Here is a 57,671-nt window from a genome sequence, read left to right on the forward strand (position 1 = left end):
CGAGGAAGTCGCCCCCTACATCGTCGACTGGGTGGCCCAGCGCCTCACCGCCGCCGAACACTAACCCCCGTTCCCGCGCATATCCCGCGCGCACTCTCCCATGGTGCGGTAACACACAATCTCCATAACGGCGGAATCAAGCCGTTTTCTGCGACCGCACCATGGGGGTTTTACCGCACCATGGGATGGAGTGCGTGAGTGCGAGGGGTGAGGTGTGGTGATACACCGGTTGACCAAGAGTCGGTTTCCATGCTATCCTGCGATGTTGTATGGTACACAGCTGTACCACTTGACGAGGGAGAGAGCCCGTCAGGTGTCGTAGAAGGATCGACAGGCCAATGAACGGAACACACCAGCAGAATCGTCCCGACGCCGGGCATCACGGTATCGGGCATCACAGTACCGGGCAACATGGCACCGGGCAGCACGCGCAACCGCGCACGGGGCATCGCGTCGCCAACATCGCCGGCATCACCCATCGCATCGTCGCCGGCATCGTCACCCGCGTCACCCGCCGTGCGCGCGCCGCGGTGGCCGGCGTCGCCGCCGCGGCCATCGCGCTCGCGATGATCGCGGCCGGCACGGCGGCCACCGCCACCGCCGACGTGACCAACACCTCGGCCGACGCGACCGTCCGCCCGGTGAGCAACATGGGCTTCGAATCGGGGCTGGACGGCTGGACCGCCAAAGGCGACGTCACGACCGTCACCGGCGGCGCCTCGGAAGGCGACCGGTACGCGGACCTGCCCGCGGGCGCGTCCATCACCCGAACCATCACCGGCATCCCGCAGGGCAGCTACTCGCTCAACCTGAACGTGAAGGGCGCGGCCGGCGGCAATACCGCCAACCTCACCGTCTCCGGCACGGGCGGCCCTGACTCCGTGCTGAAGCTCGACGCCTATCTCAAGACGGGCCAGTGGACCGCCACATCGCACCGCAACGTGCTCGTCTACAACGGGCGGATGACCGTCACCATCACCGCCGGAACGAACTCCCTCGCCGTCGACGGCCTCAACCTCCAACTCGACTCCGACGACGCCAACGCGCTCGCCAACTGGGACTTCGAACAGGGGACGGACGGCTGGACCACCACCGGCGACGTCGCCGTGGACGGCGCCAACGCCGACACCGGATCCAAGGCGCTCCGCCTCGCCGCCGGAGCCGCCGTGGCGCAGACCGTCACGGTCAAGCCGAACACGAAATACGTGCTCACCGCGCGCACCAAGGTCGACCGCCAGGACACGTTCTCCACCGAGACGCACAACAACTGGCGCGGTCAGGACGGTCTGCTCGTCAATCGCGAATCGACCGGCGACCGCATCAACATCGGCGTCAGGGGCGCCGACGGCACGGTGCTGCGGCAGGCGCCGTCCGGCACCACCGGATACTCGCTCGTCAGCGTCGTGTTCACCACCGGCGCGACCGGCGAGATCACCGTATACGCGAACACCGTGCACGACGAGGCCTACACGAAATCCGTCACGCTGCACCGGACCGACGGGACGTATGTGGAGGACCCGTGGACCGGCAACGGCCAGGACCACGCGTGGGTGGACGACGTCGACCTGTTCGAGATGCACGACGCCGGCGTCGCCAAGGGCGCGGACGTCTCGTTCCTGCCGCTCATCGAGGACAACGGCGGCAAGTACTTCGCCAACGGCGTCCAGCAGGATTGCCTGAACATCCTCGCCAACCACGGCGTCAACTCGATCACGAACATGATCTTCGTGCAGGCCGGCAACGACACCTACTATCCGAAGAGCCTGGCCAAGGTCTACCAGAGCTTCGACGACGCGAACGGCGATCCGATGCCCTACCGCATGCCCCGGGGCGGTTACTTCGACAAGGAGCACTCCGCCGAACTCGGCGTGCGCGCCACCGAACTCGGCATGAGCTACCTGCCGAGCTTCCACTACTCGGATTCGTGGATCAGCGCCGCGAAGGCCTACACGCCGCTCGAATGGCTCAACAAGGCGTACGACGGCACGCTTTCGGAATCCGACCTGAGCCACATGAAGGCCATCGTGTATCACTATGTGCACGATTTCATGACCGAACTGGTGGACCGGCACGTGAACCTCGCCGGCGTGAAGACCGGCAACGAGCAGGACGGCGGCCTCATCCGCCCGATCGGCCAGGGCGCCACCAGCGAGGGACACGCGGCCATCGTCGCCGCCTCCTACGACGCGATCAAGGACGTGGCCCCCGGCATCCCCACCTACGTGCACACCAACAACGGCTACGACGTGGACTACGCGTTCACCATGTTCGAAGGATTGTCCGCCAACGGCGCCGAATACGACGGCGAAGCGCACTCCCTGTACGGCGGCCGTTCCAGCGGCAACATCATCAAGTTCGCGAACGCGATGAACGCGAGCGGGAAGCACCGTTGGCGCGACTACGTGAACGTGGAGGCCGGCTACAGCTTCACCCGTTACAAGGCCACGTTCGACCAGCAGACCAGCCAGATGACCCAGGCCGCCTACGCGGGCAGCCCGAACGGCCAGTACAACTGGCTGCTCGACTACATGCAGGCGCCGCTCGACACCCCCGATCCGTACGGGCGCACGCGCGGCTTCTACTACTGGGAGACCGATTGGATCCCCACGCCGGGCGCGGCCAGCACCGAAGGCGGCTCCGCGGACGTCAACCAGCGCATCATGTTCAACAACGGCGACCCGGCCATCAAGGAGATGGGCAGCACCGAGGCCGGCAAGGCCGGCGACATGATGGACTCCATGTACGCGTACCTCATCCGCGGCGTCGCCAAGACGAAGACCGCGGACGTCGTCACGCCGCTGAGCAACGACAACGGCATCGCGGACGGCCGCTACGAGGTCGCCCCCGCCAAACCCACCGCCATCGGATTCGAGGACGCGGACCTCACGCTCACCGCGGGCGGCATGTCCCGGCGGCTCAGGCCGACCGTCCAGCCCACCGACGCCGTGCTGTCCGACAGCGCGATCACGTACACGTCCAGCGATCCGGACGTCGCGACCGTCTCCGCACAGGGCTTCGTGACCGGTGTGAAGGCCGGTACCGCGACGATCACCGCGCGCGTGGATAGCGTGGGCGGCGTGTCCGCCACCGCGCGCGTCACCGTCAAGGCCCCGACGCTTGCCGGTGACGGCGACCTCGCCGTGACCGTCGGCGGCAAGCGGGTGCACGACGGCGACGTCATCGCCGCCAAGGCGCTCGACTCGGTGGACATGACCGCCACGTTGTCCAAGACCGTGAGCGACCAGCATGCCGTGTTCACCTCCTCCGACACCGGCGTCGCCACGTTCTTCGGCGAGACCTGGCAGACCGCCAAAGGCCGCATGGAACAGCGCACCGACGACGGCTCCGTCGTGCAGCTCGACGTGAAGCAGGCCGGCAGGACCGCCGTCACCGTCGCCTCCGCCGATGGCAAGGCGACGCTCACGTTCACCGTGGACGCCACCAAGACGCCCGTCGCCTCGGTCACGCTCGACAGGACCGGCCCGATCACGCTCAGCCACGGCCGTTCCACGCAGCTCACGGCCACCGTGAACCCGAAGGACGCCACCCTGTACAAGGTCACGTGGAGCTCGTCGAATCCGGATGCGGTCAGCGTCGACCAGACAGGCAAGGTCACCGCCGTCGGCCGGGGCGATGCCGTCGTCACCGTCACCTCCGACGACAATCCCGCCGCCTCGGCCAGCGTGACCGTCCACGCCGTTCCCGTGCAGGTGGAGGGCGTCTCGCTCGGCCGCGACAGACTCACCATCCAGAAGGGAAGCACGAAGCGGCTCGACGTGCTCGTCACGCCGTCCGACGCCGACGACAAGTCCGTCACGTGGACGTCCGCGGACCCCGCCGTCGCCGGCGTGGACGCGGACGGCAACGTGACCGGCAACGCGATCGGCGAGACCACCGTCACCGTCACCACGGTGAACGGCGGGTACAGCGCGAGCGTCGCCGTCAAGGTGCAGAAGGACGCGATCGCGGCCACCGGCGTCACGCTCGACCGGCATGAGGTGTGGATCAAGTCCGATACGCTCGGCGCGCAGGGCGGCGACGGCGCGACGGTGCGGCTCAACGCCGCCGTCACGCCCGGCGACGCCACCGAGACCGACGTCGACTGGAGTTCCGGCGACGAATCCGTGGCGACCGTCGACGCGTTCGGCACCGTCACCGCGCTGAAGCCCGGCGTCGCCGTCATCACCGCCGCCACCAAGGACGGACGATTCAGCGACAAGGCGACCGTGTACGTGCCGACCATCTCCGAAAGCTTCGACGGCGTCGACGTCGGCGGCAACGGCGGATTCGGCAAGTACGCCAACTACGCCGGCCAGCTGGGCGCGAAGGTCGTCGAAGGCGATGCGGACGGCGGTTCCGGTTCCGGCGGTTCCGGTTCCGGCCACGTGCTCGAGATCTCCGGCGGCGGCTCCGGCGGCCGCGCCACGGCCAGGACGTTCGCCCCGTCCGTCGCCAACGGCAAGGTCGTGTTCGACGTCGACTGGAATGTGGGTGCGCCCGCCGGCTCCAAAGGCGCGTTCCTCACGCTCGTGGACGGTTCCGACAACCGCTATCTGAGCCTGCAGACCAACGCGGGCGCCGAACTCGTCTACAACACCGGCGGACGGTCGTCCACCAAGGACACGAACAGCGCCCTGACCGGCACCACCGCCGTCGGCGACGGATTCGATCGGAACGACGCATGGTACAACGTGCACGTCGCGCTCGACTTCACCGCACGGAAGATCACGTTCACCATCACGTCCAAAACCGATGTGAAACTCACCGCCACCCACACCGTGCCGTTCGCCGACGGCGTCGACTACGACGGCACTCTCGCCGGCATCCAACTGTGGGGCACCCGCGGCGCGGGCACGCTGAACTGGACCACCCGACTCGACAACCTCGCCGTCTACGCGGCCGAACCCTCCGCCAGCGCGGTCAAGGTCGACGCGACCAGCGTCAGACTCGTCCCCATCAAGGGCACGCTGAGCGCCACGCACCGGATCGCCGCGTCCGTGGAACCCGCCGGCTACAGCCAGGACGTGACCTACACCTCGCTCGACCCGGACACGGTCGCCGTGAACGGTGACGGCGTGATCGCGCCCGTCGCCTACTACGACGATCTCGACGCGATCGTGCCCGCCAAGGGCACGGTGCGCGTCGCCTCGAAGCAATCGCCGAACGTGTACACGGACATCGCCGTGGACATCACCAAGACGCCGGGAGCCTCCGAGTTCTTCACCGTCACCGACGCGACGACGGGCGACGACCTGACCGGCGGCAAGACGACGCTCGACGCCGGCGGCACGCTGCGCCTCGCCGCGCGCAGCACCGGCGGCGACGGCGACGTGCTGCTCAAATCCGTCGCATGGACGTCCAACGCGCCCAAGGTCGCCACGGTGGGCGAGACCAGCGGCGTCGTCACCGCGCTCGCCGGCGGCACCGCCGTCATCCACGTGACCGCCATGCTGTACAACAGCGACACGCCGCTGGAAGCCGACGTGACCGTCACCGTGAACGGCGACGCGCCGGTCGCCGCCGACGCGATCGCCGTGACGAAGACGCCCGCGAAGACCTCCTACGTGATCGGCGACCGACTCGACACGACCGGACTCGAAGTCAGCGAAACGGCGGGCGGCAAGACCGTCGGCACGCTGGACGCGAGCCGGTACGAGCTGAGCGGCTTCGATGCCGACCTGCCTGGAGAGAAGACCGTCACCGTTACCTCCAAGGGCGACGACACGGCCGGCAAGACCGCCACGTTCACCGTGACCGTGAACGATCCGGACCTGCCGAGCGGGGACCTCCTCGCCAACGGCGGCTTCGAAGACGGATTCGACTCCTGGACCGCCACGTGGAACAAGCCGCAGGGCTCGGTCGGCGTCAAGACCCAGAAGAAGGAATCCGACCTGCACGAAGGCAAAAAGAGCCTCAACGCGTGGAACGCCGCCGCCATGGACTTCACCGTGGAACAGCAGGTGACCGGACTGGCCGAAGGCTGGTACGTGTTCTCCGGCTGGCTCACCGGCGACAGCGGCAAGAACGACGACATCCGCCTGTATGCGAAGGACGCGGGCGGTGCCGAGCTCGACGCGGCGGGGGAGAAGCTGCCGGGGGCGGGTTCGGCCGGTGCCGGCGGTTCGGCTGGTGCCGGTGCTGGTGTCGCCGGGTATAAGTGGCTGAATCCGACGCTCAAGCCGGTGCACGTGGGCGCGGACGGCGTCATCACCGTCGGCTTCAGCGTCAAACAGGACGCGGGCGGCTGGGCCGTGCTCGACGACTTCAGCCTCGTGCGCGTCGCCGCCCCGGATTCCGCCGTCACCGGTCTCACGCTGGTCTCCGGTCCGTCCAAGACCGCATACGCCAAAGGCGAGGCGCTCGACACGGACGGTCTTGCCGTGCGCCGCCTCCTCGACGGCGGCACCACCGCGCCGTTGAACGAGACAGATGGCGAACTCGCGTTCACCGGCTACGACGCCTCCGCGCCCGGACGCCAGACCGTCACCGTCTCCATGGCCGTCGGCGGCGACACGGCTCACGTCGTCTCCACGACGTTCGACGTGACCGTCAAGGACGATGCGGAGCCGGAGCCGGATCCGGAGCCCGAACCCACGCCGGATCCGGACAAGCCGGGAAACGGCTCGGATGGAGATGGCGGTGACGGCGGTAACAACGGTGGTTCCGACGGTTCCGGCGGCAATGCCGGTTCCGACGGTTCCGGCGATAGCGGCGATACCGGTGGAAACAACGGCAACGGTTCCAACGGCAATGCCGGTTCCAACGGTTCCGGTGACTCCGCCGGTTCCGGCTCTGGTGCTGGTTCTGGCTCTGGTGCTGGCACCGCGCAGCGTCCGACCGGACAGTCGCCCGCGCAGGCCAACGCCTCCGCCAAGTCGCCGCTCCCGGCGACCGGCGCGGCCGTGGCCAGAGCGCTCGCGGTGACCATCCTCGCGCTCGCCGTCTGCGGCGTCACCCTAGTCCTGCGCCGCCACCACATCCGCCGCTGACACGTGTTGTCGGTTCATTGACGGATTGACCTACCCCTACCTTCCCATTTCCCATGGTGCGGTAACACAAACTCTCCACAACGGCGGAATCAAGCCGTTTTAGGTGACCGCACCATGGGAGTTTTACCGCACCATGGGATGTGTGAGGGGCGCAGGGGAGTGTGGCGCAGTCGTTGGCGCGCAGTATTGCTTTCTCACCGCAGGCGGCGGCCGGCGCACCAGGTGTGGCGGACGGTCCAGTCCGTCGCGTCGATCAGGTTGAAATCGGCGGCGTAGCCGGGGGAGAGCAGGCCGAGCGGCGCGCCGGTGACGGGATTGGGCCGGTCGAAGCCGAACGCGCGCGCCGGGGTGAGCGTGGCGGCCTCGACGGCGTCGACCGGACCGAACCCGAGCGCAACGATCGCGCGCCGGACGGCGGCTTCCATCGTGAGCGTGGAGCCGGCGATCGCGCCGCCGTCGGCGAGGCGCGCTCGGCCGGCGACCACGCTCACGTCGAGGCCGCCGAGACGGTACGCGCCGTCCGGGCAGCCGGTGGCGGCCATCGCGTCGGTGACGAGCGCGATCCGGTGCGGTGCGAGTGTGAAACCGAGCCGGACCATCGGATCGTCCACGTGGAAGCCGTCATCGATGAGTTCGATGATGACGCGCGGGTTCTCGATCGCGGCCGGAATCGGACCGGGATCGCGGTGATGCAGGCCGTTCATCGCGTTGAACATATGCGTCATGATGCCGGCGCCCGCGGCGAAGGCGGCTTTGGCGGTGTGATAGTCGGCGTCGGTGTGGCCGATTGCGGGGACGACGCCAGCGGCGTGCAGCTTGCCGATGGCGTCGAGGGCGTGCGGGAGTTCCGGGGCAATGGTGATCTGGCGGATGCATCCGGGGTGATTCGCGGCGGAGGAGGCGGGTGCGCTGGGGCTGGTGGTGCTGGGGTCGGCGGCGTCGGTACTGGCGGTACTGGCGGTGCCGTGGTCGCCGCCCGACGCGGCGAGCAGTTCGTTAATGAGTTCCGGAGATGGATGCCGCAGGTGCTCCAGCGCGTGCGCGCCCTTGCGTTCCGGCGCGAGGAACGGGCCTTCCAGATGGCAGCCGAGGATGTCCGGTCGCCCGGAATCCATTGTGGTGCGCACGATACGGATGTTGCGTAGGATCACGTTCATCGGATTGGTGACGAGCGACAGGACCTGACGCGTCGTGCCGTGCATCGCGTGGCCGGCGCGCGCCGTGTCGATGCCGTCCGGCCCGTCGTCGAACGACGCTCCCCACGCGCCATGGGAGTGGATATCCACGAATCCGGGCGTGAGGATCAGCCCGTCCGCGTCGATGATCGCGTCCGGCTCGGGGGAGTCCGGGGCGATGCCGACCGCGCGGCAGGCGCGTCGGAACGGTGTGTCTTCGGCGCGGGGGCTGTTGTATTCGCTGGTGTCGGTGTCGGTGTCGGTGCTGATGATGTTGCTGTTGTTCTCGGTGCGGGGAGTGCGGCCCGTACCGTTCTCGGCTGGGTCGCAGTCGTTCGCGTTGTCGTTTGGGCTGCCATCGTTTGAGGGGTCGTCGTCCGAACCGCACGCCACGATCACGCCGCGCGCATCGGCGACCACCCAATAACCGCGCCGCTCGCCACGGGCGTCCACCTTGCGTGCCCCACGAATCGCGACCGGTCGCGGTGCGCCTTTCAATGCCGCCGTCACCCGAGCGACGGTTTCCTGTCTGGTCTCGTCCAGCAAGTCTCCCATGCCCACCCATGATAGAGGTGGCTGTGGTTGCGGTCGTGATGCGGTCAGTGCAATCTCGATCCCTGTCGGTGGATGTTTTCCATGTCGGCAGATGTTCTCGTGTCGGAGGATATCTTCCTTGTCGGCGGATGTCCTCGGCGCAAGAAAACCCGGGAATCCGCCTCGTCGTCCGGGAATCTTTGCACTGGGGCGGTGTCAGTGCAAAGATTCCCGGGCGATTGGGTTCTTTTCCGGGATTCCTTGCGCTGGTGCGGCACCGCGCTGATGAGTGGGATGCGGAGAGGCGACTATTGCCTGATGTATGTAGAACTGTTGCCTGATGTATGTAGAACTAGTTCTTAGTATGCAGAACTGGTCCTTATTGGATAGCTCCGTACTGAGGTTGCAGCCAGTGGCTATAGCGCAGGAGCCGGCCCCCATGATGCACAGGGAATCCGGCTCCTACTTCCATTTCCTCCTCAGAGGTTGGCTTATCTCACACTATAGCGCGTAATCGGGGGGGGGTGTTCCTATGTTTTTGTCAATTCTGTAGGGGGTTGATGTGTCGGGTTTTGGTTGGTTGTCGTGGGCGTGCTTCGCCTCGCCGGTGGCGACCGGTGTGTTCGTCCTTCGTGGTGTTCAGGCGGCGAGGGTCGGTTCCTGGTAGAGGGTGCCGTTCTTGAGCATGCTGTAGATGACGTCGCAGCGGCGTCGGGCGAGGCAGATGACGGCGGCGTTGTGGTGTTTGCCTTGTTCGCGCTTGCGTTTGTAGTAGGCGATGGAGGATGGGTGTTTGGTGGATGCGACGAACGCGGATTGCCATAATGCGTTCTTGAGTCGTTTGTTGCCGCCTCTGGCGGGGCGTTCGCCTTTGATGCTGGTGCCGGACTGGCTGGTGACGGGGGCGATGCCGGCGTACGCGGCGAGGTGGGCCGCGCTTTTGAAGCGGGTGATGTCTCCGCCTATGCCGAGGAGGATGTTGCTCGCGGTCCTGACGCCCACCCCGGGCATCGACGTCAGGACCCGGAGAAGAGGGTGGTCCTCCAGGAGCCTTTCGACCTGCGCGGCGAGGTCGCGCCGCCGGTCCTTGATGGTCTTGATGTCATGGGCGATCGAGGGGATGATGGTCTCGGCCGTGAGCGTGCCGGGCACGGTGAGGGTCTGCCGGCCGATCGCCTCGAACATGTCGTCGATGATGGTCCCGGCGCGCAGCTTGTTGTCCTTGGCCCACGCCCTGACCTGGTCGATGCCGGCCTTTTCCATGCCGGCGGGCCCGCCGTAGTGCTCGAGCAGGGCGAGGGTCGCGTCGCGGGTGATGCGGTCGCCCTTGAGGGCGCGTTCGAACGCGGGGTGGGTCTGCAGGAGCAGGCTCCGCAGGCGGTTGATGTGGCGGGTGGATTCGTGGGCGAGGTCCTCGTCGTGGCCGGCGAGCAGCTTCAGGGCGGCGAGGGTCTCGTCGTCCGGGCCGGCGTCCCTGAGGCTCTCGGGGAGCCTGAGCGCGGCCCACGCGATCACGTGCGCGTCGCGCTGGTCGGTCTTCGCGGTCCCGGGAAGGAGCTGCGCGGTCCGGCGCATCGCCGTTCCGGGCAGGTACGCGGCCGCGACGCCCATGCTCCGGGCCACGGTCAGGAGCAGGGAGCCGATGGTGTTGGGCTGGTCGACGACCAGCAGCACGCGCCCGTGTTCGCAGAGGCGTTCCAGCATCGTGCGGATGGCGTTCTCGTCCTGTTTGAGCGGCTTGTCGTACAGGGTGTTCCCGTCGCGGTCGAGGGCGCACGCGTGGTGCGCGCTCTTGCCGACGTCCAGGCCGACCCACACGTCGATGTCGTCCGGGCTCATCATTGTCCTCCCGTCATGGGGATGTTCCGTCGGCCGCCGTGACTCGGTCGATGGAGTCCGGACGCCCGTGCCGCATCCACATTACGGAGAGACCTGGGCCATGCGCCCCGACGCGTCCATGCGGCCGGCCTGGTTCCTATCAGCGGTCATCGAACGTCCCCGCTCCCGGCGACAACACCCCCCGGATCATCAACGACAGGGCAGGAAAGCCATACCGGAACCGGCGACCCGGCCCCGACCACCGGGACCTACCAAACATGGTAATGGGCATTGGCAAGCGAAAGGGCGCTGAAACATCTGAGTTTCAGCGCCCTTCGTGGCTCTCGCCGCAGGTACCCCCAGAGAGAGTCGAACTCTCGTTGTCAGATTGAAAGTCTGGTGTCCTAACCGTTAGACGATGGGGGCGTGACAACTTGCATAACGATACGCAAGTCATCGGTGCTGTGCAAATCCGGCGTGTCGTCAAGCGTCGTGCGCCGTCGTATCGTGCGCCGTCACGTCGCCCATGTCGCGCCGTCCCGCGTCACACCTTGCGGTAGGTGAAGTCGTGGATCACGCGGCCGGCGGCGAGACCCTTCTTCTCGAAGTTGGTGAGCACGCGTCCGTCGAATCGCTCCGACTCGGTGAAGTCGGCGTGCGGCATGTCGGCCGCGAGGTCGGCGTTGCCCTTGCCCACGTGGCCGGTCGGCAGGCTCACGGTCACGTCACCCGCGTTCTGCCAGCCGTCGAGCCCGTCCATCACCTCGTGCACGTGCAGCGCGTAGTCCTCGATGTCGGTGGCGATGCGCCACACGCCGCCGTCCGCCAGCACGCGGCGCACCTCGCCGGCCAGCTCCGGCTGTACGATGCGGCGCTTGTGGTGCTTCTTCTTCGGCCACGGGTCGGGGAAGAACGTCCAGACCTCGGCGGCCACGCCGTCGGCGGCCGCCTTGAACAGCTCCGGCGCGTTCACCTGTGCCACGCGGATGTTCTTCAGTCCGCGTTTGCCGGCGAGCAGCAGCGTGTGCGCGACGCCGGGATCGTAGACCTCGAGCGCGAGGAAGTTCGTGTCCGGATTCGCCTCGGCGGCCGCGACGATGTTCTCGCCCTGGCCGGAGCCGATCTCGATGACGAGCGGATTCGCATCGCCCCACGTGCCGCGCACGTAGTCCGCGTCGAACGCGAATCCGTCGCGCACGTCGAGCGAGCCCTCGCCGGCGTTGATGTCGAGCAGATAGTCGCCGGCGTAGTTGTCCCACGCGCGCTGGAGTCGCGCGTCGAGGCGGCCGGAGCGGCGCACGAACGAGAGCACGCGGTGCATCGGGTGCGTCGGCGCGGCCGCGGCCTGCGGCGTCGCGGCCGTCGCCTCCGTCGTTCCGTTCACGGCGTCCGTGTCCGTGATGTCGCCGTTGGTGATGTCGCCGTTCGCGGCGTGGTCGTCCGTCATGTGCGTTCCTTCCGATGTCGTCTTGCGTTGTTCCATTATTCACCATGATTCCGTATGATTGGACCGTGCCGATTCGTGGAAACGCGTGTGTTCGTTCGTGTGCCGTGTTATACTCAAATTGTTCGAAAATATAACAAATGTGAGCAGAAGCGAACAGCGGCTCGCGCAGTCGAACCGCACGCCGCAAGGCTCTACAAGGCAATCGAAAGGCCAGATATGACAGTTCTCGTCACTGGTGGGTGCGGCTACATCGGCGCCCATGTCGTCCACGCTCTGCATGAGGCCGGTGAGAAGGTCGTCGTCGTCGACGATCTGAGCTACGGCAAGCCCACCCGCATCGAAGGCTCCCGCCTCTACGGCATGGACATCTCCGCGCCGGGCGCCGGCGAGCGCCTCGCCGAGATCCTCGACGCCGAAGACGTCGAGGCCGTCATCCACTTCGCCGCCCGCAAGCAGGTCGGCGAGTCCGTCGAGAAGCCGCTGTGGTACTACCAGCAGAACATCGGCGGCATGCTCAACGTGCTCACCGGCATGACCAAGTCCAAGAAGGCGAAGAAGCTCGTCTTCTCCTCCTCCGCCGCCACCTACGGCGTCCCGCCGGTCGACGTGGTCCCCGAGGACGTCGTTCCGATGCTCCCGATCAACCCGTACGGCCAGACCAAGCTGTTCGGCGAGTGGATGGCCCGCGCCTGCGAAGGCACCTACGGCATCCGCTTCTGCGCGCTGCGCTACTTCAACGTGGCCGGCTGCGGCCCCGTCGAGCTCGAGGACCCGGCCATCCTCAACCTCATCCCGATGCTGCTCGACCGCCTGAAGAAGGGCAAGGCCCCGCTGATCTTCGGCGACGACTACCCGACCCCGGACGGCACCTGCGTGCGCGACTACATCCACGTCTCCGACCTGGCCGACGCGCACCTCGCCGCCCTCAAGTACCTTGACCGCGACGAGCGCAAGTACGACGCCTTCAACGTCGGCACCGGCGAAGGCACCTCCGTGCGCCAGATCGTCGACGAGCTCAAGAAGGTCACCGGCCTTCCGTTCGAGGAGCACGTCCAGGGCCGTCGCGCCGGCGATCCGCCGCACCTCATCGGCTCCCCGAAGCGCATCAACGAGGAGATGGGCTGGCATGCCAAGTACAACGTGGAGGACATCGTCGAATCCGCGTGGCGTGCATGGCAGGCCAACCCGGAGCACCACATCGATGTCGAGAACTGGAAGCAGACCGACTGAGTCGCATGTGGCCGTATCGCGCCATCGTGTGGGGCGTGTCCGTTCGTCGGGCGCGCCCCACGCGCGTTTCCGGGGCAGTTGCGTGTGTATTCGCCTGTGTGAGCGTCGTGTGCGGGTGGTCGAAATCGTTGCAATATAAGGCGACACGCCGTGATTTGCGCGATGCTTCGTTTCGGGTAATATATTCACTCGTTGCCTCACGGAAACGCGAGAAACAACGGCCGCGTAGCTCAGTTGGTTAGAGCGCCGCCCTGTCACGGCGGAGGTCGCCGGTTCAAGTCCGGTCGTGGTCGCTAGGATGATTAGGAATCCGGTTTCGGGTTCATTGATTATCCAATGGCTCTGTAGCTCAGTTGGTAGAGCGAGCGACTGAAAATCGCTAGGTCAACGGATCGACGCCGTTCGGAGCCACCATGGAAACCCCGCAAGCACTGCTTGCGGGGTTTCGTTTATTCCTGTCTGAGGTTCCAGGGGTAGGCCTGGAATCCCTCTCAGTCGCGCTGCACGCGACAGCTCCCCCTGAAGGGGGAGCAAGGGGTTGGGGATGCGGGGAGCTTGATGACCGACGGGCGCTGCGGCGCGCCTGATTCCACATAGTGACCATATCGCGGTCGCTCGTCCGAAACGTGAACCGCATGGTGGTCGCTTGAACCGCCCCGCGTTTCAATGGTGGGCATGAACGATACGAACAACGACGACGAACATATCGACTTCTATGTGGCCGGGCCGTTCTTCGACCCGGAGCAGGCCCACAGCATGGAGCGTCTCGAACAGGTATTGGAAGACCATGGCAGGACGCTGTTCAAGCCGCGCTTCGCCAGTCAGATCGAGGAGGTCGGGCCGGAAGGCTGCTTCGCCGACGACATCAGGGGCATCGACGCCGCGGACGCCGTCATCGCGAACCTCATGGACGAGGACGCGGGCACGATGTTCGAGATCGGATACGCCTACGCGTCGGGCAAGCCGGTGTACGGCTACCGTGACGAGCTGACGCCGATGGACCGCGTGAACCTGATGGTCGCGCAGGCCGTCAAGGCCGTGTTCAACGGCCCCGAGGATCTGGCGAAATACCTCGAGACCGGAGAACACGAGGAAGTGGACTACATCCAGTTCTGACGGGGTCTCTCCCTCAGTCAGCCTGCGGCTGACAGCTCCCTCGTCAGAGGGAGCCAAGGGGAGGCCGAAGGTCACGCCTTCCACCAGGGGCGCAGCGGGTACCACTTGCCGTCCGGGTGGCCGGCGCGGTCCGGCCGCACGGCGAGGAACTGGTGGATCTGGATGCCGTCGAGCTCGAAGTTGAGCGCGCAGGCCGCCATGTACAGGCCCCACACCTTCGCCCGTTCGAAGCCGACCTGCTTCACCGCGTCCTCCCAATGCTCGGAGAGGTTGCGGTTCCAATGGTGCAGCGTCAGCGCGTAGTGCTGGCGCAGGTTCTCCTGATGCACCACGTTGAACCCGGCGTCGTGGATGCACGATTCGATGAATCCGGGCGCGCCCAAGTCGCCGTCGGGGAAGATGTAGCGGTCGAGGAACTCGTCGGTGCCCGGCTTGCCGTCCGGCTTGTCGTGGCTGATGGTGATCTGATGGTTGAGCAGGCGTCCCATCGGCTTCAGGAGCTTGAACATCTCCTCGAAGTAGCTGCGGTAGTTCTTCACGCCCACATGCTCCATCATGCCGATCGAGCTGATGCCGTCGAAGTCGCGTTCGGGCACCTCGCGGTAGTCCTGCACGCGCACCTCGGCGAGGTCGGACAGGCCTTCGCGCTCGATCCATTCGTTCGCGTACGCCGCCTGCTCCTTGGAGAGCGTGACGCCGAGCGCCTTGATGCCGCGGCGTGCGGCCGCGATGACCATCGAGCCCCAGCCGCAGCCGATGTCGAGCAGACGCTGGCCGGGCTCCAGTCCGAGCTTGTCGAGGATCAGGCGCAGCTTGTTGGCCTGCGCGTCCTCGAGGCTCATGTCCTCGTTCTCGAACACCGCGCAGGTGTACGTCATCGAAGGCCCGAGGAAGTCCGCGTAGAACTCGTTGGACATGTCGTAGTGGAAGCTCACCGTCTTGGAATCGGCCTTCTCGGTGTGGGGGAGCAGCCCCTCTTTGATGCGGGCGAACTTGCTCGGCCCCTCGGTGGCCGGCACCGGCGGCCGCCTGAATCCGTGGCTCAGGATCCCGGCCGTCACGCGCGCCATCGAGACCGGCGTGATCGGCTTGACGTATTTCGCCATCGACACCATCGCGCGCATCGCCGGGTACGGGTCGGCGTAGTCGATGCCCTCCACGTCGAAGTCGCCGAGCACGTACGCGCGCACGACGCCGATCTCGTTCGGGTGTGCGAGCAGCTGGTACATGCAGTTCGGGCTGGCGATGCGCACCTTGAGCGCCGCATCGGCCGCGCCGAAATGCGAACCGTCGAACGCGTCCACCCTCACGGGCGCGTCGTCCCTCAGGAACAGTCCCACCATCTCGCCGACCGTCATCGATTTCCCGTTCGCCATGATTCACCTCCGGTACCGTGGCGGGAGATGGCGTCTCCCGCACGCGCGCTTGCGTCCGCGTGCACGCATAGTCGTGTGTCCGCGCGTCCTCGTGTGTCATTGCCGCACCATTCGAACCCCATGATGCAGCGCCCATGATAGTCCCGTGCGATGTGGCGGAAACGCCGGGGGAATGCATGGTTTCCGACGATGATGCGAAATCGTGCCCGGCAATGGTTGGGAACGCTCCCATCGGCGAGTACACTGGATGTCGTCGGGCGGTGCAGCGATGTACCGACCCACGGTAGTAAGGCAAAGACACAGCTTAAAGGAGAGCCTTATGGTCTATCGCATGATTTTCAACCAGACCGCGTACTTCGGTCGTGGCGCGATCAAGGAGATCCCGACCGTCGCGAAGCAGCACGGCTTCACGAAGGCGTTCATCGTCACCGATCCGGTCCTGCTCGAGACCGGCACCGCCGAGAAGGTCACCAAGGTCCTCGACGAGGCCGGCCTGCCGTACGAGGTGTTCTCCAACGTCAAGCCGAACCCGCCGGTCGAGTGCATCAAGGACGGCGTCGAGAAGTTCGCCGCCTCCGGCGCCGACTTCCTGATCGGCCTGGGCGGTGGTTCCCCGCAGGACACCTGCAAGGGCATCGGCATCATCACCGCCAACCCGGAGTTCTCCGACGTGCTGTCGCTCGAGGGCGTCGCCGACACGAAGAACCCGTCCGTGCCGATCTTCGGCGTGCCGACCACCGCCGGCACCGCCTCCGAGACCACCATCAACTACGTGATCACCGATACGGCCAACAAGCGCAAGTTCGTGGCCGTCGACCCGCACGACATCCCGATCGTCGCGTTCGTCGACCCGGATCTGACCGACTCGATGCCGCGCGGCCTCAAGGTCGCCACCGGTCTCGACGCCCTGACCCACGCGATCGAGGGCTACATCACGCCGGGCGCGTGGTCGCTGTCCGACTGCCTGTCGATGCAGACGATCCGCATGATCGCGAAGAACCTCGCCAAGTCCGCCGACGGCGACGTGCCGGCCGGCGAGCAGATGGCGTACGCCTCGTACATCACCGGCATGGCCTACTCGAACGTCGGCCTCGGCCTGGTGCACGGCATGGCCCACCCGCTGGGCGGCCGCCTCGGCGTCGCGCACGGCGTCGCCAACGGCATCCTGCTGGCGCCGGTCATGGAGTACAACAAGGACTACACGGGCGAGAAGTACCGCGACATCGCCGATGCGTTCGGCATCGAGGACGCCTACACGGGCGACCTCGAGAAGGTGCGCGAGGAGGCCGTGCAGGCCGTCCACAAGCTCACCGTGGATCTGAAGAACCCGACCAAGATCTCCGAGGTCGGCGCCACCGAGGCGGATCTCGCCCCGCTCGCCCACGACGCGTTCAACGACGTGTGCACCCCGGGCAACCCGCGCAAGGCCACCGAAGAGGAGATCCTCGCCATCTACAAGTCCCTGATGTGATGTAGCCATAGCCCCCTCTGACGAGGGGGCTCCCGGCGCAGCCGGGTGGGGGAGAGACAGCGGCCGCAGGCCGCGGGGAAACGGAATCGGCCTTCGGCCGATGCAATGTTCCCGCGGCCTGCGGCCGCTCTGCTTCTCTCCCTCCGTCATCGCTTCGCGATGACACCTCCCTCGTCAGAGGGAGGCAACACGGCTGGCCTCATATCGGCTCGCCTGTCGGCTCGCACATCGTCTGCAAACGCCTCAGGCGTTTGCTTCACGGCGATGCCCCGTCAGAGGGAGGACCGGGACTACTCGTGCTTTTCGTCCCATTCCTCGTCGGTGGGGGTCTCGTCGTAGAGTTCGCGACCCTCCTTCTCGGCGAGCTCCATCTGCTCGTTGATCCACGCGGCTTCGGCCGGGTTGATGTCGGCCGAGTCCAGCACCTTCTGCCACACCGGGTAGAACAGGTGCATCGCCGGGTAGAGCGCGGTGAACAGGATCTCCGGCTTGTGCTTGCGCCAATGCTGCGGATGCGCGTCGAACGTGTTGCGGAACCGCTTCATGTAATTGCGGAACGACGAGAGCGACGTGTCCATGCGGCGCGCGCTCATGCCGGCGATCATGCGCGGCGAGTACACGGTCTTCAGCCCCTTGCCCATCAGGTGCAGGGAGATGTCGATGTCCTCGTGCATCACGTCCGCCTTGTCGCGGCACACCTCGCCGGAGATCGCGCGCCAGGCGGAGGCGCGCAGCGCCATGTTCGAGCCGAACAGCAGCGGCTGGCCGCCGTCCGCCTTGTAGATGCGCCTGCGCAGCGAATTGTCGCCCTTCAATCCGAAATGGCGCGACGGCATGTCGTAGTACATGACCGGTCCGGTCGCGCCCATCGCCTCGGGATCCTCGGTGAAGATGCCGGAGACGACCTCCACCCAGTCGGGCTTGATCATGCAGTCCGCGTCGAAACGGCCGAGCACGTCGCCGGTGGCATGGTCGAGGCCGTAGTCGCGCGTGGGGATGAGCCCCTGTTCGGCGTCCTGATGCATGAGCTTGATCGGCGCCTCGGGATGCTCCTTGATGAACCGTTCGACGATCTCGCAGGTGTTGTCGGTGGAACGGTTGTCCACGACGATGACTTCGTAGGGCATCACGGTCTGCCGGATCGTGTTGAGCAGGCAGTCGGCGATGCGTTCGGCCTCGTTCCAGGCCGGGATGACGATCGAGACGTTCAGCATGAAGCCCAAGGATAATGTCGCGGGCGTACACGGGCGGCGGCCGACGCGGCCATACACGCCGCCCGAAAGCGAACATCGGGTGAACGGTTCCGCCTATCGCACCCGACGCTACAATGGGGAGCCATGAATCAAAGCGTGCGTGACCATACCTCAGACGAGGACGCCGAACAGCGGTGGGATTTCGGCACCCTCTTCCCGTCGAAGGGGGACCCGCGCAAGCCTCCGGAATGGTTCAGCCGCGCGCTGCTCTACGTGGCCATCGCCGTCATCGCGTTCAACTTCTGCTTCCAGTCGTGGGGCAAGATCTCCTATCTCGTGCTCGACATCGTCATCTCGTTCTTCCTGGCGCTCGCCATCGAGCCGATGGTCGTCGCGCTCGTCAAGCACGGGTGGAAGCGCTCCGTCGCCTCGCTGGCCGGCCTGCTCACGGTGGCGCTCGTCATCGGCGTGCTGTTCTCCCTGTTCGGCAGCATGTTCCTCCAGCAGATGATCGCCATGATCTACGGCATCCCGTCCACCTACGAGCAGATCCGCTCGTTCGTCGTCGACCAGTTCTCGGTCGACATCCCGGACATGAACAATCTGGGCGCCGAACTGATGAAATCCGATCTGCTCAAGAGCTTCCAGACCTCGTGGGTGAGCGATTTCGCCGGCACCGCGATCAGCACGGTCGGCGGCCTGTTCTCGTTCCTGCTGCAGCTGCTCACCGTCGTGATGACCACCTACTACATCTCCGCCGCCGGCCCGAAGCTGCGCCGCTCGTTCTGCCAGTGGATGGCCCCCGGCATGCAGAAGCGGTTCCTGCTCGTGTGGACGGTCGCGCAGGACCAGATCTCCTCGTTCCTGTTCTCCCGTTCGATCCTCGCCCTGATCAACGCCACGTGCACGGCGATCTTCCTCGAAGTACTCAACGTGCCCTACTGGCTGCCGCTCGCCCTATTCTGCGGCGTGGTCTCCCAGTTCATCCCGACGGTCGGCACGTACATCGGCGGCGCGCTGCCCGTCCTGTTCGCCTGGGGCAACCGCGGGTGGACGTACGCGGTCGCGGTGCTCGTGTTCATCATCGTGTACCAGCAGATCGAGAACCTGATCCTCTCGCCGGTCATCTCCCGCCGCACGATGGACATCAACGAGGCGGTCGCGTTCCTCGCCGTGCTCGCGTTCGGCTCGCTGTTCGGCGCGCTCGGCGCGTTCCTCGCGCTGCCGGTCACCGCTTCGCTGCAGACCATCTTCCGCGTGTACACGCGCCGGTACGATCTGGTCGATTCGCCGTTGATGAACGATCCGGTGGGACGCAAGTCGAAGGTGGTCGAGGCGTCCGAGGCGTTCAACGAGCACGTGCTGCACCCGATCGGCGAGCATATGCCGCGCGCCGCGAAGGGATCGACGAGCCGCGTGCCGATGAACGACGAGATCCGTCGCCTCCAGGAGCAGATCTACGCGATTCCGCACGACGGCGAAGACGGCGGCGACGGTCACGCGCGCACCGCCGACGAGGACGACTCCGCCACCGTGGCGATTCCGCAGGGCGTGCTGAAACCCGATGAACCCGATACCCCCGACAACCCCCGTGCGAGGTGGCGCTGATGGTCCTGCTCACCGTACTCGATATCCTGCTCGTCATCGTCGGCGGCGCCGGCATGGTCTACCAGGGGGCGTGCATCCTCATCTCCCTGTTCTCCAAGCCGGTCCGCTTCCCGGACGCCCCGATGGACAAACGCTACGCGGTGCTGATCTCCGCGCGCAACGAGTCGAAGGTCATCGGCAACCTCATCGACTGCATCCACGGGCAGACGTACCCGCGCGAGCTCATCGACATCTGGCTCGTCGCCGACAACTGCACCGACGACACGGCCGACGTGGTGCGCGCGATGGGATGCCACGTGGTCGAACGCCACAACGACAAGCTCATCGGCAAGGGCTACGCCCTGACCTACCTGCTCGACCACATGGTCGACGAGGGGCTGTCCGACACGTACGACGCGTACTTCGTGTTCGACGCGGACAACAAGCTCGACAAGCACTACTTCGAGGAGATGAACAAGGCGTTCCAGTCGGGCTTCCGCATCCTCACCTCCTACCGCAACTCGGTGAACCTCAACGACAACTGGGTCTCCTCCGGCTCGGCGCTGTGGTTCATCCGCGAATCGCGATTCCTCAACAACTCGCGCATGCTGTTCGGTTCCAGCTGCCACGTGGGCGGCACCGGATTCATGTTCTCCAAGGAGGTCATGAAGCGCAACAAGGGATGGAAGTTCCACCTGCTCACCGAGGACCTCGAGTTCACGATGGACTCGGTGCTGCACGGCGACCGCGTCGGCTACTGCGGCACCGCCGTCCTCTACGACGAGCAGCCGGTCACGTTCGCGCAGAGCTGGCGTCAGCGCCTGCGCTGGAGCAAGGGCTTCCTGCAGGTGTTCCGGTACTATGGTCCGTCGCTGATCCGCCGCGCGGTGCGTGAACGCGACTTCTCCGCCGTCGACTTCACGCTGCTGCTGTGCCCGTTCACCGTGCTCGGCGTGGCCCGCGTGATCCTCGGCGCGCTGTTCGCCGCGTTCGGGTTCGTCTCGTGGTCGAGTCAGCTGGGCGCGCTCACCGGATGGGTGAACGGCATCGTCCTGTCCGTCCTCGGCATGATGGCGCTCGCCGGCCTGACGATCGTGGCCGAGCGCGGCCAGATCGGCGCGACCAACAAGGAGCTGTTCGCCTACGTGCTCGCGTTCCCGATCTACATACTCTCCTACGTCCCCATCTCCTTCCAGGCCATCTTCTCCAAAGCCCAATGGAAACCGATCCAGCACAAAGGCTGAGCCGTTAAGAAAACAGTCCGGTGGACTGTTTTTAGGCTCAGCCGAGCGGCGGCAGCCGCGAGGTGATGATGAGTCCGGCCGTAGGCCGGTCCATAATTGCTAATAAAAGGTGAGGTATGAACACGAACCCAGTCCGCAAGTCCCATCGCGTCGCCGTGTGCGCGACCTGCGTCGCGCTCACGCTCGCCGCGTGCGTCGGCTACACGGCCGCCGACGTGGCCGACGTCGCGCCGGGCCTGCTCACCTTCGCGCCCGTCGAGACGCGCACGTACCCCGACCCCGCCGCGACCGTCGCCGCCGGCACGGTCGTCGGCGACGTGGCCGTCGGCGCGACGATCGACAAGACGAAGGCCGAGGCGCTCATCAAAACGCTCGGCGAGGCGGACGGTGTCGGTGACGACTATTCAGTCGTGATCGCCGATGCGAAGGGCAACGTGGTCGCCGAGCATGAGGCGACGACGCCGCGCCAGCCGGCGTCGACGACGAAGACTCTCACCGCGTTCGCCGCCGCAAGCACGCTGGAGATGGGGTCGACGCTCGACACCACGACCTACCTCACCCACGGATCCGACGATTCCACCGTCGTGCTCAAGGGCGGCGGCGACATGCTGCTCGGCGCGGGGGAGAGCGACGACACCCACGTCAACGGCCGCGCCGGTCTCGCGACGCTCGCGCGCGAGACCGCGGCCGCGCTGAAGGCGAAGGGCGTGACCTCGGTCGCGCTCGTCGCCGACGACACCCTGTTCGGCGACGACCGCACGCCGGACGGCATCGAGGAGAACAACGACGAGAACCGCTACTACACGCCGATCTCGTCGATGGCGATCGACGGAGGACGCGACTGGAGCGGCCTCAACGAGGAGGACGCCGACGATTTCGAGGAGTATCCGATGCTCTCTCAGGACACGGCGGCGGACGTGGCGGACACGTTCGAGACGCTCCTCGCCGGCGACGGCATCCAGGTCTCCGAATCGTCCGCCGCGACCGAATCGTCCGACCTGTCCGGCGCCACGCGTCTCGCCAAGGTGAGCTCGGCGCCGCTCAACGAGGTCATGGCGTTCATGATGCGCCATTCCGACAACACGCTCGCCGAGCTGTTCGCCCGTCTCACCGCGCTGAAGCTCGGCACCGGCGATTCGATCGACGGCGACGTCAAGGCCGTCACGAAGGTGCTCGCCGAACAGGGCGTCTCCACCGACGGCCTGCACATGACCAGCTGCTCTGGCCTCGCGCCCGGCACGACGCTCACCGTGAAGACGCTCGCCCAGGTGCAGTCGAAGTACGTCGATCCGGACGGCGGCGCGGCGGCCGCGTCCGAGGGCCTGGCGCTGCCCGGGCTCGTCGGCACCGTGAGGAACCGCATCGCCGATGATTCCGCGCTCGGGCTGCTGCGCGTGAAGACCGGTGCGCTGGGCGACGTGCGCGCGCTCGCCGGCAACGTGTCGCGCGTCGGCGGCGGCGTGCTCACGTTCGCGGCGATCGTCAACGATCCCGATGACGGCGCGGCCGCGAACAGCGCGCTCGACACGTTCGCCGCCTCCCTGACGAAACTCTGAATTCTCCCAGTTACCGCCAAGAAACACGTCACTCTCGTGTGCCAAGATGGGGTGCATGCGAATCGCTGACGTACAAGAAGACATCGACCACGAGCTGGTCAGTGCAGAGAAGATCCACGCCATCATCGAGCATGCCGCGGCGCAGGCGAGCGAGGACTACCAGGGGAAGGACCCGCTGCTCGTCGCCGTGCTCAAGGGAGCGGTGAACACGCTCGCCGCGTTCTCGCAGGCGCTCTCCATCCCCTGCCAGATCGACTTCATGAGCCTGTCCAGCTACGGTTCGGGCACCGTCTCCAGCGGCACCGTGACGATCCGCCAGGATCTGTCGACCGATGTTCGCGGTCGGCACATTCTCATCGTCGAGGATATCGTTGACTCAGGTCGTACGCTGGCTTGGCTGGTCGAGGAGCTGAAGCGGCGCGGGGCCGCCTCGGTGGAGATTTTCGCCCTGCTGGAGAAGCCCGCCCGCCGCGAGGTGGACGTGGACGTGAAGTACAAGGGGCTGGAGATCCCGGACGAATTCGTCGTCGGATTCGGCTTGGACTATGACGAGCGGTACCGCAATCTCGACTCGATCGCCGTGCTCAAGCCGGCAGTGTATCAAGGAGAACAGGCATGAGTTTCCCCCAGGGGCCCGGGCAGCCGAACAACGGCGGCAACGGCAACCCGTTCAACAATCCGTTCCGCCGCAACAACGATAACGGCAACGGCAACAAGCCGAACCGCAAGGGCGACAAGAACGGCGGCGACAAGCCGTTCTGGCAGTCCCCGTGGTTGTGGGGCGCCGTCGTGGTCGTGCTCGTCGCCATGATGTTCCAGATGTTCGCCGGCACCGGCGCGCAGACCATCGACACCAAGGACGGCCTGCAGCTGCTCAACGGCGGTCAGGTGACCTACGCGAAGATCGTCGACAACAAGCAGAAGGTCACGCTCGAACTCAAGAGCGACTTCAACAAGCAGGACCCGGACACCGGCAAGAACCACAACTACGGCGACAAGGTCCAGTTCTACTACACGTTCGCGCAGGGGCAGGATATCCTCAAGGCCGTCCAGAAGGCCGACCCGTCGAAGGGCTGGAGCGCCGACATCGAGCAGACCAGCATGATGAGCTACCTCATCACCTCGATCCTGCCGTTCGTGATCTTCTTCGCGCTGTTCTGGTGGCTGATGAGCCGCATGGGCGGCGCCTCCGGCATGCTCGGCATGGGCGGCAAGAAGAACAACGGCAAGCTGCTCGAAGGCCAGACCCCGACCACGAAGTTCTCCGACGTGGCCGGCGAGGACGAGGCGCTCGCCGAGGTCGAGGAGATCAAGGACTTCCTCAAGGATCCGTCCAAGTACAAGGCGCTCGGCGCGCGCATCCCGCGCGGCGTGCTCCTGTACGGCCCTCCCGGCACCGGCAAGACGCTGCTCGCGCGCGCCATCGCCGGTGAGGCGGGCGTGCCGTTCTACGCGATGGCCGGCTCCGACTTCGTCGAGATGTTCGTCGGTCTCGGCGCCTCCCGCGTGCGCGACCTGTTCGACGAGGCGAAGAAGAACGCCCCGGCGATCATCTTCATCGACGAGATCGACGCCGTCGGCCGCAAGCGCGGCTCCGGCATGTCCGGCGGGCACGACGAGCGCGAGCAGACGCTCAACCAGCTGCTCGTCGAGATGGACGGCTTCGACAACGACACGAACCTCATCATCATCGCCGCGACGAACCGTCCCGACGTGCTCGACCCGGCCTTGCTGCGCCCGGGCCGCTTCGACCGCCAGGTGGGCGTCGCCGCGCCGGACCTCGAAGGCCGCGAGGCGATTCTCAAGGTGCACGCGAAGGGCAAGCCGTTCGTCCCCGACGTCGACCTGCACATGGTCGCCGTCCGCACGCCGGGCTTCACCGGCGCCGACCTGGCCAACGTGCTCAATGAGGCGGCCCTGCTGTGCGCCCGCGCCGGCGCCCAGCTCATCGACAACCGCGCCATCGACGAGGCCATCGACCGCGTCCAGGCCGGCCCGAAGCGCAAGTCGAAGGGCATGGCCCTCGACGAGCTGCGCAACACCGCCTACCACGAGGGCGGCCACGCGCTCGTCGCCGCAGCACTGCACAACACGGACCCGGTCACCAAGGTGACGATCCTGCCGCGAGGCCGCGCGCTCGGCTACACCGCCGTGATGCCCACCTCCGACCGCTACTCGCAGTCGCGCAACCAGCTGCTCGACCAGATGGCGTACGCGATGGGCGGCCGCACCGCCGAGGAGATCGTCTTCCACGATCCGACCACCGGCGCCTCCAACGACATCGAGAAGGCGACGAACATCGCCCGCACGATGATCACCCAGTACGGCTTCTCCTCGAAGCTCGGCGCGATCAAGTGGGCGGACGACGAGGACCAGAGCGGTGATCTGGGCAGCCTCGCGCCGCACAACTACTCGAACCGCACCGCCGAGGTCATCGACGAGGAGGTGCTCAAGCTCGTCGAGACCGCGCACACCGAGGCGTGGAACATCATCAACGAGAACCGTGACATCCTCGACGAGCTCGTGCGCCAGCTGCTCGTCAAGGAGACGCTGAACGAGAAGGAGCTCGCCGCGATCTTCGCGCCAATCCGCAAGGCGCCGGTCCGCCAGGTGTGGCTGTCCGACGAACGTCGCCCCGACTCCGACCTGCCGCCCGTCGAAATCCCCGAATCGCTCAAGCGCTCGGTCGGCATGAAGCCGGGGGAGTGACGCATGGCCAGGCACGCGCAGAACATCTCCCTGCCGGACTCGCCGTCACCGGTCCGCGAGGTCTCCGACGCCAAGCCGTCCGGTGACGTCTCCCGCAAGCCCGGCATGGTGCAGGCGAGGCCGCACCACGCCGGCCACGGCGGACCGGGCGCCCCGGCGCAGGCGCAGTCCCGCGCCGCGCAGGACGGCTCCGCCCTGCAGGTCTCCCTGCCGCAGTCTCCCCGCGGGCATATCGCCGCGAGCCAGCCGCGCGGCGAGGCCGCGGCCGACGGTCCCGCCTACGACGAGGACGGCGTGCGCAAGGCCGTGCGCATGTTCCTCAAGGCGATCGGCGAGGATCCGGACCGCGAGGGGCTGGTCGAGACGCCGGACCGCATCGCGCGCGCCGGCCGCGAACTGTTCGCCGGACTCGGCGCGTCGCCGGAGCATGTGCTCGAGAAGCATTTCGACGTGGACACCGACGAGCTCGTGCTCGTCAAGAACATCGAACTGTATTCGGTATGCGAGCATCATCTGCTGCCGTTCCACGGCGTCGCCCACGTCGGCTACATCCCCGCCAAGGACGGGGTCATGGGGCTGAGCAAGCTCGCCCGGCTCGTCGAGGTGTACGCGCGTCGGCCGCAGGTCCAGGAGCGCCTCACCCAGCAGATCGCCGACGCGCTCGTCGAATACGCGGGCGCGCGCGGCGTGATCGTCGTCACCGAATGCGAGCACCTGTGCATGTCGATGCGCGGCGTGAAGAAATCCGAGGCGCGCACGGTCACGTCCGCGGTGCGGGGCCTCCTGCGCAACCCCGCCACCCGCGCCGAGGCCATGAGCCTCATCATGAGCCGCTAGGCGGTTCCGGGGGCGGCGGTACACCCCCTCAGTCGGCCTGCGGCCGCCAGCTCCCCCTCAAGGGGGAGCAGAATATTTTGTATATTGCTCCCCCTTGGAGGGGGAGCTGTCCCGCGGGGCGGGACTGAGGGGGGTAATCGCGATGACCATCGATCTCAAGGCGCTGCATGACGCCACGCGCACGCTCGTCATGGGCGTGCTCAACATCACCGAGGACTCGTTCTCCGACGGCGGCCTCTGGCTCGACCCGCACGCCGCCGCCGACCACGGCCGTGCGATGATGGCCGCCGGCGCGGACATCATCGACATCGGCGCCGAATCGACGCGTCCCGGCGCGAAGCGCGTGAGCGAGGAGGACGAGCTCGCGCGCATCACCGGCGCGGTCGAGGCGCTCATCCCGGCCGGTGCGACGCTGTCCATCGACACGACGCGCGCGACCGTCGCCGCCGCGGCGCTCGACGGCGGCGCGCAGATCATCAACGACGTGTCCGGCGGCACGCTCGACACCGAACTGCCGCACGTCGTCGCCGACCACGACTGCCTGTACATCGTCCAGCATTGGCGCGGCTGGCTCGCCGGCTCCAAGACCGGCGCCCCCGACGCCGACACCTCGCATTACGAGCACGGCGTGCTCAAGGACGTACACGACGAGCTCATGCGCCAGGTCGACGCGGTGCTCGCCGCCGGCGTCGCCCCCGAACGCATCATCATCGATCCGGGTCTCGGATTCTCGAAGCCCGGCATCGCGCACAATCTGCCGCTGCTCGCCGGACTCGACCGGTTCCGCGCGACCGGCTACCCGGTGCTCATCGGGCAATCGCGCAAACGCTTCGTCACCGCGATCCTCGACAGTGCCGGATTCACGGACGTCACGATGGACGCGCGCGACGACGCCACCGCCGCGTTCAGCGCCCTGTGCGCGGAACACGGCGCGTGGGCGGTGCGCGTCCACGACGTCGCCCGCAGCCGCGCCGCCGTCGCCGTCGGCGACACGTGGCGCGAATACGCGAGGTGACCTATGCCCCCTCAGTCGGCCTGCGGCCGCCAGCTCCCCCTGAAGGGGGAGCAAAAGTATGTAACGACATGCTCCCCCTCAGAGGGAGCGAACGGCGCAACGATATGCTCCCCCTGAAGGGGGAGCTGTCCGACGGAGTCGGACTGAGGGGGTGCCGGAAGACGAGACGGAAGGAACTGACATGGACACGATCACTTTGACCGGTGTGCGGGCGAACGGGACGCACGGCGTGCTCGACTTCGAGCACGAGCGTGCGCAGCCGTTCGTCGTCGACGCGACCCTCCACCTCGACCTCGCCGCCGCCGGCCGCTCCGACGCGCTCGGCGACACCGTCGACTACGGCCGCGCCGCCAAGGTGATCGTCGACGTCATCGAAGGCGACCACGTCGACCTCATCGAGAAACTCGCGCAGGATATCGCCGACAGACTGCTCGCCATCGATCCGATCCGCGCGGTCGACGTGACCGTGCACAAGCCGCACGCGCCGATCACCGTGCCGTTCGACGACGTCGCCGTGCGCATCACGCGCACGCGCGACGCGGCGTCCGCCGGGAACGGCGCGGCGGACGGTGCCGGCGCGGCTGTGGCGACGGACGCCGGCGACGGTGCCGCGCATCGCGTCGTCATCGCGCTCGGCGGCAACCAGGGTGACGTCGAGGCGACGTTGCGTGACGCGGTGCGCCGCATCGACGCGCTCGACGGCACGCAGGTCACCGGCGTCTCGCCGCTCTACCGCACCGCCGCGTGGGGCATGGCCGACGGCACCCCCGACTTCCTCAACGCCGTGGTCGAGGCGACGACCACGCTCGACGCGCGCACGCTGCTCGACGCGCTCCAGCGCATCGAACGCGACCACGGGCGCACGCGCGAAACCCACTGGGCGAGCCGCACGCTCGACCTCGACATCATCGACTACGACGGCGTCGAATCCGACGCGCCCGACCTGACGCTGCCGCATCCGCGCGCATGGCAGCGGGCGTTCGTGCTCGTGCCGTGGGCGGCGCTCGACCCGCACGCCGACCTTCCCGGCCTGCACGGCGGCCCGGTGAACGAACTCGCCGAAGGGCTGCTCGCCGAGGCGGACGGCGACGAGCCGCCGGTCGAGCGCGTCGTCGGCGACTGGATGAGCGGGACGCGGGACGGTGATTCCGGTGATGCCGGCGCATCCGACGCGGGCACAGGTGCCGATGACGCCGGAACCGGTTCCACGGATGGCGCGACCGTGCCGCTCAAGGCCGTCATCTCGATGGACTCGACCTCCACCGACGCGGAACACCTGTTCCGCGAGGCGATCGTCGCCATCGACGGACTGCCCGGCAGCCAGGTCGACGGCATCTCGCCGCTCTACCATGTGAGCAGCTTCGACGGGCCGGACGCGATGAGCGCCGTCATCCAGATCGAGACGAAGCTCGGCGCACGCGCGCTGATCGCCGCGCTCGGCACCATCGAAGGCACGCACGACGGCGCGATCGACCTCGACCTCGTCGACATGGAGCACGTGACCGCGGACGAGCCGGACTGCCGCGTGCCGTGGCCGAGCGCCAGGACCCACGCCTCCGTGCTCGCGCCGTGGATGGACATGGACCCGAACGCCACGCTCGGCGGCGACCCGGTCTCGTTCCTGCTCGCGATGGCACCCGACGCGGGCATGGTCGGACAGCTGAGCGACAACTGGATCATCGGCGCGAAATGACGGGAAACGCCGGGGCGCGTGGATACGCGAGGATAGGCGCATACGCGGGAACTCCCCGGTGACGGACGAACGGAAGGACACGAGATGAAGGCGCATAGGACACCATGGTGGCAGCCGGCGCTCGGATTGGCGCTGGGACTGGCCGCCGGCGCGGGCGTCGCCGTATTGGGCGAACGGTACGGGCTCACGCTGATCGGCGCGCCCTGGTTCGTCGCGGCGCTGCTCGTCGCCATCGGCGTGCTCGTGCTCGTGCTCGCGATCAACGTGCACAAGTACGCGACCACCGATCCGCGCAAACGGCCGCACACGTTCATCAACCCGACGATCGCGTTCCACACGCTCGTGCTCGCCAAGGCGCTCGCGTTGGCGGGGGCGGCGCTCGCCGGATGGTATTTCGGCCAGATCATCCCGTCCATCGGGCACATGGAGGCCGAGTTCTACGCGCAGGCGGTGACCGAGTGCGCGGTAACCGGCGTGATCTGCCTCGCGGACATGATCGTCGGGCTCGTGGGGGAGTGGCTATGCCAGCTGCCGCCCAACGAGGGACCGGAGAACCCGAAGATGAAGCAGGCCGCGCGCGAACGCGGCATCACCCCCGCCGCCGCGAAGACCGCGGAGACCACGGTGCGTGACGCCGGGCGCAGGCGGTGAGCGCGACGTTCTTCGGCCCCCTCTGACGAGGGGGTGTCAGCCGCAGGCTGACTGGGGGAGAGACAGCGGCCGCAGGGCGCGGGAAAAACGAATCGGCCTTCGGCCGATGCCGTATCTTCCGCGGCCTGCGGCCGCTCCGGTCTCTCCCTCCGTCATCGCTTCGCGATGACACCTCCCTCGTCAGAGGGAGGCGAAACGTCGGCGGACTGGGGGAGGTTGCCGCACGCGGGATTTTCCGCGACACGCCCGGCTCGCTTACGAAAAAACGGAAAACGTACTACGGTCACATCTCGACTTGATAACCGCATGCCTCCGGCGCATTCTCCGCCTCGGGGCATGCGGTTTTTCGTTGCCGTCGGGACCCGGACGTTAGGGGTTCTCGATTCCCCGCCGATGATGCCGCCGCCGTGCGTTTCCCGCGAAACGCGCGGCGTGCGCGGCCATGTCTGCGGCATGCGGTCATGTCTGCGGTCATGCTGCGGTATGCCGCCCATGTGCGGGAATCGCCCGGCGGCGACGCATCGATACAGATAAGAAGAGGTTTTCCGTTGTCCGATCAGACAACCGTCCGCAATGATTCCGTTTCCGGTGGCCAGGCCGCCGGCTCCGTGGCTGGTTCCGTGGCTGGTTCCGCGACCGCCAAGCCGCATCTCGACCACGTCTCCTACGAGGTCGCGACCCCCGTGCCCGGCGGCGCCCCCGCCCCGCGCTTCGCGCATCCGCACCGCGTGATGCTCGGCCTGTACTTCGGCGCGTTCCTCGGCATGCTGTCCGAGACATCGATGAACATCGCCATCCCCGATCTGATGGACGAGTTCTCCGTCTCCTCCGGCACCGCGCAGTGGATGGTCGTCGGCTACATGCTCGCCATCGGCATCGTGCTGCCGTGCGTCGGCTTCCTGCTCAAGTGGGTCAAGGCGAAGACGCTCGTGCTGTTCGCACTCGCCTGCTTCCTCGTCGGCGCGCTCGTGTGCACCGTGGCGACCACGTTCCCGGTACTGCTCGCCGGCCGCATCGTGCAGGGCGTGAGCACCGGCATCGTGCTGCCCACCCTGTACGCCGCGATCATGCGCGTGTTCCCGCCGTCGAAGATCGGCGCCGCCAACGGCGTGGCCGGTCTCGTCGTCATGTTCGCGCCGGTCGTCGGCCCGACCGTCGCCGGCGCGCTCATCGGTGCCATCTCCTGGCGTGCGATTTTCGCCCTGTTCGCCGTGATCGCCGCCATCGCGATTGCCTGCACCGCGCTGTTCTTCGTCACGCCGATCGAACGCACCCGTCCGGCCGTCGACGTGCTCTCCATCCTCGCGTCCGCGCTCGGCTTCGGCTGCCTCGTCGCCGGCGTGAGCCTCGTGAGCGACATGGGCTTCTCGCCGGCCGTCATCGGACTGCTCGTCGTCGGCGTCATCGTCCTCGCCTTCTACGCGCACCGCCAGCTCACCATCGCCACGCCGCTGCTCGACCTGCGCGCGCTCGGCATCGCGGCGTTCCGCACGCCGGCCATCATGGTCTCCTGCTCGTTCGCCTGCACGCTCGCGTTCATGTACCTCGTGCCGCAGGAGCTGCAGCGCGGCCTCGGCCTGAGCTCCACCGTCGCCGGCCTGCTCATGCTGCCCGGCGGCATCGTCAACGCGCTGTGCACGCTCGGCGCCGGCCGACTGTTCGACCGCCACGGCGCGCGTCGTCTCGTCTGGATCGGCGTGGCGATGACCGCGGTCGGCGGCGCGCTGTTCTTCGCGATCGGCGCCGGTTCGCCCGTCGCCCTGTTCCTCGCCGCGCACATCATCGTGATGGTCGGCATCCCGTTCATCCAGCAGTCCACGCAGTCCGCCGCGCTGAAGGCGCTGCCGGGCCGCATGGCCGCCGACGGCAGCACGATCCTCAACACGATGCAGCAGGTGTGCGGCGCCATCTCCACTGCCGTCGCCACCTGCCTGCTCGGCCTCGGCCAGGCGACCTACACGGCCGGCGGCGGCACCGATCCGGCGCAGGGCTTCGTGGACGGCTCCCGCTACGGCTACCTGTTCGGGCTCGTGCTCATCGTGCTCGTGCTCGTCTTCTCGTTCGCGCTGAAGGAGCGCGCCCGCCGCGAACCGGAGATGACCCCGGTCGAGGTCGACGAGGCCGTCGAAACCGGCGAGAAGAAGCTCGCCGCGTAGCGTCCTTGTTATGGCTCCCTCTGACGAGGGAGCTGGCCGCGAAGCGGACTGAGGGAGAGAAACCGTGGACTTCGTGCCGGGGTCTCTCCCTCCGCCGGCCCGACGGCCGGCACCTCCCTCGTCAGAGGGAGGCGATTCCGTCGTGGACGTTCCATGACGCACCAACGGGTGTTCACCTATACTGGTGAACACCCGTTTTTCGTATTCTCCGAGCCAATCCCCAAACCGGACCGGCATCACCGGACATCACACCAAACCATTCAGGGAGCGCCATGAACAAGGCAATCATCACCGTCGTCGGCCAGGATACGGTCGGCATCATCGCACGCGTGTGCACCTACCTCTCGCAGCACAACGTCAACGTGCTCGACATCTCCCAGACCATCATCGACGGCTACTTCAACATGATGATGATCGTCGACTATGCGAACTCCGACAAGGAGTTCAGCGCCATGGTCGGCAACCTCGAGGACCTCGGCGACGACATCGGCGTGCGCATCCGCTGCCAGCGCGAGGAGATCTTCACCAAGATGCACCGCATCTAGCCTCGCCGGACCGAGCCGAAAGGAAGAACCATGCTGAATATCATGGAGGTCCACGAGACCAACCAGATGATCGAACAGGAGAAGCTCGACGTGCGCACCATCACGATGGGCATCTCGCTGCTCGACTGCGCGAGCGACGACGTCGACGAGACCTGCGACAACATCTACCGCAAGATCACCACGTACGCGAAGGACCTCGTCTCCACCGGCGAGGACATCGAACGCGACTACGGCATCCCGATCGTCAACAAGCGCATCACCGTCACCCCGATCTCGCTGGTCGGCGCGAGCTGCTGCAAGACGAGCGGGGACTTCGTCAAGATCGCCCACGCGCTCGACCGTGCGGCCAAGGAGGTCGGCGTCAACCTGATCGGCGGTTACTCGGCGCTCGTCTCGAAGGCGATGACCCCGGCCGAGGAGCTGCTCATCCGCTCCCTGCCGCAGGCGCTCTCCGAAACCGAGGTGGTCTGCTCGTCCGTCAACGTCGGCTCCACGAAGACCGGCATCGACATGAACGCGGTCGAGCTGCTCGGCCACATCGTCAAGGACATCGCGCACGCCACCGCCGACATCGACTCCTACGGCTGCGTGAAGTTCGTCGCGTTCTGCAACGTGCCCGACGACAACCCGTTCATGGCGGGCGGATTCCACGGCGTGACCGAGGGCGACGCGGTCATCAACGTGGGCGTCTCCGGCCCCGGCGTCGTCTCGCGCGCGCTCGATGCCGCGAAGGGCAAGGACTTCGAGTTCCTGTGCGAGACGATCAAGCGCACCGCGTTCAAGATCACGCGCGTCGGCCAGCTGGTCGCGCAGGAGGCGTCGCGACGGCTGGGCGTGCCGTTCGGCATCATCGACCTGTCGCTCGCGCCGACCCCGGCCGTGGGCGATTCCGTCGGCGAGGTGCTCGAGAAGATCGGTCTCGAACAGGTGGGCGCGCCCGGCACGACCGCCGCGCTCGCGATGCTCAACGACCAGGTGAAGAAGGGCGGCATCATGGCGTCCTCCTACGTGGGCGGCCTGTCCGGCGCGTTCATCCCGGTCTCCGAGGACAAGAACATGATCGACGCGGCCGGCAACGGATGCCTCACCATCGAGAAGCTCGAGGCGATGACCTGCGTGTGCTCGGTCGGCCTCGACATGATCGCCATCCCCGGCGACACATCCGCCGCGACGATCTCCGGCATCATCGCCGACGAGGCGGCCATCGGCATGGTCAACCAGAAGACCACCGCCGTGCGCGTCATCCCGGTCGAGGGCAAGGGCGTCGGCGAGATGGCGAACTTCGGCGGCCTGATGGGCTACGCGCCGATCATCCCGGTCAACCAGACCTCGTGCGAGGCGTTCGTCACCCGCGGCGGCCGCATCCCCGCCCCGATCCACTCGTTCAAGAACTGATTCGTACGCGGGAAACCGATTCGTTCGGGAACCGAAGTCATCCCCGCGAACGTACCGCCAGTCCTCCGTCTCCCCTTCCGGCGCAAGGAATCCCGGAAAACAACCGCTTCATCCGGGTTTTCTTGCGCTGACGGGTTCTCAGTGCAAGAGTTCCCGGAAAACAACCGCTTTGTCCGGGAATAGTTGCGCTGACCGGTTCTCAGCGCAAGGAATCCCGGTCCGGGTTTTCTTGCGCCGGGGCCTGTCCCGGCAAGGCGGATCCTCTGGGCGGATTCCTCGGGGGCGGGGCGTCCGGTGTAAAGGCTATCTGCATTGGAAGGGGTGCTTCCGTCATGGCGCGGATCGCCATTTCTCTTGCGAGGGGTATCCGCTGCGGCGTGAGGGCGGGTATCGACAGTACAATTCCCCGGGATCGTGCCATTTTGGTAGTCTCTTCGCATGATCGGGTACCCCTCGTAAGCGAGATGTCTGTCGGTGGACGTCGCAAAGCACCCCTCGTAACGCAGTTTGATGCTGATTAGGTGCCGTTTCGATGCCGATTAGGTGCCGATATGCAAGCATCTCCGCAACGTCTGACGCACGCGTTTCCCGTAGCGTCCGGTTCCTTCGTCATGTGCAGTCATCCGTATCCGGCATGGCTCCGCCGGGGCCATGCCCGGCCTTCCGCCGCCCGGCATCCGTGTCGGGCAGAGCATGCCCTATGCTCGATTGTCGGTCGCGATCCGCTAGGAGCGGCGCGTACGATCCGCAATCACGATGAACAAGGGATGACGGTGGCGATATGAGTGAAAACGGAAACCCGGAAGACAAAGTCGAGAAGATGTTCGAATACGGCTACCGCAAGTCGAACTACGGGCCGGACGAGCTCGTGACCGACGCGCACGGCAACCCGATCAGCGTGGTCGACGCGATGCTCACCGCAGAGAAGGCGGCCGAGGCAGAGACCGTCACCCCGCACCTGTGCTACTACTCGCCGCGCATCCCCGGCAACACCGGTTCCGCGATCCGCCTGTGCGCGGTGACCGGCACGATCCTGCACCTCGTGGAGCCGCTCGGCTTCAACCTGCGCGACACGAAGCTGCGCCGCGCCGGCCTCGACTACCACGATATGGCGCATGTGGTGCTGCATCCGAACTTCGAGAACCTCGTCGAGTCGATGCCGAACTCGCGCATCATCGCGTTCACCGCGCACGCCACGAAGCTGTACACGGAGATCGAATACAAGCCGACCGACATCCTCCTGTTCGGGCCGGAGCCGGGCAACATCCCCGATCCGATGGACATCATGGCCGGCCCGCACGTCGCCGAGCAGGTCAGGCTGCCGATGCGCCCGTCGCTGCGCTCGCTGAACCTCACGAACTGCGCGTCGATCGCGATCTACGAGGCCTGGCGCCAGCTGAACTTCGCCGGCGGCCGGTGACCTCGGCATGACCGATACTGTTGCCGTGGACTCGCCCACAGGCTTACCCGCCGGCGCGTCCCGTCCCAACGCCGCCCGCGCCGCCCGCGTCCGCCTGCGCCTCGCCGCATGGTGGGAGGCGAACGCCCGCGACCTGCCGTGGCGTTTCGGCCGCACGACGCCGTGGGGGATCCTCGTGTCGGAGGTGATGAGCCAGCAGACGCAGATGAGCCGCGTCGTGCCGTACTGGACCGCGTGGATGGCGAAGTGGCCGGATGCGGCCGCGCTCGCCGCCGCGCCGAAATCCGACGTGATCACTGCGTGGGGCCGTCTCGGCTACCCCCGCCGCGCCCTGCGCCTGCAGGAGTGCGCGCGCGTCGTCGCCGGCGAGTGCGGCGACGACCTGCCGCGCACGTACGACGCGTTGGTCGCGTTGCCCGGCGTCGGCGACTACACGGCGAGCGCGGTGATGAGTTTCGCGTACGGCGAGCGGATCGCCGTCGTCGATACGAACATCCGTCGCGTCCTCGCGCGCGTGTTCGCGGGTGAGGAGTCGCGTGGCGGCGCGGCGAGCGCGGCGGAACGCGCGCTCGCCGCCGCCGTCCTTCCGCGCGATGACGGAGGCGATCGTGCCGGAACCGATGATTCCGATGATGTTCCACGCGATGTTCCACGCGATTCCGGTGATGTTTCACATGACGTTTCACGCGATGTCCCGCACGTCCCATCCGTCACGTGGAACCAGTCGGTGATGGAGCTGGGCGCGCTCGTGTGCACGGCGAAGAACCCGCTGTGCGACCATTGCCCGGTGCGCGACGACTGCGCGTTCCTCGCCGCGGGCCGGCCCGGGCTGGGGGAGCGGCGCACGCGGCCCCGGCAGCGGTTCCGGGGCACGGACCGCCAGGTGCGCGGCATCGTCCTCGACGCGTTGCGCAGGCTGCCGGCCGAGTCCATGTTGGAGCGTGCGACGGTCGAGACGTTGTGGAAGGACCGCGCGCAGCTCGACACCTGCGTGGCGGGCCTCGACGAGGACGGTCTCATCGAGATCCTCCCCGGCGGCGCGATCCGGCTGCCGCGATAGACGCGATAGACTGAAAGGCACTATGGCACAAGGTGGAACGGGTATGGGCAAGCAGCGCAAACGCAAGCTGAGCAAGCGGCAGCGTGCGATCTATCGTCGTCGTCGCATCGTCGTCGGCATCGTGCTGCTGCTCGCGCTCGCGCTCATCGTGTTCTGCGGGTACAGCCTGTCGCGCGGCGTCGGCGCGGTGTGGGGTGCGACGTACGGCAGCGTGAGCCGCGTCGCGCTGGAACGCGACGGGGCTCCCACGCCGCACCGCAGCACCGGCGTGCGGAACTGCTCCACGAAGGACACGCGTCTGACGCTCACCGCGAAGGCCGCGACCGTGGCGGTCGGCGGTTCGATCGACTTCGTCGCGACGATCGAGCACGAGGGCGCGGACTCCTGCCTCGTCGACGCCTCCGATTCGGGGCGCGTGCTCACGATCTCGTCGAACGGACAGACCGTGTGGAGGTCCGATTCGTGCCCGGCGGACGCGAGGATGCTGCTCATGGCGAAGGGCGACAAGGACGTGCGGACGCTCACGTGGGGCGCGAACCGCACGGGCTCGGAATGCGCGGAGAGCCAGGACGACCTGCCGAAGGTGGACCGCGGCGCGTACACCGCCCAATTGAGCCTCAAGGACGCCCCCAAGGTCGTCAGCGAGAAGGTCAACATCGAAGTGCGATGACGGTGCGATGAAAGTCCTTACATACCGCTATTCTTTGTAATTTGCATACGGTGTGTCATATTGCGGGCATGCCTCCACACAACGAAGCTCGCATAGGCATATGGTGGCCATGCGCGCTTCGACGGGGAAAACGAACACATAGCGAGCGATAAGGAACGTCCATTGGCTACTGAAGCTACGACGAACACCACCACCATCACCGCACGCGCCGACCAGCACGACATCGACCTGCACAAGGCGTCGGATCGCGTGAACTTCGGTTCCATCAAGGAACCCATCGACGTGCCCTACCTCCTGGGCGTCCAGACCGACAGCTTCGACTGGCTGATCGGCAACGAACGCTGGAAGGCGCGCGTCGCGAAGGACGAGGAGAACGGCACGGTCACCACGCCGCACGTCTCCGGCCTCGACGAGGTCTTCAACGAGATCTCCCCGATCGAGAACTTCGCGCAGACCATGTCCCTCACCTTCTCCGACCCGTACTTCGAGGAGCCGCGCCACACGGTCCAGGAGTGCAAGGAGAAGGACTACACCTACTCCGCCCCGCTGTACGTGAACGCCGAGTTCGAGAACGGCGAAACCGGCGAGATCAAGTCCCAGACCGTGTTCATGGGCGACTTCCCGCTGCAGACCGCGCACGGCACGTTCATCATCGGCGGCACCGAGCGCGTCATCGTCTCCCAGCTCGTGCGCTCCCCGGGCGTCTACTTCGACCGCCAGCAGGACCGCACCTCCGACAAGGAGGTCTTCGGCGCGAAGATTATCCCGTCGCGCGGCGCGTGGCTCGAGTTCGAGATCGACAAGAAGGACCAGCCGCAGGTGCGCGTGGACCGCAAGCGCAAGCAGTCCGCGATCGTGTTCCTCATGGCCATCGGCATGACCAAGCAGGAGATCCGCGAGGCGTTCAAGGACTACCCGCTGGTGCTCGACGCCCTGGAGAAGGAGACCCTCCAGACCCAGGACGAGGCCCTCGTCGACCTGTACCGCAAGATCCGCCCGGCCGACACCCCGACCCCGGACGCGGGCAAGAACCTGCTCGACTCCTTCTACTTCAACACGAAGCGCTATGATCTGGCCCGCGTCGGCCGCTACAAGATCGACCGCAAGCTGGGCCTGGAGAACGAGGTCAACGACCGTTCCCTGCACCGCGAGGACATCATCGCGACGATCAAGTACCTGTGCACGCTGCACGACGGCAAGGACACCTTCCCGGGCAAGCGCAACGGCGAGGACGTGGACCTGCGCGTCGACGTCGACGACATCGACCACTTCGGCAACCGTCGTATCCGCCAGGTCGGCGAGCTGATCCAGAACCAGCTGCGCACCGGCCTGTCCCGCATGGAGCGTGTCGTGCGCGAGCGCATGACCACGCAGGACGCCGAGGCGATCACCCCGCAGTCCCTGATCAACATCCGCCCGGTGAACGCCACCATCAAGGAGTTCTTCGGCACCTCGCAGCTGTCGCAGTTCATGGACCAGAACAACCCGCTGTCCGGCGTGACGAACAAGCGTCGTCTCTCCGCGCTGGGCCCCGGCGGCCTGTCCCGCGACCGCGCCTCCATGGAGGTGCGCGACGTGCACCCGTCCCACTTCGGCCGCATGTGCCCGATCGAGTCCCCTGAAGGCCCGAACATCGGCCTCATCGGTTCTCTGGCGACCTTCGGCCGCGTCAACCCGTTCGGCTTCATCGAGACCCCGTACCGCAAGGTCGTCGACGGCCACGTCACCGACGAGGTCGAGTACATGACCGCCGACCGCGATCTCGACCACGTGATCGCCCAGGCCAACCAGGAGCTCGACAAGAACGGCAACTTCGTCCAGAAGTCCGCCCTCGCCCGAGTCGGCGAGGAGGAGGCGGTCGATGTGCCCGTCAGCCAGGTCGACTACATGGACGTCTCCCCGCGTCAGATGGTCTCCCTCGGCGCCTCGCTGATCCCGTTCCTCGAGCACGACGAGGGCCACCGAGCGCTCATGGGCACCAACATGCAGCGCCAGGCCGTCCCGCTGATCGAGTCCGAGCGCCCGCTCGTCGGCACCGGCTCCGAGTGGCGCGCCGCCAACGACTCCGGCGACGTCATCAAGTCGGAGAAGGATGGCGTGGTCACCTACGTCTCCGCCGACATGATCCGCGTGATGAACGACGACGGCACGACCAGCTCCTACAAGCTGGCCAAGTTCCAGCGTTCCAACCAGACCACCTGCTACAACCAGCGTCCGATCGTCCACGACGGCGAGCGCGTCGAGGCCGGCACCGTGATGGCCGACGGCCCGGCGATCGAGAAGGGCGAGCTGGCCCTCGGCAAGAACCTGCTCATCGCGTTCATGCCGTGGAACGGCTACAACTACGAGGACGCCGTGATCATCTCCCAGCGTCTCGTCCAGGACGACACGCTCTCCTCCATCCACATCGAGGAGTACGAGATCGACGCCCGCGAGACCAAGCTGGGCGCCGAGGAGATCACCCGCGACCTGCCGAACGTCGGCGAGGACGCGGTCGCGAACCTCGACGAGCGCGGCATCATCCGCATCGGCGCCGAGGTCGAGGCCGGCGACATCCTCGTCGGCAAGGTCACGCCGAAGGGCGAGACCGAGCTGACCCCGGAGGAGCGCCTGCTGCGCGCCATCTTCGGCGAGAAGTCCCGCGAGGTGCGCGACACCTCGCTGCGCGTGCCCCACGGCGAGACCGGCACGGTCATCGGCGTCAAGGAGATCACCCGCGAGGACGCCGAGGAGGACGGCGACGAGCTGCCCAACGGCGTCAACCAGATGATCCGCGTCTACATCGCCCAGCACCGCAAGATCACGGTGGGCGACAAGCTCTCCGGCCGCCACGGCAACAAGGGCTGCATCTCCCGCATCCTGCCCGAGGAGGACATGCCGTTCCTCGCCGACGGCACCCCGGTCGACATCATGTTGAACCCGCTCGGCGTGCCGTCCCGAATGAACCTCGGCCAGGTGCTCGAGCTGCACCTCGGCTGGATCGCGCATTCCGGCTGGGACATCTCCCTCGACCCGGACCTCGAGGCCGAGTGGAAGAAGCTCGTCCCCTCCGGCGCCGAGAAGGCCGAGCCGGGCACCCCGGTCGCGACCCCGGTGTTCGACGGCGTCAAGCCGGACGTGCTCAAGGGCCTGCTGTCCACCACGCTGCCGAACCGCGACGGCGACCGTCTGGTCGGCCCGGACGGCAAGGCCACGCTGTTCGACGGCCGCACCGGCGAGCCGTTCGCGCGTCCGATCTCCGTGGGCTACATGTACATGCTGAAGCTCCACCACCTGGTCGACGACAAGATCCACGCCCGCTCCACCGGCCCGTACTCGATGATCACCCAGCAGCCGCTGGGCGGCAAGGCGCAGTTCGGCGGCCAGCGCTTCGGCGAGATGGAGGTGTGGGCCCTCGAGGCCTACGGCGCCGCGTACACGCTGCACGAGATGATGACCACCAAGTCCGACGACGTGGACGGCCGCGTGCGCGTCTACGGCGCGATCGTCAAGGGCGAGAACCTGCCGCCGGCGGGCATCCCCGAGTCCTTCAAGGTGCTCCTCAAGGAAATGCAGTCCCTGTCCCTGAACGTCGAGGTGCTCAACGCCGAAGGCCAGGCCATCGACATGAAGGACGAGGACGACGATCCGGCCGGCTCCTCCGACGACCTCGGCTTCAACATCGGCGCCCGCCCCGACGCGGCCGCGAAGGAAGACCAGGCCGCCGCTCAGCCCGAGTACCAGTGAGACCCATCGAGAACCGTAAGCAAGCGTAAGTAAGGACGAAAACAACAGTGCTGGACGTCAACGCATTCGACAAGCTTCGCATCGGCCTGGCCACCGCGGACGATATCCGCGGCTGGAGCCACGGCGAGGTCAAGAAGCCCGAAACCATCAACTACCGCACCCTGAAGCCGGAGAAGGACGGTCTGTTCGGCGAGCAGATCTTCGGACCGACCCGTGACTGGGAGTGCGCCTGCGGCAAGTACAAGCGCGTGCGCTTCAAGGGCATCGTGTGCGAGCGATGCGGCGTGGAGGTCACCCGCTCCCGCGTCCGCCGCGAGCGCATGGGCCACATCGAGCTGGCCGCCCCCGTCACCCACATCTGGTTCTTCAAGGGCGTCCCGTCCCGTCTGGGCTACATGCTCAACGTGACCCCGAAGGACCTGGAGAAGGTCATCTACTTCGCCTCCTACATGGTCACCGCCGTGAACGAGGAGCAGCGTCACCAGGACCTGCCGGACCTGCAGGACGAGTTCGACCACGAGATCGCGAACTTCGAGAAGCGCCGCAACGTCGAGATCGAGGACCGCGCCAAGAAGGTCGAGGCCGATCTGCACGAGCTCGAGGAGGCCGGCGAGGCCAAGGGCGCCGCGAAGGCCAAGCTGCGCAACGGCGCCGAGCGCGACATGGCGGCCATCCGCCAGCGCTACGACGACCAGATCGCGCGTCTGAACGCCGTGTTCGACAAGTTCAAGAAGCTCAAGGCCGGCGACATCATCGACGACGTGGACCTGTGGCGCGAGATGCAGGACCGCTACGAGGACTACTTCGAGGGCTCCATGGGCGCCGAAGCGGTCAAGAAGCGCCTGCAGTCCCTCGACCTCGAGGCTATCGCCGCCGAGCTGCGCGAGGAGATCAAGGATGCGTCCGAGCAGCGCAAGACCAAGGCCCTGAAGCGCCTCAAGGTCGTCAACGCGTTCCTGTCCACCGGCAACAAGCCGGAGGCCATGGTGCTCGACGTGATCCCGGTCATCCCGCCGGACCTGCGTCCGATGGTCCAGCTGGATGGCGGCCGCTTCGCGACCTCCGACCTCAACGACCTGTACCGTCGCGTCATCAACCGCAACAACCGTCTGAAGCGCCTCATCGAGCTCGGCGCCCCGGAGATCATGCTCAACAACGAGAAGCGCATGCTCCAGGAGGCCGTCGACTCCCTGTTCGACAACGGCCGCCGCGGCCGTCCGGTCACCGGCGCCTCGAACCGCCCGCTCAAGTCCCTGTCCGACATGCTCAAGGGCAAGCAGGGCCGCTTCCGCCAGAACCTGCTCGGCAAGCGCGTCGACTACTCCGGCCGTTCCGTGATCGTCGTCGGCCCGTCGCTGCGCATGCACCAGTGCGGCCTGCCGAAGCCGATGGCGCTCGAGCTGTTCAAGCCGTTCGTCATCAAGCGTCTCGTCGACATGAACTACGCGCAGAACATGAAGAGCGCGAAGCGCATGGTCGACCGCGGCGACACCGAGGTGTACGGCGTGCTCGAGGAGGTCATCTCCGAGCATCCGGTGCTCCTCAACCGTGCGCCTACGCTGCACCGTCTGGGCATCCAGGCGTTCGAGCCGATCTTGGTCGAGGGCAAGGCCATCCACCTGCCGCCGCTCGCCTGCGCCGCGTTCAACGCCGACTTCGACGGCGACCAGATGGCCGTCCACCTGCCGCTGTCCGCCGAGGCCCAGGCCGAGGCCCGCTCGCTGATGATGGCCTCCGACAACATCCTGAAGCCGGCCGACGGCCACACCGTGACCATGCCGTCCCAGGACATGATCCTCGGCCTGTACTACCTGTCCACCGTTGTGGAGGGCGTCAAGGGCCAGGGCCGCGTGTTCTCCTCGCTGGCCGAGGCCGAGATGGCGCTCGACCTGCACGAGATCGACATGCAGGCCAAGGTGCTCATCCGCGTGCCGAAGGACTTCGTCCTGCCGGCCAACTGGGAGCCGGGCGAGCTCAAGGTCGCCGATCCGGACGCCCAGAACGGCGAGACCGTCGTCAAGGAGGAGCGTTTCCAGGACGGCACCGCCCTGTTCGCCACCTCCTACGGTCGCGTCCTGTTCAACCAGACCCTGCCGGTCGACTACCCGTTCGTCAACGAGCAGGTCGGCAAGAAGCGTCTGGCGAAGATCGTCGACGACATCGCGACCCGCTACTCCACCGCCCAGGTGGCCGCCTCGCTGGACGCCCTGAAGGATCTCGGCTTCACCCGCGCGCCGTGGTCCGGCGTGTCCTTCGCGTTCTCCGACGTCATCGAGCCGGGCGAGCGCAACACCCTCGTCGCCAAGTACGAGGACGAGGCCGCCCAGGTCAACGACAACTTCGAGATGGGTCTTCTGACCGAGGAGGAGCGCCGCCAGGAGCTCATCGACCTGTGGACGAAGTGCACCGCCGAGGTGTCGAAGGCCGTCGAGCACGACTTCGATCCGCTCAACAACCTCGCCATCATCGTCCAGTCGGGCGCGCGAGGCAACATGATGCAGATCAACCAGATCGCCGGCATGCGTGGCCTCGTGGCCAACCCGAAGGGCGAGATCATCCCCCGTCCGGTGAAGTCCAACTACCGCGACGGCCTGTCCGTGCTGGAGTACTTCATCTCCCAGCACGGCGCCCGCAAGGGGCTGGCCGATACCGCACTGCGTACCGCCGAGTCGGGCTACCTGACCCGTCGTCTGGTCGACGTCTCCCAGGACGTGATCGTCCGCGAGGAGGACTGCGGCACCAAGCAGGGTATCGACATCCGCGTGGCCGACCGCGACGCCGACGGCAACCTCGTGCTCGTCAAGAACGCGGACGGCGGCCCGTACTCCCGTCTGCTCGCGGCCGACGTCATCGACCCGGCCGACGGCAAGACCGTGCTGTACAAGCGCGACGACGCCCTGTCGATGGACGTGCTCAACGATCTCGTCGCCCACGGCGTCGAGTTCGTCAAGTGCCGTTCCGTGCTCTCCTGCGCCTCCAAGCGCGGCGTGTGCGCGAAGTGCTACGGCTGGTCGATGGCCACCAACAAGCTGGTCGACGTCGGCGAGACCGTCGGCATCGTCGCGGCCCAGTCCATCGGCGAGCCGGGTACCCAGCTGACGCTGCGTTCCTTCCACTCCGGCGGCGTCGCTTCGGCCTCCGATATCACCCAGGGTCTTCCGCGTGTCACCGAGCTTTTCGAAGCCCGTACGCCGAAGGGCGAGTCCCCGATCGCCGAGTTCGCCGGCACCATCAAGGTGGTGGACGGCGACCGCGGCCGCCAGGTCATCCTCACCCCGGACGCCGACTCCGGCGCCCCGGTCGAGGACGGCGAGATCAAGCCGATCACGTACAACGTGTCGCGCCGCGTCCCGCTGCTGGTGAAGGACGGCGAGCACGTCGCCACCGGCACGCAGCTCATCGAGGGTTCCGTCGATCCGAAGAAGATCCTGCGCATCCTCAACAAGCGCGCCGCCCAGATGAACATCGTGGAGGAGGTGCACAACGTGTACCGCTCCCAGGGCGTGGACATCCACGACAAGCACATCGAGGTCATCGTCCACCAGATGAGCCGTCGCATCACCGTGATCGACTCCGGCGAGACCGACCTGCTGCCCGGCGAGCTGGTCGACCAGCAGCGCTTCCGCGAGGTCAACAAGGCCGCCGTGCAGGCGGGCAAGAGGCCGGCCTCCGGCCGTCCGGAGCTCATGGGCATCACGAAGGCCTCGCTGGCCACCGATTCGTGGCTGTCCGCCGCCTCCTTCCAGGAGACGACCCGCGTGCTCACCGACGCCGCCCTGAACCAGAAGGTCGACGACCTGAAGGGCCTCAAGGAGAACGTCATCATCGGTAAGCTCATCCCGGCCGGCACCGGCCTGGCCCGCTACCGCAACGCGGTGGTCGAGCCGGACAAGGCGATCCGCGACACCATCTACCCGAACTTCGGTCTGGGCGGTGGCGACGACGGCGAGGGCCTCGACTTCACCGACGGCGACATCAACGATGTGGACTTCTCCAACATCGATTTCGGCGACCTGAAGCTCGGCGAGGACTTCAACCCGGACGACTTCCTGGACGACCAGGGCGGCACCGCCGACTTCGGCGGCGACGCGGACGGCTCCGACCTGAAGCTCCCCGGTGACGACGGCGACGCCGCCGGCACCGACGCCGCGGGTTCGGACGACGATCCGACCGCCATCGTCTGATGATCGGCCGGTCGGCCTGCTCGATTGAGCGGGTCGACCGGCGCATATGGCCGCATATGAATGACCCCCTCCGCAATCCGCGGAGGGGTTCATTCATATGCGGCGTGGGCGGCCGGGCGTCACGCGCGAACGGAAGCCGCGCGCGACAGGCCGCCGGAAGCCGTTACTTCAGCTTCTCGTTGAAGCCGTCCTGGATGACGTCGTTCAAGTCGTTCAGCTCGTCGGACGGGTTGGCCTCCTTCTCGATGTCGTCCAGTCCGTCGTTCAAGTCGGACGAGGCGTTGTACGGGCTGTCCAGATCGTACAGCTGCTCCGTCAGGTCGCGGTACTGCTGGTACTTGCCGTCGTCGCTGTAGATGTCGTCGCCGTTGCCGAGCGCCTCCAACTGCGTCATGATGTCGCCCAGCTTGGTCAGGTAGTCCTTCATCGTGGTGGCGTATTCGGCGATCGGCTTGATCTTGGAGCCGCTGAGGTCGCCGAGCGCCGTCGTGCAGCCCTTGATGTAGTCGTTGTACTCGCTGAAGTAGTCGTTGTCGGTGTAGGACGCGGTCGGCGTGGAGTCGCACGCCTTGGTGACGGCGCTCATCGTGACGGCCGTGTCGGCGAGGTTGTTGGAGAACGTGACGAACTTCTTCGCCTTCTTCTCGTACTTGTCGTACGCCTCCTTCACCTTGTCGTCCTTCTGGTAGATCTTGAGGTCGGTAAACTCCTTGTTCGAATCCTCGTAGGCCTTCACGTACTCCTTGATCTTCGCGGCGTCCTCCTTGTCGAAGGTGGACTTGCTGTCGTACGTGGTGGCCATGGCCTTCGACAGCTTCGTCGAGATGTTGCCGTACTTCGTGAGCATCACGCCCGTCTGGTGCTGGCCGTCCAGATAGTCGTCGGAGGTGAGCGAGCCGGGCTTGACCACCGCGAACACGACGACGAGCGCGATCACCGCGACCACGGCGATCGCACCGACGATGATGCCGATCAGCGCGCCGGTGGAGCGCTTCTTCTTCGGCGCGGGGGCACCCGGGTATGCGGGCGGCTGTCCCGGCTGTCCCGGCTGACCGGGCTGTCCCGGAGCGGGGGCACCCGGGTAGGCGGGGGCGGCGGGCGCACCCGGCGCGCCGGACTGTCCATACGGCGGCTGCTGGCCCTGTCCGAACGGCGGCTGTCCCGGCTGCCCGGGCTGTCCCGGCACCGCCGGCGTGTACGGCGGCGCCGCGAACTGCTGCTGGGACGCCGCGGCATCCGGGGCGCCGAACGCCGGCGCCGCCGGAGCTTCGGGCTGGCCGTACTGCGGTGCCTGGATCGGCTGCGTCGGCGCATCCGGCTGCGGTGCCGAGAACTGCTGCGTCGGCACATCGGCCTGCGGGACCTCCCACGGTGCGGGCGCGGCCGGGGCGGGCTGCTGCTCATATGATTGTCCGAACGCCGGTGCCGGCGAATCCGGTGCCGGGGCGCCGGCCTGCGCCGTGTCCGGCGTCTGGTCGAAGGGGATCTGTCCGTTGTCCGTGAACTTGGGGTCCGGGGCTCCGGAGCCGCCTCCATTGGCGTTTGCGTCGTTCATACGCATTCCTTTCATTACCCTCCTTACCACGTCACCGTCATCGATGACGTTCCAACCGCTCGGAGGCTGCTTCCAGCCTATCACCGGCGAACACGCAGGGCGAACATCACCATGCGCATCGTCCGGTCGGCGGACCGGGATCTACGGACCGGAATTGACGGACCGTCCCCGCGCCCGCCGTCCGTATCCGGCCCATGTCCGGAATCGTGTCCATTTGATGAACGGCCGCCGTGGGCGCCGTGCGGCCGCGAGTAACGTCTCGTGCCATGAGCGAAAACACCGCAACGAAGAAGTACACGATCGCCGTGATTCCCGGCGACGGCATCGGCAAGGAAGTGACCCCGTGGGCGCAGAAGGCGCTCGAGAAGGCGGCCGAAGGCGTGGCCGAATTCGACTACGAGCCCTTCGACCTGGGCGCCGAGCGCTACCTGCGCGACGGCTCCATCCTGCCCGAGGACGAGGAGGAGCGCATCAAGAAGACCGACGCGATCCTGCTCGGCGCCGTCGGCGACCCGCGCATCAAGGCCGGCATCCTGGAGCGCGGCCTGCTGCTCAAGCTCCGCTTCGATCTCGACCAGTACGTGAACCTGCGCCCGTCCAAGCTGTACAAGGGCGTCACCTCGCCGCTCGCGAACCCCGGCGACATCGACTTCGTCGTCGTGCGCGAGGGCACCGAGGGCCTGTACTGCGGCGCCGGCGGCGCGGTCCGCCGCAACACCCCGAACGAGGTGGCCACCGAGGTCTCCATCAACACCGCGTACGGCGTGGAGCGCGTCGTGCGCTACGCGTTCAAGCTCGCCATGAAGCGCCGCAAGCACGTCACGCTCGTCCACAAGAAGAACGTGCTCGTCAACGCGGGCGACATGTGGCAGCGCATCGTCGACAAGGTCGGCGAGGAGTACCCGGAGGTCACGCACGACTACTCGCACATCGACGCGGCCACGATCTTCCTCGTGTCCGATCCGTCGAAGTTCGACGTGATCCTCACCGACAACCTCTTCGGCGACATCCTCACCGACGAGGCCGGCGCCGTCGTGGGCGGCGTGGGCTACTCCGCCTCCGGCTGCATCAACGCCTCCGACGAATACCCGTCGATGTTCGAGCCGATCCACGGCTCCGCGCCGGACATCGCCGGCCAGAACAAGGCCAACCCGACCGCCGCGATCCTCTCCGCCGCCATGCTGCTCGAGCATCTCGGCTTCGACGAGGCCGCGCAGAAGATCCACAAGGCCGTCGAGGCGGACATCGAGGAGCTCGGCTCCACCGTCCGCACCACCGACCAGGTCGGCAAGGACATCCTCGCCCGCATGTGACGTGTCCGTCGCACGTTTCCGAAGGCCCCGGCATCACGCCGAGGGCCTTTTGCTATGGTGGCGGCATGGATATGGAGAACGCGATGCGTGGGGAATGCAAGACGCCGGGCGGCAAACTCGTCGCCGTGACCGTGGAGCCGGACGGCACGGACGCGCCGCGCGTGCGCATCGACGGCGATTTCTTCGTCGAAGCCGATTCCGACGGGACCGCCGACGCCCTCCTGCGCGGCGTCGAACGTGCGCTCGCCGCGGTCATCGCCGCGTCTCCCGCGACCGGCGCCGATTCTGCGACAATCGATTCTGCGACGATCGATTCTGCGACGATCGCGGCCGCGGTGCGCGAGGCGATCGCCCGCCATCCGCACGCCCGTCTCGTCGGCACCGACGCCGACGCCATCGCCATCGCCGCCGTCCGCGCGATCGCCCCGTCCGCCACCGATACCGCGTCCTCCCTCACTCCGCCCCCGCCGGCGGGGGCTCCCGCGCAGCGGGTGGGGGTGGTCACGACGCCCGACCCCGACTTTGCCTCCCGCTGGGCCTCCCTCTGGCCGTGGCTCGCCATCGTCCACGACGAACCGCGCAGCCCCGCCGACCAGATGGCGGTCGACGAGCGATGGGCGCGCGAGGTCGCGGCCGGCACGCGCCGACCCACCCTGCGCATCTGGGAGTGGAACGCGCCGTGCGTCGTCGTCGGCCGGTTCCAGTCCATCCCCGACGAGGTCCACGAAAGCGTCGCGCGCGCGGAGGGCATCACCGTCGTGCGCCGGTGCACGGGCGGCGGCGCGATGTTCATCGAACCCGGCAACACCATCACCTACTCCTTATATACTCCGCTCGATTTCGTCGCCGGCATCGACGTCGCATCGTCGTATCGTCTGTGCGACCGGTGGCTCGTCGAGGCGCTGCGCGGGCTGGGACTCGACGTGCGGTTCGCCGGTCTCAACGACATCGCCTCGCAGCACGGCAAGATCGGCGGCGCGGCGCAACGCCGCTTCCCCGCGCCGCACGCGCGTGCGGCGGCGCGCGGGGAAGCTGCCGCGCCCGCCGCGACGCACGCTCCCGGCGCGGTCCTGCACCACGTGACGATGGCGTACGACATCGACGCGGTGAAGATGACGCGCGTGCTCAACGTGAGCGGCGAGAAGACGAGCGACAAGGCGGTCAAGTCCGCCGTGAAGCGCGTCGACCCGCTCAGAAGCCAGACCGGGCTGTCCCGCGCCGAGGTCGTCGCGCACCTGCTCGCGTACTGCCGCGCGCAGGCGTCCCGCGCGTGACGGCGGCGCCGCCCGCCGCCCGCGCGTGCGCCGACGCGCGCCCGTGAACGCCTGCGGTACGTTCACGGCGGCTCCGGTGGGCGTGCGGTACAATGTTGCGGACGATGGTCGAGGATGTCCGCGGACCGACGATGGAATACGGCGACGTGATGATGGGATGGTGATGTGAGTTGGCGGAAAAGCCGAACGCGATGCCCGAAGAGGAGAACGTGCTCCTGCATACCGCGCTGTTCAAGCAGGTGTCGCCGGAGCAGGCGGAGGAGCTGATCCCCCATCTCAACCAGGCCGTGTACGACAAGGGCGAGGCCATCTTCGAACAGGGCGGCACCGACCACCGCATGTACCTGCTGGAGCACGGGCGCGTCAAACTCGTGCGCGAATCGAACGACCATCGCATCCAGCTGCTGTCCATCCACGCGCCGGGCGAGGTGCTCGGCGAGATCCCCGTCTTCGACCCGACCGGCGGCCCGCGCACCGCGTCCGCGCTGGCGATGAACCACGGCACGCGCGTCGTCTGGCTCGAACATGATGCGCTGTTCCACTGGCTCGACCAGCATCCTCGCGTCGCCATCGACATGCTGCAGGTGATGGCCGGGCGCATGCGCTCCAACAACGAGCACATCTCCGACCTCGTGTTCATGGACGTGCCCGCCCGCCTCGCCAAGACGCTCATCAACCTCGCGTCCCGCTTCGGCGAGCCGGTCGAGGAGGGGCTCAAGGTGCCGCACGACCTGACGCAGGAGGAGATGGCGCAGCTCGTCGGCTCCAGCCGCGAGACCGTGAACAAGGCGCTGATGGACTTCGCGAACCGTGGGTGGATCGCGCGCGAGGGGCGTTCGATCGTCATCTACCAGCCCGGCATGCTCATCCGCAGGTCGCGCCGCTGACCCCCTCAGGCGCTTGACGCGCCAGCTCCCCCTGAAGGGGGCGCAGGGAGGGAGACGTTCGTTCACCGGATTTCCGGGAGACGTTCAGGGAGTGGGGTTCCTGTGAATGATTCCCCGCGCGCCGTGGCACGCCATCGGTTCCGGTAGACCCACCCACTTAGAATGGGGCGCATGCCGAAAAAGAACTCCCTTACCGCTCGACGTGTGCTTACTTTGCTGTTGGCCTATCTCATGCTGTGCGTCGGCGGCGGCGTGGTGATGGCCACGCTGGTTTCCCCCGCCGTATTCGCCGCGAATTCGGTGGCCAAGGCCGTGGTGCCGTCGCTCAAGGTCGAGGGCGTCGATTTCGACGTGACCTCCCTTCCCCAGAAATCCGTGATGTACGCCTCGGACGGCACGACGAAGATCGCGGAGTTCTACGCCGACAACCGTACCGTCGTGCCGCTGAAGAACATCTCCAAGGTCATGCAGCAGGCCGTCGTCGCCCGTGAGGACCGCCGATTCTTCAAACATCACGGCATCGACGTGCAGGGCGTCATGCGCGCCTTCTTCCAGACGTTCGTGAAGAAGGGCGATACGCAGGGCGGCTCCACGCTGACCCAGCAGTACGTGAAGAACGTGCTCGCCATGCAGGCCCGCGAGGACGACGACCCGATCGCCGAATACCACGCCTCCGAACAGACCGTCGCGCGCAAGGTGCGCGAGATGCTCATCGCCGTGCAGATGGAGAAGCAGTACTCGAAGCTCGAGATCCTGCAGGGCTACCTCAACATCGCCCAGTTCGGCAACCACAACCTCTACGGCGTGGAGAGCGCCGCGAAGCGCTACTTCAACACCTCCGCCAAGGACCTGACCGTGGTGCAGGCCGCGACCATCGCCGCCATCACGAAGAACCCGGCCAGGTATGATCCGACCAGCGACGAGAACCTCAAGGAGTCGCAGAAGCAGCGCAACATCGTGCTCGACCTCATGCTGCAGGAGGGGTACATCACCCAGAAGCAGCATGACGAGGCCTACAAGACGCCGCTCAAGGACACGCTCAACGTGCAGTCCATCGAATCCGGCTGCCAGGTGGCAGGCGACGCCGCGTTCTTCTGCGACTACGTGACCCGCCAGATCCTCAAGAACAAGGAGTTCGGCAAGACCGAGGAGGAGCGCAACAAGCTGCTCAAGGAGGGCGGCCTGTCGATCGTCACCACGATGGACGTGAACGCGAACAACTCCGCCATGCAGGCGGCGCGCGACGCCATCCCGCCGGCCGATCCGACCGGCTTCGAGGTCGCGATCGCCGCGATCAGGCCCGGCACCGGCGAGGTGCTCGGCTTCGGCATCAACCGCACCTACGACGCCACCGATCTGGCGAAGCTCGATTCGACGCGAACGGCCGTGAACTACGCGGTCGACGAGTCCGACGGCGGCGGCTGGGGCTTCCAGCCCGGCTCCACCTGGAAGCCGATCAACCTCGTCGCGTGGATGCAGGCGGGCAAGTCCATCAACCAGTACCTGCGCACATCCACCGCGTACAACACGGCGAGCTTCAGCTGCAACGGCTACGCGTTCGCCGGCACGTGGAGCGTGCAGAACTCCGGCGGCGGCACCTCGAACGAGAGCCCGCTGCAGGGCCTCGTGCTCTCGCACAACACCACCCAGGCCTCGATGACCCAGCAGATCGGCCTGTGCGCGATCGCGGACGCCGCCAAGCAGGTCGGCTACCACAACTCGATCCAGGGCCATGAGGACGTCTACGACTCCAACTCGTTCCAGCCGCCGATGGTGATCGGCACCGTGCAGGCCTCGCCGCTCACGATGGCGAACGTGTACGCGACGATCGCCGCCAAGGGCGTCGAATGCACCCCGATCGCCATCACCAAGATGACCGACCGCGCCGGCAAGAACTACAAGGTGCCGTCCGCGAACTGCCATCAGGCCATCGACCCGGAGATCGCGGAGACCGCCGCCTACGCCATCAACCAGGGCGTCGTCCGCTCCAACGGCAACGCCGTGGACGCCCAGCTGGCCAACGGCCGCAAGACCTTCGCGAAGACCGGCACCAACGAGGACACGTACATGCTCACCGCCGGCTTCATCCCGCAGGTGGCCGCGTTCGTGGCCGTCGGCAACGCCGAGTCGCCGCAGTCGTTCAACTACAAGACGATCAACGGCGTGTACCGCCCGACCTGGTACGGCATGTACATCGCCGAACCCGCGTGGAAGCAGTTCATGCAGAGCTACGTCGACGCCGCCGGTATCCCGATCGACAACAGCTACGGCAACCCGAGCGCGAAGTACACGGGCGGAGGCACCACCACGTACAGCGGCACCAGCTCGGGCACGACCGGCACCACCACACAGGGGACCACCGGCACGACCACGCAGCAGGGCACCACGACGGAAGGCACGACCGGTACGACCACCCAGCAGGGGACCACGACCGGCCAGTGATTCGTCTCCCGTAAAACCCCGCGTGACGCCATCGCGGCATCGCGCCATCGGCGGCCACGCCATCGCGCCATCGCAACCGAACGCCCACCGTATTCCCACATACGGTGGGCGTTCGGCGTACTTTCAGCTTGGACGTTAGAATTGTCGAGGACGATCATCGCCGGACATTCGGCGTAAGGGGGAACATCATCATGGCGAAAGACACCACGGCATACGGCAGCGCGGCAGGCGCGACGGCGAACGTCGAAGGTCCGAGCGGATTCGACTTCCGCGGCCTCGACGTGACGAACACCGTCGAGGCGGGAGGCAAAGGCAAGTCCGGGAAACCGGGCAAGGCCGCGAAATCCTCGAAAACGGCGAAGTCCGCGAAATCGGTGAAATCGGGCAAGGCCGCAGGCAAGGCGACGAAACCGGGCAAAACGGGCAAGACCGGCACGCCTCTGACGGGGGAGAGCCCCGCCAAGGACGCCGGCCCGCTGCTGTTCCGGCCGATGACGCTGCGCGGCCTGACCATCCGCAACCGCATCTGGCTGCCGCCGATGGACACCTACTCGGCGTTCGCGCAGGACGGCCGACCGACGCCGTTCCACTACCAGCACTACGTGTCGCGCGCGATGGGCGGCTTCGGCATGATCATCGCCGAGGCGACCGCCGTCGCGCCCGAAGGCCGCATCTCGCCGAATGACGTGGGCCTGTGGGCCGACTGGCAGATCGACTCGTGGAAGTGGATCGTCGAAGGCATCAAGGCGACGGGTGCCGTGGCCGCCATCCAGCTCAATCACGCGGGACGCAAGGGGTCGACCGGCTCGTTCACCGTCGGCTACGAGCACGAGACCGTGCCCGGTGAGGCCGGCGGCTGGCAGACTGTCGCGCCGAGCGCCATCCCGTTCGGCGGCTACGCGACGCCGCGCGCGCTGAGCATCGACGAGATCCACGGACTGGTCGGCGCGTTCGCCGCGGCGGCCGGTCGCGCCGTGGCCGCCGGATTCCAGGCGATCGAGATCCACGCCGCCCACGGCTACCTGATCTCGCAGTTCCTCGACCCGCTGAGCAACGAACGCGACGACGAATACGGCGGCGGCTTCGAGGGGCGCATCCGCTTCCTGCTGGAGGTCGCCGACGCGATCCGCGGCGTGATCCCGGACGACATGCCGCTGCTCGTGCGCGTCTCCGCCACCGACTGGGCGGCGGGCGGCTGGGACCTCGACCAGACGGTCGCGCTCGCGCAGATCCTCAAGGCGCACGGCGTGGACCTGGTCGACGTGTCCACCGGCGGCATCGTCGCCGGCGTGACGGTCCCGGTCAAGCCCGACTACCAGGTGCCGTTCTCCGCGCAGGTGCGCAAGCGCGCCGAGGTACCGGTCACCGCGGTCGGACTCATCACCAAGCCGAAGCAGGCGGAGAAGGTGCTCGCCAAGGGCAAGGCCGACGCGGTCGAGATCGGCCGCGCCGCGCTGCGCGACCCGTACTGGCCGCTGCGCGCCGCCGCCAAACTCGGCGTGCCCGTCACCGAGGCCCCTTACCAGCCCCAGTACGTGCGCGGCGCCTACTGATTGACTAGACTGGGTGCCCATGAGTTACGTTTCGGACAGCTTCTGGCATGACGCGGTCAACAAGGCGACCTGCGACCTGTTCACCTTCGGCTACAAGCACGTCATCAAACCCAATTTCGTCTTCAACGTGCCGCCGGACGAGGCGCACGACCGCATGATCGCGTTCTGCCGCGTGGTCAAGCACATCCCGCCGCTGCTGTGGGCGGAGCGCACGATGCTCGACTACACCGATCCGATCCTCGAGACCACGGTGATGGGCGTCGACTTCGCGAACCCGTTCGGCCTGTCCGCCGGACTCGACAAGAACTGCGACATGCCGGTGCTGCTCGACAACGCCGGCTTCGGATTCGAGACGGTCGGCTCCACCACGTCCCGCCCGTGCCCGGGCAACCCGAAGCCGTGGTTCCACCGTCTGCCCGAATACGATTCGATGATGGTGCACGTGGGCCTCGCGAATATCGGCTCCGACAAGGTCATCGACCGTGCGGAGAAGGCGTGGACGCACGCGCACGACATGCAGGTGTCCGTTTCGATCGCGCGCACGAACGACGCGCTGTGCGGCGACCTCGACGAGGGCATCGAGGACTACTGCGTCTCGATGCGCCGCGCCGCCGGCCGCACCGCGATGGTCGAAGTGAACGTGTCCTGCCCGAACACGCATGTGGGCGAGCCGTTCACCGCCTCGCCCGAGGCGCTCGACAAGCTGTTCACCGCGCTTGACGCGATCGACCGCCCGCAGCCGACGCTCGTCAAGTTGCCGCTCAACAAGCCGTGGGAGGAATTCCGCGACCTGCTCGACGTGCTCGCCGAGCACAACGTGCAGGGCGTCTCGCTCGCCAACCTCAACAAGGACCGCGCCGGCCTCGCCATCCCGCACGAGTGGGAGGGCGGCCTGTCCGGCGGCCCGTGCACGGACGCCAGCACGGCGCTGGTCGCGCGTGTGCGCCGCGAGTACGGCGACCGGTTCGCGATCGCCGGCATCGGCGGCGTGTTTACGCCCGAACAGGCGTATGCGAAGATCCGCGCCGGCACCGACCTGGTCATGTTCATCTCGTCGCTCATGTACCGCGGCCCCCAGCAGATCACGGTCCTGAAGCGCGGCCTCGCCGAGCTGCTGCGCCGCGACGGGTTCTCGTCCGTCTCCGAAGCCGTCGGCGTCGACGCCGAGTGATTGTGTCTCCGGCCCCCTCTGACGAGGGGGCTCCCGGCGGAGCCGGGTGGGGGAGAGATACCCGGAAACCGTCCGGAGAATTCCGATAGGCAATCGCGCCTATGTTGTTTTTTGTTCGCTAACGTTTGCAAAACTACAAAAAGGGTACGCGAAACGCACAACTCGGTTTGAACTATGGGTGATTGTGTGCGATAATGTTCATATGATATCGTCACAACGTCAACACCTGATACTGAGCAGGCTTCGTACCCGGGGTGCCGTGCGCATCACGGCACTCAGCAAGGAACTCGGCGTTTCCGCGATGACCATCCGCCGCGATATCGCCGAACTCGCCGACAAAGGGCTCCTCAAGCGGGTCCACGGCGGCGCAGTCACCACCAGCACGCTGCTGAGCGAGCCGTTGTTCTCCGTAAAGTCGCAGATGGACATCGGGCTCAAGGACGCGATCGCGCAGGAGGCCGTCAAATACGTGGCCCCCGGCGACGTGATCGCCATCGGCGGCGGCACCACCGCCTACGTCTTCGCACAGCATCTGCTGGAAAGCCAGCAGGCCGCGGGCGTCACCATCCTCACCAATTCGATCCCGGTCGCCGAACTCGTGCAGGCCCTCGAATCGAAGGATGTGGAGGTGATCGTCACCGGCGGCGTCATCACCCGATCGAACTCGCTCGTCGGCCCGATCGCCGACAAGGTCGTCGCCTCGCTGCGCGTCAACACCGTCTTCCTCGGCACGCATTCCGTGTCGATTCCCCGCGGCTTCCTCATGCCCAATTCGCTGGAGGCCGCCACCGATATGGCGATGATGGACATCGCCGATCGCACCATCATCTTGACCGACCACACCAAGTGGAGCTGCACATCGCTGTCGCTGTTCGCGCGGTTCGACCAGGTGGACACGGTCATCACCGACGACGGTCTCGACCCCGATACCGCCGCCAAAACGAAGGAACTGGTCAAGGAGCTCGTGCTGGCCGAACAGACCGAGCCCGTACAGGAAAGTGAGCAGGAATAACCATGACCGAATTCGCAGCCTACGAGCCGGGTGCGTACGCGAAGGAGCACATCCGCATCACGCCGACGACGCTCGCCGACGGACGTGACTTCTTCTACCTCGACGACGATCCGGAATACGTCTCCGGCGCGAAGACCCGCGAGCTCAAGGACCCGCGTCATCTCGCCTACCGTTTCGCCAACCAGCTGAACGCCGCCGGCGAGGAGGTGCCGTACGCGGCCCCCGAGATGCGCCGCGACCCGCTGACCGGCGATTGGATCCCGATGGCGACCGCGCGCATGAACCGCCCGATCACCGCCGGCCCCGGCGCCACCGCCAAGGGCAACCCGCTGGCCGCCCGCAAGCCCGGCGACCCGTACCAGGACGGCGAGGTGCCGGACACCGACTACAACGTCGTCGTGTTCGAGAACCGCTTCCCGTCGATGGTGCGCGTGCCCGGCCGCTCCGAGGACGTCACCTACGTGGACGGCAATCCGCTGTGGGAGAAGAAGATGGCCGCCGGCCGCTGCGAGGTCATCTGCTTCGACCCGAACGAGCACGGCCTGCCCGCCGACCTGCCGGTGAGCCGTCTGCGCACCGTCGTCGAGGCGTGGGCGTTCCGCACCGCCGAGATCTCGAAGATGGACGGCATCGAGCAGATCTTCCCGTTCGAGAACCACGGCGCCGAGATCGGCGTCTCCCTCGCCCACCCGCACGGCCAGGTCTACTGCTACCCGTTCATCGCCCCGAAGATGGAGCAGGAGCTCAAGCACACCGAGGCCTACCACGAGAAGACCGGCGGCAACCTGCTCAAGGACCTGATGAACGCCGAGCTCGAAGCCAAGGAGCGCGTCATCATGCGCAACCACAGCTGGGTCGCCTACGTGCCGGCCGCCGCCCGCTGGCCCCTCGAGGTGCATGTGGCGCCGGTGCGCGACGTGCTCACCATCGACCAGCTCGACGACCAGGAGCGCTGGGACCTCGCCTCCATGTACTCGCACCTGCTCAAGCGCGGCAACGCGTTCTTCGACAAGGGCGACGGCAAGGGCATGGACCTGCCGTACATCGCCGCCTGGCACCAGGCCCCGATTCACGATCCGCGCCGCGAGAACTACCGCCTCAACCTGCAGTTCTTCTCGTTCCGCCGCGCCGCCAACAAGATCAAGTATCTCGCCGGCTCCGAATCCGGCATGGCCGCCTGGATCTCCGACACGACCCCGGAGCTCATCGCGAAGCGCTTCCACGAGCTCGGCGACGTCGACATCGCCGACTGACGCCGTCTTCTCAACAAGGATGTTCCACAAAACCAAGGAAGGATAAAACACCAATGGCTGCTGTTGAATTCATCGAGCCGATCTCCCATGAGGAGGGCGTCTCCGAGGCGACGAAACTGTTCGTCGACACCTACGGCTTCGCGCCGGAAGGCGTGTGGGCCGCTCCGGGCCGCGTCAACCTGATCGGCGAGCACACCGACTACAACGCGGGCCTGTGCCTGCCGATCGCGCTGCCGCAGCGCACGTTCATCGCGCTCAAGCCGCGCGAGGACACCAAGGTGCGCGTCGTCTCGTCCATCTCCCCGGACAAGGTCGCCGAGGCCGATCTCGACGGGCTCAAGGCCCGCGGCGTGGACGGCTGGGCCGCCTACCCGGTGGGCGTGGCGTGGGCGCTGCGCGAGGCCGGCTTCTCCA

The 57,671-nt window shown here is 66.8% G+C and carries 37 protein-coding genes and 3 tRNA genes (2 of these 40 cut by a window edge); 33 read left to right on the forward strand and 7 right to left on the reverse strand.

Translation table 11 applies throughout. From position 1 onward, the window contains the following. Positions 1-64, forward strand: the 3' portion of a protein-coding gene (locus AC1AYN_RS00190; RefSeq protein ID WP_476531363.1) for a low molecular weight protein-tyrosine-phosphatase. Its footprint begins 470 nt before the window's first position; 64 of the gene's 534 nt are visible here — the last part of the coding sequence; its start codon lies off the left edge, out of view; the stop codon is at positions 62-64. 274 nt (positions 65-338) lie between these two features. After that, positions 339-6,989, forward strand: a complete 6,651-nt coding sequence (locus AC1AYN_RS00195; RefSeq protein ID WP_476531365.1) for an Ig-like domain-containing protein — start codon at positions 339-341, stop codon at positions 6,987-6,989. A gap of 194 nt (positions 6,990-7,183) precedes the next feature. Here AC1AYN_RS00195 and nagA read toward each other — a convergent pair whose 3' ends face one another. The 4 genes from nagA to trmB form a co-directional block, all read right to left on the reverse strand. Then, positions 7,184-8,719, reverse strand: a complete 1,536-nt coding sequence (nagA, locus tag AC1AYN_RS00200; RefSeq protein ID WP_476531367.1) for an N-acetylglucosamine-6-phosphate deacetylase — start codon at positions 8,717-8,719, stop codon at positions 7,184-7,186. Positions 8,720-9,337: 618 nt separating this feature from the next. Then, entirely contained in the window at positions 9,338-10,537 is a 1,200-nt protein-coding gene (locus AC1AYN_RS00205; RefSeq protein WP_476532282.1) for an IS110 family RNA-guided transposase, read from the reverse strand. 333 nt (positions 10,538-10,870) lie between these two features. Next, positions 10,871-10,942: transfer RNA gene (locus AC1AYN_RS00210), tRNA-Glu, on the reverse strand. 118 nt (positions 10,943-11,060) lie between these two features. Next, positions 11,061-11,837 carry a tRNA (guanosine(46)-N7)-methyltransferase TrmB gene (gene trmB / locus AC1AYN_RS00215; RefSeq protein ID WP_476532283.1) on the reverse strand — a complete coding sequence of 259 codons (777 nt, stop codon included), beginning with the start codon at positions 11,835-11,837 and terminating at the stop codon, positions 11,061-11,063. A 342-nt stretch (positions 11,838-12,179) separates the two neighbouring features. Here trmB and galE point away from each other — a divergent pair, with 342 nt between their 5' ends. The 4 genes from galE to AC1AYN_RS00235 all read left to right on the forward strand — a co-directional run bounded on the left by galE (position 12,180) and on the right by AC1AYN_RS00235 (position 14,309). Next, entirely contained in the window at positions 12,180-13,193 is a 1,014-nt protein-coding gene (galE, locus tag AC1AYN_RS00220) for a UDP-glucose 4-epimerase GalE (RefSeq protein ID WP_476503099.1), read from the forward strand. A 219-nt stretch (positions 13,194-13,412) separates the two neighbouring features. Then, positions 13,413-13,486, forward strand: a tRNA-Asp gene (locus tag AC1AYN_RS00225). 45 nt (positions 13,487-13,531) lie between these two features. After that, a tRNA-Phe gene (locus tag AC1AYN_RS00230) sits at positions 13,532-13,607 on the forward strand. Between the two features lie 261 nt (positions 13,608-13,868). Beyond that, positions 13,869-14,309, forward strand: coding sequence for a nucleoside 2-deoxyribosyltransferase (locus tag AC1AYN_RS00235; RefSeq protein ID WP_476531368.1), 441 nt, complete (start codon positions 13,869-13,871; stop codon positions 14,307-14,309). A 71-nt stretch (positions 14,310-14,380) separates the two neighbouring features. On the opposite strand, the gene AC1AYN_RS00240 is transcribed toward AC1AYN_RS00235, so the two are convergent. Next, positions 14,381-15,685, reverse strand: a complete 1,305-nt coding sequence (locus AC1AYN_RS00240) for a class I SAM-dependent methyltransferase (RefSeq protein WP_476503101.1) — start codon at positions 15,683-15,685, stop codon at positions 14,381-14,383. 319 nt (positions 15,686-16,004) lie between these two features. Between AC1AYN_RS00240 and fucO the strand changes: the two genes are divergently transcribed. Continuing rightward, positions 16,005-17,156 (forward strand): lactaldehyde reductase, encoded by a 1,152-nt coding sequence (gene fucO, locus AC1AYN_RS00245; protein WP_476503102.1) that lies wholly within the window; start codon positions 16,005-16,007, stop codon positions 17,154-17,156. 290 nt (positions 17,157-17,446) lie between these two features. Here fucO and AC1AYN_RS00250 read toward each other — a convergent pair whose 3' ends face one another. Next, the gene (locus tag AC1AYN_RS00250) at positions 17,447-18,370 is read right to left on the reverse strand and encodes a glycosyltransferase family 2 protein (protein WP_476503103.1); all 924 of its coding nucleotides are present in this window, start codon (positions 18,368-18,370) and stop codon (positions 17,447-17,449) included. A gap of 123 nt (positions 18,371-18,493) precedes the next feature. On the opposite strand from AC1AYN_RS00250, the gene AC1AYN_RS00255 reads away from it, so the two are divergent. The 17 genes from AC1AYN_RS00255 to AC1AYN_RS00335 all read left to right on the forward strand — a co-directional run bounded on the left by AC1AYN_RS00255 (position 18,494) and on the right by AC1AYN_RS00335 (position 44,797). Beyond that, complete coding sequence (locus AC1AYN_RS00255) at positions 18,494-19,957, forward strand: AI-2E family transporter (RefSeq protein WP_476531369.1); 1,464 nt, start codon at positions 18,494-18,496, stop codon at positions 19,955-19,957. Further along, on the forward strand, positions 19,957-21,180 hold the full coding sequence (locus tag AC1AYN_RS00260) for a glycosyltransferase family 2 protein (protein WP_476503105.1): 1,224 nt from the start codon (positions 19,957-19,959) through the stop codon (positions 21,178-21,180). The genes AC1AYN_RS00255 and AC1AYN_RS00260 overlap by 1 nt, the downstream gene beginning before the upstream one ends. A 116-nt stretch (positions 21,181-21,296) precedes the next feature. Continuing rightward, positions 21,297-22,736 carry a D-alanyl-D-alanine carboxypeptidase/D-alanyl-D-alanine-endopeptidase gene (locus AC1AYN_RS00265; protein ID WP_476531371.1) on the forward strand — a complete coding sequence of 480 codons (1,440 nt, stop codon included), beginning with the start codon at positions 21,297-21,299 and terminating at the stop codon, positions 22,734-22,736. Positions 22,737-22,791: 55 nt separating this feature from the next. After that, positions 22,792-23,355 carry a hypoxanthine phosphoribosyltransferase gene (gene hpt / locus AC1AYN_RS00270; protein WP_476503107.1) on the forward strand — a complete coding sequence of 188 codons (564 nt, stop codon included), beginning with the start codon at positions 22,792-22,794 and terminating at the stop codon, positions 23,353-23,355. Continuing rightward, on the forward strand, positions 23,352-25,445 hold the full coding sequence (gene ftsH / locus AC1AYN_RS00275) for an ATP-dependent zinc metalloprotease FtsH (RefSeq protein ID WP_476531373.1): 2,094 nt from the start codon (positions 23,352-23,354) through the stop codon (positions 25,443-25,445). The genes hpt and ftsH overlap by 4 nt, the downstream gene beginning before the upstream one ends. 231 nt (positions 25,446-25,676) lie before the next feature. Beyond that, the gene (folE, locus tag AC1AYN_RS00280; RefSeq protein WP_476503130.1) at positions 25,677-26,282 is read left to right on the forward strand and encodes a GTP cyclohydrolase I FolE; all 606 of its coding nucleotides are present in this window, start codon (positions 25,677-25,679) and stop codon (positions 26,280-26,282) included. Positions 26,283-26,424: 142 nt separating this feature from the next. Then, on the forward strand, positions 26,425-27,297 hold the full coding sequence (gene folP, locus AC1AYN_RS00285) for a dihydropteroate synthase (RefSeq protein WP_476531375.1): 873 nt from the start codon (positions 26,425-26,427) through the stop codon (positions 27,295-27,297). A 181-nt stretch (positions 27,298-27,478) separates the two neighbouring features. Beyond that, complete coding sequence (gene folK, locus AC1AYN_RS00290; protein WP_476531377.1) at positions 27,479-28,990, forward strand: 2-amino-4-hydroxy-6-hydroxymethyldihydropteridine diphosphokinase; 1,512 nt, start codon at positions 27,479-27,481, stop codon at positions 28,988-28,990. 84 nt (positions 28,991-29,074) lie between these two features. Further along, complete coding sequence (locus AC1AYN_RS00295; protein ID WP_476531379.1) at positions 29,075-29,641, forward strand: DUF3180 domain-containing protein; 567 nt, start codon at positions 29,075-29,077, stop codon at positions 29,639-29,641. Between the two features lie 683 nt (positions 29,642-30,324). Beyond that, positions 30,325-31,797: a DHA2 family efflux MFS transporter permease subunit gene (locus AC1AYN_RS00300; protein WP_476532284.1), complete on the forward strand. Its 1,473-nt coding sequence runs from the start codon at positions 30,325-30,327 to the stop codon at positions 31,795-31,797. A 272-nt stretch (positions 31,798-32,069) separates the two neighbouring features. Continuing rightward, positions 32,070-32,342 carry an ACT domain-containing protein gene (locus tag AC1AYN_RS00305; protein ID WP_034525826.1) on the forward strand — a complete coding sequence of 91 codons (273 nt, stop codon included), beginning with the start codon at positions 32,070-32,072 and terminating at the stop codon, positions 32,340-32,342. A 30-nt stretch (positions 32,343-32,372) separates the two neighbouring features. Then, complete coding sequence (locus AC1AYN_RS00310) at positions 32,373-33,737, forward strand: DUF711 family protein (protein WP_476503112.1); 1,365 nt, start codon at positions 32,373-32,375, stop codon at positions 33,735-33,737. A 781-nt stretch (positions 33,738-34,518) separates the two neighbouring features. Next, a complete protein-coding gene (locus AC1AYN_RS00315; RefSeq protein WP_476531381.1) occupies positions 34,519-35,157 on the forward strand; it encodes a tRNA (cytidine(34)-2'-O)-methyltransferase in 639 nt (212 codons plus the stop codon). A gap of 7 nt (positions 35,158-35,164) precedes the next feature. Beyond that, positions 35,165-36,217, forward strand: coding sequence for an HhH-GPD family protein (locus tag AC1AYN_RS00320; protein WP_476531383.1), 1,053 nt, complete (start codon positions 35,165-35,167; stop codon positions 36,215-36,217). A gap of 22 nt (positions 36,218-36,239) precedes the next feature. Then, the gene (locus AC1AYN_RS00325) at positions 36,240-36,887 is read left to right on the forward strand and encodes a hypothetical protein (protein WP_476531385.1); all 648 of its coding nucleotides are present in this window, start codon (positions 36,240-36,242) and stop codon (positions 36,885-36,887) included. Between the two features lie 162 nt (positions 36,888-37,049). Then, on the forward strand, positions 37,050-40,613 hold the full coding sequence (gene rpoB, locus AC1AYN_RS00330) for a DNA-directed RNA polymerase subunit beta (RefSeq protein ID WP_476503115.1): 3,564 nt from the start codon (positions 37,050-37,052) through the stop codon (positions 40,611-40,613). Positions 40,614-40,660: 47 nt separating this feature from the next. Continuing rightward, the gene (locus tag AC1AYN_RS00335) at positions 40,661-44,797 is read left to right on the forward strand and encodes a DNA-directed RNA polymerase subunit beta' (protein WP_476531387.1); all 4,137 of its coding nucleotides are present in this window, start codon (positions 40,661-40,663) and stop codon (positions 44,795-44,797) included. A 163-nt stretch (positions 44,798-44,960) separates the two neighbouring features. On the opposite strand, the gene AC1AYN_RS00340 is transcribed toward AC1AYN_RS00335, so the two are convergent. After that, the gene (locus tag AC1AYN_RS00340; RefSeq protein WP_476531389.1) at positions 44,961-46,352 is read right to left on the reverse strand and encodes a hypothetical protein; all 1,392 of its coding nucleotides are present in this window, start codon (positions 46,350-46,352) and stop codon (positions 44,961-44,963) included. Positions 46,353-46,618: 266 nt separating this feature from the next. On the opposite strand from AC1AYN_RS00340, the gene AC1AYN_RS00345 reads away from it, so the two are divergent. The 9 genes from AC1AYN_RS00345 to galK all read left to right on the forward strand — a co-directional run. After that, positions 46,619-47,665, forward strand: a complete 1,047-nt coding sequence (locus tag AC1AYN_RS00345; RefSeq protein WP_476503118.1) for a 3-isopropylmalate dehydrogenase — start codon at positions 46,619-46,621, stop codon at positions 47,663-47,665. Positions 47,666-47,730: 65 nt separating this feature from the next. Then, positions 47,731-48,939 carry a lipoate--protein ligase family protein gene (locus AC1AYN_RS00350; RefSeq protein ID WP_476503119.1) on the forward strand — a complete coding sequence of 403 codons (1,209 nt, stop codon included), beginning with the start codon at positions 47,731-47,733 and terminating at the stop codon, positions 48,937-48,939. A gap of 191 nt (positions 48,940-49,130) precedes the next feature. Further along, complete coding sequence (locus AC1AYN_RS00355) at positions 49,131-49,826, forward strand: Crp/Fnr family transcriptional regulator (protein ID WP_476532285.1); 696 nt, start codon at positions 49,131-49,133, stop codon at positions 49,824-49,826. 162 nt (positions 49,827-49,988) lie between these two features. Continuing rightward, positions 49,989-52,268, forward strand: coding sequence for a transglycosylase domain-containing protein (locus AC1AYN_RS00360; RefSeq protein WP_476531391.1), 2,280 nt, complete (start codon positions 49,989-49,991; stop codon positions 52,266-52,268). Positions 52,269-52,759: 491 nt separating this feature from the next. Then, positions 52,760-53,821 (forward strand): NADH:flavin oxidoreductase/NADH oxidase, encoded by a 1,062-nt coding sequence (locus tag AC1AYN_RS00365; RefSeq protein WP_476532286.1) that lies wholly within the window; start codon positions 52,760-52,762, stop codon positions 53,819-53,821. Between the two features lie 19 nt (positions 53,822-53,840). Beyond that, positions 53,841-54,992 carry a quinone-dependent dihydroorotate dehydrogenase gene (locus AC1AYN_RS00370; protein WP_476531393.1) on the forward strand — a complete coding sequence of 384 codons (1,152 nt, stop codon included), beginning with the start codon at positions 53,841-53,843 and terminating at the stop codon, positions 54,990-54,992. A gap of 202 nt (positions 54,993-55,194) precedes the next feature. After that, entirely contained in the window at positions 55,195-56,004 is an 810-nt protein-coding gene (locus tag AC1AYN_RS00375) for a DeoR/GlpR family DNA-binding transcription regulator (RefSeq protein ID WP_476503122.1), read from the forward strand. Positions 56,005-56,006: 2 nt separating this feature from the next. Then, on the forward strand, positions 56,007-57,257 hold the full coding sequence (gene galT / locus AC1AYN_RS00380) for a galactose-1-phosphate uridylyltransferase (protein WP_476531395.1): 1,251 nt from the start codon (positions 56,007-56,009) through the stop codon (positions 57,255-57,257). Positions 57,258-57,310: 53 nt separating this feature from the next. Further along, on the forward strand, positions 57,311-57,671 hold the start of the coding sequence (gene galK, locus AC1AYN_RS00385; protein ID WP_476531396.1) for a galactokinase. It continues 890 nt past the right edge of the window; the window shows 361 of its 1,251 coding nt (coding positions 1-361); the start codon lies at positions 57,311-57,313; the stop codon falls past the right edge of the window.

This window comes from Bifidobacterium sp. LH_413 (assembly GCF_056357015.1).

Coding starts and splice junctions, on each gene's coding strand:
- AC1AYN_RS00195 (WP_476531365.1), top strand. CDS start 339: ATGAACGGAACACACCAGCAGAATCGTCCCGACGCCGGGCATCACGGT.
- nagA (WP_476531367.1), bottom strand. CDS start 8,719: ATGGGAGACTTGCTGGACGAGACCAGACAGGAAACCGTCGCTCGGGTG.
- AC1AYN_RS00205 (WP_476532282.1), bottom strand. CDS start 10,537: ATGAGCCCGGACGACATCGACGTGTGGGTCGGCCTGGACGTCGGCAAG.
- trmB (WP_476532283.1), bottom strand. CDS start 11,837: ATGCACCGCGTGCTCTCGTTCGTGCGCCGCTCCGGCCGCCTCGACGCG.
- galE (WP_476503099.1), top strand. CDS start 12,180: ATGACAGTTCTCGTCACTGGTGGGTGCGGCTACATCGGCGCCCATGTC.
- AC1AYN_RS00235 (WP_476531368.1), top strand. CDS start 13,869: ATGAACGATACGAACAACGACGACGAACATATCGACTTCTATGTGGCC.
- AC1AYN_RS00240 (WP_476503101.1), bottom strand. CDS start 15,685: ATGGCGAACGGGAAATCGATGACGGTCGGCGAGATGGTGGGACTGTTC.
- fucO (WP_476503102.1), top strand. CDS start 16,005: ATGGTCTATCGCATGATTTTCAACCAGACCGCGTACTTCGGTCGTGGC.
- AC1AYN_RS00250 (WP_476503103.1), bottom strand. CDS start 18,370: ATGCTGAACGTCTCGATCGTCATCCCGGCCTGGAACGAGGCCGAACGC.
- AC1AYN_RS00255 (WP_476531369.1), top strand. CDS start 18,494: ATGAATCAAAGCGTGCGTGACCATACCTCAGACGAGGACGCCGAACAG.
- AC1AYN_RS00260 (WP_476503105.1), top strand. CDS start 19,957: ATGGTCCTGCTCACCGTACTCGATATCCTGCTCGTCATCGTCGGCGGC.
- AC1AYN_RS00265 (WP_476531371.1), top strand. CDS start 21,297: ATGAACACGAACCCAGTCCGCAAGTCCCATCGCGTCGCCGTGTGCGCG.
- hpt (WP_476503107.1), top strand. CDS start 22,792: ATGCGAATCGCTGACGTACAAGAAGACATCGACCACGAGCTGGTCAGT.
- ftsH (WP_476531373.1), top strand. CDS start 23,352: ATGAGTTTCCCCCAGGGGCCCGGGCAGCCGAACAACGGCGGCAACGGC.
- folP (WP_476531375.1), top strand. CDS start 26,425: ATGACCATCGATCTCAAGGCGCTGCATGACGCCACGCGCACGCTCGTC.
- folK (WP_476531377.1), top strand. CDS start 27,479: ATGGACACGATCACTTTGACCGGTGTGCGGGCGAACGGGACGCACGGC.
- AC1AYN_RS00295 (WP_476531379.1), top strand. CDS start 29,075: ATGAAGGCGCATAGGACACCATGGTGGCAGCCGGCGCTCGGATTGGCG.
- AC1AYN_RS00305 (WP_034525826.1), top strand. CDS start 32,070: ATGAACAAGGCAATCATCACCGTCGTCGGCCAGGATACGGTCGGCATC.
- AC1AYN_RS00310 (WP_476503112.1), top strand. CDS start 32,373: ATGCTGAATATCATGGAGGTCCACGAGACCAACCAGATGATCGAACAG.
- AC1AYN_RS00315 (WP_476531381.1), top strand. CDS start 34,519: ATGAGTGAAAACGGAAACCCGGAAGACAAAGTCGAGAAGATGTTCGAA.
- AC1AYN_RS00320 (WP_476531383.1), top strand. CDS start 35,165: ATGACCGATACTGTTGCCGTGGACTCGCCCACAGGCTTACCCGCCGGC.
- AC1AYN_RS00325 (WP_476531385.1), top strand. CDS start 36,240: ATGGCACAAGGTGGAACGGGTATGGGCAAGCAGCGCAAACGCAAGCTG.
- AC1AYN_RS00340 (WP_476531389.1), bottom strand. CDS start 46,352: ATGAACGACGCAAACGCCAATGGAGGCGGCTCCGGAGCCCCGGACCCC.
- AC1AYN_RS00345 (WP_476503118.1), top strand. CDS start 46,619: ATGAGCGAAAACACCGCAACGAAGAAGTACACGATCGCCGTGATTCCC.
- AC1AYN_RS00350 (WP_476503119.1), top strand. CDS start 47,731: ATGGATATGGAGAACGCGATGCGTGGGGAATGCAAGACGCCGGGCGGC.
- AC1AYN_RS00355 (WP_476532285.1), top strand. CDS start 49,131: ATGCCCGAAGAGGAGAACGTGCTCCTGCATACCGCGCTGTTCAAGCAG.
- AC1AYN_RS00360 (WP_476531391.1), top strand. CDS start 49,989: ATGGGGCGCATGCCGAAAAAGAACTCCCTTACCGCTCGACGTGTGCTT.
- AC1AYN_RS00365 (WP_476532286.1), top strand. CDS start 52,760: ATGACGCTGCGCGGCCTGACCATCCGCAACCGCATCTGGCTGCCGCCG.
- AC1AYN_RS00370 (WP_476531393.1), top strand. CDS start 53,841: ATGAGTTACGTTTCGGACAGCTTCTGGCATGACGCGGTCAACAAGGCG.
- AC1AYN_RS00375 (WP_476503122.1), top strand. CDS start 55,195: ATGATATCGTCACAACGTCAACACCTGATACTGAGCAGGCTTCGTACC.
- galT (WP_476531395.1), top strand. CDS start 56,007: ATGACCGAATTCGCAGCCTACGAGCCGGGTGCGTACGCGAAGGAGCAC.